Consider the following 57,671-nt stretch of genomic DNA (forward strand, 5'->3'; position numbering starts at 1 on the left):
TTAAGTAGAGAAAAAGAATAAAAGTCTCTTAGAGTACTTGGGATTTCAGATTCAGTCATAAAAGCAAACTCATGAATAACTTCATCATCCACAAAATGATAAAGCCATGTATCTTCTTCGACATAGTGAAAAATTAAATTCGCATTTTTTTTTGAATTTATAGCACGAATTATAACATTACTATTTGCATAGATCTCTAAGAACTTCATTGTTTCTTCATTAATAGGATTTAGTCCCATCTGATGGTTAGGTTCATCCCAAATACCCTTCATTCTCAATTGATTCACAGTTGTTTGAAAAATTGCCTCTATTTCGCCAGTATTTTTTGTTTTAATCGGGTCATAAAGTAATTCCCTAGCTTCCTCATGCAAGTCTGCTGTTATTAATAATATGGTTAGTTCTTCTTTAGTCATTGTAATAATATGGTCCATAAAAATCCTCCTATTTAAACCAGGAACCGATAGACTTAAAAGCGTCTCCTGCTTTATCTTTTAAGTTTGATCCAAATTTCACGACTGCTTCTGTAGCATTACCACCAACTTCTTTTATACTATCACCATATTTGGTACTTAGTGTCGCTCCAACTGCTGCACCTATTGCTCCACCTACCACGATACCAACAGGTCCTCCAAAGCTACCAATAACCGCTCCAACTTTGGCACCAGCTGCTGTCGCGCCAAGGTCAACGATTGTTCCTGCCGCAAATCTTCCTAGTTTGTTACTGACCGACTTATCTACATTTGAAGAATCTGTAAACTCCTGAAAATTAGAAACAACCGTAACAGCATTTCCTACAACAGGAATTCCCCTTGAGACCTTACTCAATCCTTTGGTATCTGCCACGTTGCTTGCTAATTCTTTAAGTCCATATTTTGAGCGTTCAACTGCTATTGCTTGCTGTCTTAACAATGTCTCTGGGGCTGTTTTATTTTTAGCGAAGCCGGTAATGTGTTTAGAAAAACTTGATGGATTTGGATAACCCTTGAAATATTGGGCAACTTCCTTTAACAGTTTGTTTTGAGGAAGTGGACTTTGCTGAATCTTATGAACTAATCTAGCGATTGGGTTTGAATATCCCGTTGATGCTTTCCATGAATCACTTGCCCGAACGGTAAACGTATAATTGCGCTTAAACCGATCAATCAGTGAAGGTTTGCCATTAGGATAGTGGATGCTTACTGATCTCGAAAGGATTGTATAGTATCCCGCAACGGCCATACGTGAACCGACAAAGAGATTATCACCCCAGCCCATTGAATCTTTAATACTTTTAAAATAGTCGAGAATGTTATGTGCAATGGATGTGTATTGCTTAGTAGCTAACTCTTTTTGTAGTTCAGGAGATAAGAATTCTTCTGCTCTTACTAGTAAAGTAGAATGCAAGTCTTCATACCAATCATGCTTGGTAAAGTCACCACTTTTGTAGTCACGAAGAGAAAAATTCTTTGCTTGAACAGCGTTAGTAAGTTTTTCTATGTAGTTTCTTAGGATTGTAACATCCTTATGTATCGCTGAGATACCCTGAAGTTGTTGGTGGTCAAATTCTTCTAGACTTTCTGCGGTTTCTTTTCCCCTTCTTAGTCCTAATTCGATCCCCTCAATAACATCTGCATCTTGCAGTCCTGGCAGGTGGACGATATCAGAAATAGTATCTGCTTGTCGATTCAGTTGATCCACCATGTCAGTAATTGTAGAACGAAGACGTTGTAATGAAGAGGTAAGCTCATGTTCCAAGAAGGATGTCTCAACATAGGCCGTACTAGCTGAATCGAAATCCATACGCGCACTTTGATAATGCTCTAAAAATGTGAGAAGCTGTGTAACTGTTGCTTCGTAAAATAACAACAAGGGATGATGGCTCTCCCGGTAAAACAGTTTAATCGCGTCTCCACCATCACCAGTAAGCGCGTTATCTAACGTTGACAGAGTGACAATTTTATCAAAGACACTCTTCATATCCTTCTGTTGAGAGATAAGATACTGACGAATCGATACTACCCAAGTATCAAGTGACCTGGCGTCTAAGGTCGTCATACAAAATCACCCTTCCTCATGCTTGAAGCAGTTGCTCGATCTGTTTCTTTAACTGTTTCAATTAAACTAGTTGTTTTCTCAAGTTGATCTGCAAGGATGTTTTGATAATTAATGATCGCAGACGTTAGCTCATTCATTAAGGATTGAAGTTCTGTGAGGGATGTTAACTGGTTTTTTCCTACTTCTACTGTGGGAAGATCTGTTTTAACCGATTGTATCGCAGATGTTGCACTTGAGATCGCTTCCTCAACTTCTGAAAAGTCTATTTTAATTTCCTTACTCATACGTTAACATTTCCTTTCTCCGACTCTCTAGTTGAGAAAGTCTTGTTTGCTGACTATAAATACGAGATTCTAAGGAATTTAGTTCATTTTTAATTTCTGTTATTTTTACTTCTAGAGCTTGTTCAAGGTTACTATATTGATAATTTAAGAGTTGGTGAAATTGATTTACAATTGATGTTTCCCGTAGATCTTCAAACTCTTGAGCATTGGAACCAACCCAATTTTGCGAATGAAGTTCTGGTCTCCTAATAGACGGTAAAATACTAAAAAGGTCTTCGTGAAGTGTGAGTAGCTGTTGATTACACTGTATTAGCCGTTCCAACTGTTCCCTCTTCTGATGTACATCCTGATTTAGATAACTAATTGTAGAATGAACGGAATGAATTTGTGATGAAAGTTGCTCAATTCCCATATTACTCACCCTCCCCATCGTCAAACATAAAATAATTTAGAAAGTTTTAATGATAGTAGCAATCACCCAGATTTCTGCTTTAAAGCATGCATCTTTTGTCCTTCTATGCCATTTCTTTTCCATGCGATTTTAACAGACTCATTATCCAAGAATTAGAAACAGTTGTAAAGAATTATTGGATATTATAGTTAAAAATGCATATTATTCCCCATTGTCAATGGTCCTTTTTCCCTTTTCTATCCAAATCCAAACTAACAAAAAACACATCTTTCATACTAGGAGGTTACCTATTCTTTAAAAATGAAAAAGAAGACCTTTCGCCCATCTGTTAATGAGTGAAAAAGTCTTTAATTTGGTATGTTCAAATTAACCTATTTTGTTTTTTACTTACTTGATCCTAATTACTTCACTTAATACGTTAACGAAGCAGCAATCACCAGTCCAATTGCAATCGATAAAAATAATAAAAACAACCCCACAGCTTGGTTATCCTCATCAATTGCTTTTTTAATATTAAATTTTGGTGTTATCCACTCCGCTATGTAGAAAAGGACAATTTGGATGACGATGGCGATGGCGCCCCAGATGACCATGTCTAGTAGATTGACTGAGTTTGTAATTGCAGCGTGAAGGACGATGGCTAATCCAAGGATTCGACCTCCAAAAGCATAAACTGCCGCTTTGTTTCCGTTTTTAATGAGTTCGATTTCTTTATTTTTTGTAGTTAATTCAAATAAAATAATTCCTACGATAAGAAGTATTGAAGCAACTCCGATATAAGCGAAGGTAGATAATAGTAAATCCAAAAATGTCATACATTTCAACCCTTTCTTTTTAGCTTAAGGTTTTATTCCCAGCGGTAAAAAATACGCTCCATTGTCTGTGATTTGATTTCCTGCTCTAATCCCAATTCCGCTTGCTTTTCCGTTTATTAAAAAGCTGCCGATTAAAAGCTTAGCCATTTTCTTTCCATTTGTTGTTTGAATTGGATGAGACGGCAATTCAACATATTGCTGATAGATTGGTAGTGAACTTGCATATGTTTTTGACGTATCTTCAGCGATTTTTTCCATTCCCTCATAAATCTCAACCGTATCTCCCTCTCTACCAAAGCTTGGTTTTTTCACATATTTGATTTCGCTTTTTAGAAAATGATCCTCTTCCAAATAGGTAGGTAAGAAGTATAGTTGAATCCATTCCTTTTCTTCCTCTGAAAAATAGGGAGAATTCATCTCAAGCAGCCCCCAAATGACAGCTAGAATCGCTTTTGATTGAAGCAAAAATGACGAGATAGGATTTAGAATGACGAGCTTACCTGCAATAACAAGCTCTAACAATTGAATTCCGACTTTATCTTGTGATGCCTCATCTCGATCGAGAATGAGTTGCTCTAATGGATACGTTTGACGATAAAGAACATCAATTTTTCTGCCTGAATCATCGAATAGCCCCACATTTTTGACAATTCGTAGCTTTTCCAAAGGACAATATCTGGCTTGTAGGTCACTGAGCTCCATTAAGTACGTTGTCGTGTACTTGTCTTCAATATGATCACCATGTGAAGTGAATACCACATATGGTTCATGAGCTTGTTTTGTTCGAAAACACGCTTCACCTATCGCCTTTTTTATTGCTTTTCCTAACTCGATTTCTAACCCTTGATTCGGATCGGTTAATGAAAATTCACGACACATTTTAGCATTCACATGAAAAACTTCTTTCTCAAACGTCGGTGTGTCTGCATTGAGCTCGAGTATTTTTAAGCCATTCTCCGTTTTCACAAGATCAATTCTTGCAATCACCGCTTCAACCGGTAGAGATTGGTGTCTGATAAAGGGCAGAATTTCCTTTGGAATATCTAACTGTAGCAATGTTGGATCCTCTGAATTTCTTAGTAGCTTAGCAGTTTTGAAAAAGATCTGACCAATCCGATTTGTTGCTTCCTTAATTTCACTAATTTCTTGTTCAGTCATCAACACAAAATCATACAGAGCGTATTCACTGCCATTTAAGTCGTGCCAGAAATCGGTGAGCTCACTATACACCTCTTCTCGTTTTTTCCGGTGCACTTCAATAGAAACCATTAACCACCAGTTCCTCCAGATGTTCCAGAACCAAATCCTGATGAGCTGCTGCTGTCTACCGAGCTTGTTGTCGTCGTGCTTGTCGTTTTACTGCTACTGCTTTTCGGTGTAGAAGTTGGTTTTATTGTACTTTTCGATGAATGATATTTCCCTCCAGAGTAATATTGACCATAATAAATTGAGTCATCATCATCACAAACCCAGACATCATCCTCTAGTTCTAAATCTTCACATTCTTCCCTATTCGATTCCGGAACAGATGACGAAGAAGGCTCAGATGTTGGTTGCTGGGTGTATTGCGGCTGGCCACATCCTGATAGCGCAGTCACCATCGCAGCAGAAACAATCCCTGTCAAAAGATTTTTAGTTTTGCTCAAGAAGTTTTCCTCCTAAAATTCTTCTAGTTCAGTAATAAATTACCTTATTATAGTATAGTAGACTTAATACCATTATTGGAGTGATTTTTTTGAAAAAAATAACGGGCCTTGAATATCGAGTCAACGATAAGGAAAGAGGGTATCCTGCACTTTACCATTATGACAGGCTGAATCAAGCTGAAATATTTTGCAGAAGATTGTGTGATTATTTTATTAAAAATGGCATCGTGTACCATCAAACCTCGTGTTCATTAGAGCGAGAAATGTTCGTCATCTATGTTGAAGAAGCTCCTGGGGAAACTGTTTTTCGAGACGAATTAGCTTATAAACATGTTACCTTAGAAATTCGCATGAATTCTGAGAATGAAGAATCAAAGTTACTAAAAACACTTGAACTTTTTTCACACGATGAGGTACTCTCACTTTTAGGAAACGACTTCTTACAAATTGAAGGTCTTGAAGAATATGAATTCAAAAAAACTTCCGCTGAAATTGACGAAGACCGCTCTACATATGTTCTCTATGTTGAGCTAACTGGCGAGAAATTTAATTAGGAGGTTTTGTTATCAATCAGGCAATACTTCGAAGTGTTATTTCCTTGTGTTTGTTTACATCTCTTATTATTTTAATTCAGACAACCAACTATTTATTTTTAAGCTTATGGGGCATTTGTGCTATTTTTCTTTTCTTACGATCAGATAAGTTTATGAAGTTATTTATTTTAACAAGTGTATTTTTTGGAATCGGTTTCTTTCTATATTTATATGTAACTTCTCATTTGCTTATCGATGTCCAGTCAAAAGAATTATATGTATTTTTAGATAGACTATCATTATTGTTCATTCTGGTACCCTTATTATCGTTATCTCTTTTATATAAGATTCCATTCATTAGGTATTGGGGTAAAACGCATTGGAATGAAATGATTCATTTTCCATTTGTATGGTCGGGTTTTCATCAAACAAAAATAAGACATTTTCTCCCCATAGCATTAGCAATCAATGTTTTGATACTTATTCCATTTATTATTCAAAATGGATGGTCATCTTTCCAAGATGTTTGGTTAGTAGCCCTTATCTTTTCAATTACAAATGCAACACTTGAAGAATTACTATGGAGAGGAGCCCTTTTAAGTCGTTTTTCCGAGCAATTAGGTGATAAATGGGCAGTAGTAATAACCAGTTTAGGTTTTGGCTTACAGCATTATTCGCTTGGCTTTCCTTGGATTGTCTGCATTGCTTTCTCTTTTGGTGGATTCTTTTATGGAGGCATAACGATTAAATCAAGAAGTATTATCCCTTCTTTAATATGGCATATCGTCCTTAATATCCTAATGGTTTTCAGTGGTTTGATCGTTTGAATCATATTTTTAATGACTTATTGTTTGTTGGTTTTGCTTTTTTACATTTTAGACAAAGTATTAATTGTTCCTAATAAGAAACCCAAGCTGCTCTTAAATTAAGAACAGCTTGGGTTTTAATGTTTAATTAAAAAAGGGATATCTTTTTCATTTAAACAACGAGTCATTCTATCACTGTAATGATCCATGGTGATCATACTCATTGCCACTTTAAGGGTAAAGTAACCTACATCTATATTTTAATTATTGGAATAGTCGTTACGTCGCTCATAAACATGAGCTTACTTCTTAGTTCTTTAAAGGTTGATTTAGTCATTACACGGTGGGTAACTTTTAGAAGGATCATCGTATTTTCATATAAGTGTGGTTGCAAAATTTCGTACACCTCAGCACCTGTCTGACAAAGATAAACGGTGTTTGGATTCATCCCCGAGATTAGTACATAATTCGGGTTGATCTGTTACAATTACGACTGAGTGATTATCCTTCCAATACTTCCCTCTAACTCTTTCTCGATCAATATGAAACACCAATGTATGATCGTCAATCTCTTTTTTTGCGTAGTTTAGCACTTGTTTAATCATTGGATTTTTCGTGCCGTTTTCGGCGACAATTCCAATCTGATTGAGGATGTCATATAAAGCCAAGTTTTTCATGATAAATCACCGCCTCTTTATTTCTCATCTTCTTTGTAACCTGCTAATGACGCTGCATAATTGAGTAAACGGATGCCTGCTAACGTGCGCAGTTTATATGCTCTAATTTGTGAAAATAAGCTATCGGGCTTCGCATTAATTTCAAGCAGTTTAATAGAGTTGTATTGATCTATACATAAATCAACTGCTAGCTCTCCAAATCCCCCAACTTTTTCTTCTACAGTTGCCACTATGCCATGAGAGGCTTTTGCTAATTTGTTAATCACGTAGCGTCGTTCTGTTAGATCTGGATATAGACTATTGAATACTTTGCTCAACCGCAAATTCATTTCCGATTCTTCTGTCATCACATCTTCACTTGTAAGACGAGTAACCATCCCAGTTCTAAGCCAGATTTGTTTTTCATTTTTCTGCATATATACACGGATCTCTAGATTTTTTCCGTTATATTGTTTTCGTCGAATTCCCTCCTGAACGAGATATGGGTTGTCTTTCATCAGAGGCGTTAGCATTAAATATAATTCTTCAGTAGTGTTAACCTGCTGGAATAGTTTCCGATTGAGATCCATCCAAAATATTCCTGCTGGTCGTCTAATCACCCTTATTACTCCAATGCTTAACGCACCGCCTAATGGCTTTACATATATTTCTCCAAATTGATCAAGCATTTCTGTTAGATCAGCAGGATCCTCTAATAGACGGGATTCTGGAAGATATTCCTCATGCTCTTTTGTGAGCAGTTGATGAGCCTCCCATTTATTTCCTGTCAATTGGAATAAAGCTGGTGGATTGACAAATGGAATTTTATTAATGGATTGAAGCTTGGCCCGGACTTCATCTATGTCAACACCTTTTTCTTTACCACCCAAAAAGTAGCGGTCGTAAATGACGGCTGGAAATGGAAAAAGTCCCTCACCAGTGATCGACGTTCCCTTAATTAATTGTTGATCCCAGAGTATGTCCCCAGGTTCAAAAACATAAGCAAACATTTTCTTTTCATGCGCAAGCTTACATAAGTGTTGAAAATACGTCGTTTGTCTTTCAAAAGGACGGGCAGCGAGGATTCCTATAATGGGACCTAGTGTAATAACGCCATTTGCAGCTGATAATTTAGGACTCCACTCTTTCGGCACATTCAGTTTTTCGCGCAGAGATTTGGAAAGATGGATGCTATTTGGGTTACGAAATGTGAAGGGATAGGCTTGAATGATCGCAGGTGACATGTTTTTTCCTGCACAAACGAAGGTAGTGTCTCCTTCTTTAAGGTCATATTTTAACCTCATTCTCTTTGGAATTTGGATGATAAGTCCAGGATCATAAGACTCTTTAGAAATTGTCACTCCCCAATTTCTACGAAGATCTATTGACTCATTGATTGGATTTTCATTTTCAATCATGTTGAATAAATGGGATAATTCACTTTCATATTTGGAGTAACTTGAGGTCTTCATAAGTGTTGCTTTTATCTCTTTCCATAGGCTTTTTAGAAAAAGACGATTCCCATGATAGTAAGCCCGTTGAACAAGTGGATGAAATAAAAAATCACTCTTTAATTCATGATGATGTAGTGCGACAAGCTTAGCTAAACATAAAATAGATAGAGCAAGACTCGGATCAATGATCCAAGAACTTAACGACAAATATTCAAATCCATACGGTTTTACACGATAACGACCTAATCCACCGTGATTGGTTCTCCTTCTAAGCTTAGCTGTTCTTGTTTCCTCTATCATTGCAATGGGCAGGGCAAGATAATGGTCAAAAGCCCTTAAAAGAGATAAAGAAGAGGGGATTCCAAAATGGAGATGCCCTCCACATTGATAGCCTGCAAAAGGCATGCTCCCTGCTCTAAATTCGACATTTTTATAAGGTACCTTTTCTGATGCTTCTTGTATTAATTGTTTAATATGACTAATAAGTTCTTGTGGTGAATCTCCCTTTTCAGGTCTTAATTCCGCTAATGCATACTCACCACTATCTTTTTCAATTTGCCTCTCATCGCATCCAACAGCTCCCTCAACCGGAAAGAAAGTGGATGCAGCTAAAAGCTCATCATCACAACTCAACATAAACTCAACATCTGCCCCTATGGTAAAGGAGGGTTTTGTCTTTAATTCTGGTTCTGAATATCCAATCTTAGATTGATTAATATCCGTTACAATGAATGACTCATTAGGAAGAATTCCTATTTTGACAAAACCATGAGTAAGCCCAGTTACGTATAATCCTCGAATCGCTACGTTCGACCAGTCTGTCGGTAGACTGTTTATGTCTACTTCCTTCCATTCCCAACCAAACGTTTCAGTTCGAATTGTCACTTCGTTGTACTTCGCGCACTGAACTACTGCTTTGTAAATCTTTTTAATACTTAGTGCTTGAACTTCCACCCGATACTCGTCCTCAATTGGATAGAGCTTCGTATAAAAATCACAACCATCATCAATCGCTTGATCTTTTGTATTTATTAGTGAAATGTCATTCCCACCATGTTGACCGTATTTTCTGCCTATAATCGGATAGGTACATATTTTTGGATCTACCAGTTCAATAGATGGAACATTATTTAAATTAAGGATTTGTAGCGTTAACTCTTTATCAGATACGATACAGATTCGCTCGTTCATAAAATCCATGTGGAAAACCTCCAATACTAGACAAAAGTAGTTTCTAATATACTATGGTAACCCCAAAAAATTTCCAGTATGTTTACCCCAGTCCATCCGCCCTTTTAAGAAAAAAAGGTTAATAAATACCTTCTCCATCTCAATTTTGCTGATTGGTTCACAAATTTATCTGAAATTGCATTTGTTAGTATAGTGTGACGATGATTATTGAGGAACTATAGGGAGGCAAGAATGATGTCATTGAAGTTCATACAGCAAAATTACTTAAAATATAACAAAGGGAAAGGTTTTATATGTGGCCACGTCGATGCCTTACATGCCACACCACCTGCAGCAGATGTATTTACCGACAAAATTGTTGAGAGTCTCATAAAAAAAACAGGCTGCGCAGGGATCATTAGTTCAGTATCGAGAAATGAAGCTGATTTGAATAGAAGTCCAAACGGAGACAATGATCATGCGATAAAAGAGTATAGAGATGCTGTTAAAAAAATTGTTGAGTTCTTGAATATATTGGATGATGAGCAAAACCATATCACACAACCCTATCTTCACTTATCTTTTCATGGAATGAAGGATACCCATTACGGGCCTTATGGTATCGAGATTGGAACAGTACATGGACAATCATGTTCACCAATAATTAAAAAATGGTTTTTAGAGACTATAACAAGAAAAGCATCAGAGATCCTACCTGAAATAGAAATCGTATTTGATGAAAAATTTATTGGTGATGAATCGATTGTTTACCATAGGCTGGGGGATGGAATAGATTATTCAGGATATCATCATCACTTTCATACGTTTCAAATTGAAATATCCCGAACCATTCGTAGTAAACACCGTTCTAAAATAATTACGATCTTTTCTCACATGATCAACGAATTTCAGAAAAATTTTGTGAACAACTATTCTTGAATTCATATGGTAACAATTTTTCAAGCTACTGCTCCTCAAACTAAAAGAGTAGCCACAAGGCTACCCACTATTTTAAATTAGAAGTTTTATCACCTCTTTTTATGCTAAACATGAAAGAATTGACTATTTATTCTATTGAAGCTTACTCATTTTGTTTCTATCATTTTTTTCACATAGTTAGGCAAAACAAATGAGGATAGGAAAATTTCCGGATTGATATATTGTGCTTCTTGGTCTAATAGCTTCGTTAAATCAGCTTGAAGTGGATCCCATTTTTTCGATGCTAACGTGAAGCTCCAAATTCCACAAGGAAAAAGAGGGATTGTTACCAAATATGTGCGAACTATCGGAAATAATTCCTTCAAATTATGAACGGTTTTTTGTAGAGTCGAAGTATTATAAAAAGGAGACCCTGACTGAAAGACGGCAACGCCCTCATTAGTGAGACAATCATATACATATTGGTAAAAATCAGGCTTAAATAATTTTGCTGCTGGTCCAACCGGATCTGACCGGTCAATTATAAGGACATCATAGTTTCCTTTGTTCTTTTGAATCCAGTTGAGACCATCCTCATGGATCATCTGAAATCTTGGGTCATTGTCATAAAAAGAAGAAGGTGTTAACAAAGTCCGACAAACTTCAGTAACCCGCTGATCGATTTCTACAACATCGATTTGTTCAATTCCCGCATATTTCATCGCTTCACGTGCTGGTCCGCAATCCCCTCCGCCAATCATGGCCACCTTCTTAGGGTCAGGATGAGTCACGATCGGAATATGACTTATCATCTCGTTATAAATAAATCCCTCACCTGTTGAGATTTGCGGTGTTCCATCCAAAACTAGCATTCTTCCAAAACCTTTCGTATCAACAATACTAATTTCTTGGAATGGGGAGTGTTCATGATGCAGTAACCTTTGTACTTTGTATTCTGTTTTTGATCTGGCCTTTGCTACGTAATTCGATATCCAAAGAACACCATCATCATCTTTCTTATATCTTCTAAGTGAATTTTCCTCTGTCATCCTTTTCACCTTCTAATTAAAGCTTCATTCTCTTATTACTATGAAACAACCACTGAAGTTGATATGGTTTAATCGCAATATTAATTGGGATAACTCAAAATTAGAACTGTTTTTCAATGAACACTTGTTATCCCATTGAGTTCGGTGTGGGAGTGACCTACTAGATTGTAGCGGATTAATCAAAAAATGAGGCTTTTGTTTAGTACAACTTACATTTGAGGCACGTATATATACAGTACAAAAGATATATAAAGACAAGGGTGGTGTTACTAATTGTTCCATAACCACCTGGTGTAAGGGAGTGTGAAAAATTGATATGTTGCAAGGTTATTCGGTATTTATAACCGTCTTTGCTTTCGTTATGACAATGGCGATGATCTTTATACGTCCGAAGAATATGAACGAAGCAATTCCTGCAACTATAGGAGCTATACTAGTATTTCTAAGTGGAAGTGTCTCAATAACAGACTTAATTGACATTGGGTCAAAGGTCAATGGCGCTGCAATTACAATAATTGCTACCATTGTAATGGCAATTGTTTTAGAGAGTTTTGGATTTTACTATTGGACAGCTTTTCTATTATTAAAGACATCTAGAGGATCTGGGATTCGCTTGTTCTGGCTAACGATGTTGTTGTGTTTCTTAATGACATTATTTTTCAACAATGATGGGAGCATCTTAATTACAACGCCTATCCTAATCTTACTATTAAGGCATATCGGGTTAAAAAATCATCAAAAAATCCCATACCTCTTAAGTGGTGCGTTAATTGCAACCGCTTCGAGTGCTCCTATTGGTGTAAGTAATATCGTCAATTTAATATCATTGAAAATAGTGAATTTAAACCTTTCACTTTATACTGAGATGATGTTTGTACCAGGAATGATGGGATTACTTTTTCTATCCCTCTCATTGTTTTTAGTTTTTTATAAGGAATTACCTAGACAAATCCCAAACAACTATTCTATTCCATTACATTTCGAAAATCGAAGATATCACCCTCTTCAAGACACTTCAAATGATTTTTTAGAAAAACAAAAAAGACTGCTGATATACATCCTATTATTTGTATTTATTACTCGAATCAGTCTTTTCATAGCCTCTTATATAGGAATATCTATCTCAATCGTAGCTGTTTCAGGGTCAATCTGTTTATTAGTCTGGAGATGGTATTATTTAAGAATTAGTCCCTTCGATATGTTTAAAAAAACCCCATGGCATATATTAATTTTCGCATTTAATATGTACGTAATCATGTTTGGATTACACAACATAGGATTAACAACTCTTCTTATAGAGGCTATCGGACCCCTAGTTGAAGCCAACCTATTTCATGCAACTTTAACCATGGGAGTGCTGTTATCCATTCTATCTAATTTATTCAATAACCACCCCGCTTTGATGATCGGCACCTTGTCGTTAGCAGAAATGTCCCTCGATCCTATTACGTTAAAAACTGTCTATTTAGCAAACATCATTGGTAGTGATATTGGTTCTCTCTTATTACCTATAGGGACATTGGCGTCATTAATATGGTTGCACATACTAAAAAAACATAAAGTTAAATTATCCTGGAAAACGTATATAAAGGTGACCATGATAGTCATACCACCAACTTTAATTTTCACCTTACTTTGCCTCTACTTTTGGGTTTTACTTATTTTCTTATAGAAAACCAGAAAGTGTAAAATTTCTTTTAGTGGGGGTTTTCCTACGCACTGTTCGTGTTAGTACAGAATAAAGGGGCCAATGAGAAACCTTTCATTGGCCCTACTTTTTAGTGGATAAATGTTACGGTAAATGAGCTGATTTTAAATGGGTTAATTTCCAAAACATTGTTTCCCCATTTGCCGTTATTAATTCAACAATATTATTTCGAATATCTTTCAAAAGTCCAATTTTATTAGGGTGTTCTCCTGAATCAAATACGACAAGTTTTCCTTGATATTTCTTTAATTGTTCTTCAAATGTTCTTAATAAAGGGATTGTGGATGGTTGAACAGGAAGGACATCGTTACCTAAGGTATACGGGGTTAAGCTAGATGAGTATGGAATCATCCATTTCAGATGATGTAGAGAGATAAACATCGTTTTGTATACAGGTGAATAAAACACAAAGTAATCCGTTAGTATATTTGTTATATAACCATGGATGGACTTGTTTCCTGTCACATAAATTTCCACAAACATTCCTTTTGCATTATTTAATACTTTTCGATATGCAATTTTTTCAGTATCGTCGGTAATCGTTTGTTTAGATCGTTGACTGGTTTCTATAGGGTCTTCACTACTTAGTTTGATATTATGCAAATGAAGAAGAGGTATATATAAATATTGTAAGCCATCGAAAAGGACTATAATGTCAAGGCCGACATCAATAAGAATTCCTACAAAGACTGTTTTTCCTGTAATTTCTATGTCAACCTGTTTTCCGATGAAAGTTGATATACCATTCAATTAAGTACCCTCCTTTGTACATAAGATGATAAAAACGTGGTGCACTAGTTAAGGTTCCTAATGCACCATTAAATACGATATTTAAAAGGGATAAATGAGTTGATTATTTTGGTACCCATTTGTAATCAATTGTTTTTACAACAGTCTCTCTTGGAATTCTTCTTGAACTTCTTCTATCTTTTGATCCACTGCGAGAATTGTCTTTATTCTCATTATCAGTTCCTGCTTCTTCTTGATTTGCCTGATTTGTTTCGCCATTCGATTGATCTTGTTGATCATCATTATTGTTGTTATTGTTATTGTTATTGTTATTGCTTAGGGATCCCTTAGCTCCAGCACTAATGCTTCTAATATGGTAAGGATTAATTCTTAGGACTTCTTCATTGCTAACTAGCGTATAGTGTCCTCCAGAATTCTCAACCAAAACACCCTCCATTGCTTCAGGGCCTCCGCGGTTTATTGATACCCATTTATGGGACATATGGCCAAATAAGTCATGGAAGTCACTTCCTCTATCGAAGCTTGGAATTACAACTTGATTTTGGTTTTGGGTTTGATTTTGGTTTTGATCATTGTCATTTTGATCATTTTGGTTGTACTCATAAATGCTTTTGACATGGTCGACGTTGAAGTAAACGACACCGTCATCTTCAGTAAACATAATAATATAATCATCAATAACATCTATTACTAAACCATTTTTAGATTCAGGACCACCTTGATTAATTTGAATATACTTATTTCCAAACTGTTCAATTACCCCAGTAAAGTTTTCTGCTTGAAGAAATTCCACAGCATTTTCTTCTTCAGACTGAGCAACTTGAGTTGAGTTTGATTTTGAATCCTCACTTATGCTCTTTACATGTTTAATGTGATAGTATACAACAGTATCTTGGCTACTATCATCTTGGTTGTTATTTTGATTGTTGTTCTTGTTGTTGTTCTTGTTGTTGTTGTTCTTGTTGTCATTACTGTTGTCATCACTGTTGTCATTGTTTTGTGAAAGTAATGCTACGTAGTCAGATTGAACATCTAGTAATGTTCCAGTTTTTGATTCTGGACCTCCGCGGTAGACCTTAACAACTCTTCCTTTAAGTGACTCTAAAAATGCATGATACGGATCAACCGTTGATTTTCTTTTTGAGCCTTTACTTGACATCTTTATTTTCCTCCTTAGCAATCATCATATTAGGTGATTTCTACTCCAATTATATGTGCCATGGGAAGACAATGACCCTAATCAAAGGCCTATTTTTAGGAAAAATAAGCTATTTCCCCATGGCATAACAAAATTATAGTAATTTATCTAGACGATCATAAATGTAACTTCTTCTTTTATTTATGAACTGCAAAATAAATTCAGGTTCCATATCAAACTGATTGATATCCTCTTTTTTATATGGATCTTTTAAAACAAATGGTCTTAACTGATGATGTAACTTTTCGATTTTCGGCTGCATATTTTCTACAGTAAACTTGTTATTCAATATGCTTTTGACAAGATCTCTATATTGCATTCGGTAAACTGGTTTAGCCAACAAGCGCGCGGTCAATGTATTAAAACCCTCTATTCTCACATAATTACTTTCCATAATTTTCCCATTTACATCTCTTCCCCAAGTGCCGTCATAATCCCAAGGTATCACTTCAAACTGCCCCGTCTGATTATTTCTATAAAGAGCATAATTGTGAACAAAGCCATCATAGTTTTGTGTGAAAACCACCCCGGCTAGCCACTTCAAATAGTTCGGCACATTTAAAAAAGTGTCAATTTCCTTTTCAAAATCGTCATGTGAAAGTGTATTAACTTTATAAATGAAATTCTCTAAATATCCCATTGCTTCATTTGAACCATACTTTAGCTCATAGCCTAGGGATAACGACTTTTTCACCTCTTTATCAAGATCGCTTACGAGGGAAAAGTTTGCATCACCGTCAACTGCATAAAAAATAGTACCTTCTGGACAACTTCGCTTTTGTAAAAACCTTTCATCCACTGACTCTAGTTGTAAATATACCCCTTCTTGTTTTCCGTTGATGTTTACAAAAACGTGTTGAGATTTAGGTGACAATACTCCAATATCACTAAAAAAATCTAAAGAGAGCTTATTTCTCATTATAGAAGGATCTCTAAATTCTGCATTTAAATGAAGCTCTTTAGAACCCATAAAAAACTTCGGCTTATAAAAGTTAATGTGGTAGGATTTTTTTTTGAGTTTTCTAGTATGTGCACCTCGATATACGATATCAATGTCGTACTTTTTTTTATTAAAATTTAAAACTCCACGCACAGGATCATCACACCATATATCACTTCTTAAATCCTGCAAATCTTTTGGATTTATAAATAAATTGTAGGTGAGGATTTCGTCAGATTGAGTCATAAAAATACCTCCTTAGTGAAACTTCCAACATTGCTTTTGATGTTGGTTAGTTGAACTTATCGGGTTTTTAGTGTCAGTTTTCTTTTAATTTACTGACACTTAAGAACGCGGTAATGAAACTTCCAACATTGCTTTTGATGTTGGTTAGTTGAACTTATCGGTTTTTAGTGTCAGTTTTCTTTTAATTTACTGACACTTAAGAACGCAATAATTGTTACTACTAATCGTATGAGGAGGGAATTTAAGTTGTCACATCGGACAAGAGTTTATATTTTTTTTTCAAATTGGATGATTGTCTAATGCAAATACAGGATGAATTACGTACTTTAGTATAAGAGAAGGGGATAACTGGAAAAAAGGATAAACGTTCTCAGTTATAACTGTAATCTTTTTAATATTCCTTTTCTTTAATTATTAATAAGGGAGGCCTATATAGATATGAACTGGTTTAAACACGAAGAAATCCTAGATGCTACTCATAAAGTAGCAGATGCTGGATTAGAAGATTATATGTATAATGATCCGGGTACACAGAGCCGTACCGAATGTGGAAAAAGTACTTCTCGCAGACGTCGTTCTACTCGTAGATCCTCTAGAAGATCTGGACGTTGTACTCGCAGATCCTCTAGAAGATCTGGACGTTCGACTCGTAGATCCTCTAGAAGATCTGGACGTTGTACTCGCAGATCCTCTAGAAGATCTGGACGTTCGACTCGTAGATCATCCAGAAGATCTGGACGTTCTACTCGTAGATCCTCTAGAAGATCTGGACGTTCTACTCGTAGATCCTCTAGAAGATCTGGACGTTCGACTCGTAGATCCTCTAGAAGATCTGGACGTTCGACTTGTAGATCCTCTAGAAGATCTGGACGTTCTACTCGTAGATCCTCTAGAAGATCTAGACGTTCTACTCGTAGATCCTCTAGAAGATCTGGACGTAGACACCAAAGAAGTTCACGCAGTCGTTGTTGCACTAAAAAAGACTATACTCACTACAATACTCGAAAAAGATATTGGAAAGACGGAAGTATGTATATGTTAAAACTAGACAATGACTAGCCTCTAATAAATGACCTCGGTATTGAACCGGGGTCATTTATTTAATTTCCAATGGTATCGGTGATTTCTATAAGATTATGAATCTTGAAGGCTTAAGTGAATTTAAACTAAAAGTAGATGACTACAATACCTAATATCTTACCACTTCGGGATACTTTAACTATTCAATTGTTATTTCATTACTTTATAAAACAATTTCAAAATTAGTTAATTGCGACCATAACCAAAACCTCCTCTTGGACATATATTGATTGTGAAGGGAGGGGAAATTATGGACAGAATGATTTTCATGTTTTTAGCAGCAATCTTAGCTGGTTTTGCACTAACCGAAGTTACTTTAGCTGGTACATTCCTCGCGAGCTTAGCTCCATTCGCAACTGTACTTGGAGCGCTTACAATTCTCGTGTTCTCACTTGCATTAATTTATCACGGGGTTAAAACTTTATTTAATAAGTAACGATGTTAGGACTCAGGGCTGACCAGAGTCCTATTTTGATTTGTTTATACTACTAGTTCCATCTCTTACTAAGCTTTGACCCATTTATTACGATGAATGACTTCTGTTGATGAAAAAATAGATTCCTGCTTTAATTCTTCACTTCGTTTGCCCATCAGTTTTTGAAGCGTTGATGAAGAATACAAAACCTCACCTTTTCCGAGTAAACCACTTGGACCAATCACTTCGACTACATTTCCTTTTTGAAAGTGACCCTCTACCTCAAAAATCCCCGCTGGTAATAGGCTTTTGCCGTGAATTTTGAGCGCGTGCTCTGCACCTTGATCTACATGAATTCTACCAAAAACCTCAGAATGAAAGGCAATCCATTGTTTGCTAGCATTTACTTTTGCCTTATCGTCGTTACCTATGTAGGTGCCATCACCTTTTCCCTCTGCTATTTCAATTAGTTTTTGGGGACCTGATCCCTGCCCAATAAACACTTGAATACCAAGTGAAAGGGCTGTTTTGGCGGCTTGCAGCTTTGATTTCATTCCACCTGTACCAACGCTGGTCCCTGCACCTTCGGCAACTAATAGTAAATCATCGCTAATGTCCTCAAGGTAATCGAGTTTTTGAGCCAACGGGTTTTCACGAGGATTTGCATCATACAACCCGTTTATGTCTGTCAAAATAATTAGCTGTTCAGCATGGACAAGTCCACTTACAAGCGCTGAAAGCATATCATTGTCACCAAATGTTAATTCCTCGACAGAAACGGTATCATTTTCGTTAATAATCGGGATTAAGCCACGCTCTAGCAACTCCATCATCGTTGCGAAGGCGTTTCGGTACCGTTCACGCTTTGAAAAATCCTGCCGAGTCAGCAAAATCTGAGCTGGCATAAGACTATATGTATTAAAATGCTCCATATAGGACTGGACAAGGAGCGTTTGACCGACAGCTGCTGCTGCTTGCTTTCCTTTGAGTGTTGTAGGTCTTGACGGATAACCGAGTTTACGAAAACCCGCAGCAACCGCTCCAGAGGAAACGAGGATAACTTCATGTCCTAGACCTTTGAGGACTGCAATCGCATCAACATGATCTGATAATTTTGCTTTGTCAATTTCCCCTCTTGCATTTGTTAACGAGCTACTCCCAATCTTGACAACAATTCTCATTTTTTTCACTTTTCATACTCCTCCATTATAAAAAAGCCCCTTTTATCCTCATCGAAAAGGAGAAGGGGCTTAGCCTTCGGTGGTACCACTTTAACCTGAATGTTTTCACATCCCACTTTACCTAAGTAATGCCATGTTTTCGCGCCTACGTTTTTTAATAGGAATTTGGAAATCGGTTCTGCGCCATCAGTGTCGGTGATTTTTTGCTAAACTTAACACCGCGTTCTTTCACATCAGGTTTTCATACTAGTTTTCCATTAACGTTCAATGATTTTTTATTATTATCCCGAGGAAATGCCCGCGTGTCAAGGGGAAGCAAGTCAATATGAGAGAATTTTCTTGAGATCGGTCCGAAGTTGGGCGCTTCACTTCATAAGTTGGGTACTCCTCACGAAATGTTGGGCGCTTCTGGCAAATAGTTGGGCGCTCCTCACGAAATGTTGGGCGTTAATGTGATATATGTAGAGGAAATTAACCAAAAAAAAGACCCCATAAGGAGTCTTTTTTAAAATTACACTTATTTTTGAACGTTAGTTGCTTGTGGTCCACGAGCGCCTTGTTCTACTTCAAATGTAACTGTTTGACCTTCTTCTAAAGATTTAAAACCTTCGCCTTGGATCGCAGAGAAATGTACGAATACATCGTCTTGTCCTTCTACTTCGATGAAACCGAAACCTTTTTCAGCGTTAAACCATTTTACTTTACCTTGCAACATAATTTGTTCCTCCTGCAGTGGAAAAATCCCACAATGTATTACTATTCTTGCTCTGCGAAGCATTTCAAGACGATAACCAATTTTGAAGATTATTTCTTCTATCAGCCTTACTCGAACAAAAATAATTAAGTTCATCTTACCATCTTTAGCTATAAAATGCAAGACATTCGACTAAAACTAACCATGGTTTTCTATTGAAATAACCTGATTGGATTAATAGTTTTTTTCACCAATCAGAAAACTATTTTATGATTCAATTTGCTTGATTTCTTCTTCGAAATAGAACGTTTGTGGATATTCTTTTAATGTGTAGGAATATCGTTTCATGTTTGGAACGTAGCTTGAATGACTGATCGTTACTTTTTCTCCAGTTACCTTAAGAATGACCTTTTCGTCGTCTTTAAACTTGTTTTTGTGTTTCATGTAATTCCTTCTTTCATTTAGAAATAAATACCGATTCTAGTATCTCTATCTATATTATCTCATACTTCTGGGGTCTTATGTTGAAATTCATTTGTTATGTAGGTAAGTCGTTTGTTTTTCGTATTGATTATTACCTTTATTTTAGGCTATATAGTCGAGAGATATGCGTAAAACAATTAGAGATAGTAAAAAAAGCGCGGGGCGCCTTGGTAGAGGAATAAAGGCTAAGTTCGCAACATCCTGTTGCAACGCCTTTCTGACCTGCATCCTGCAGGCCTCCGACAAGCATAAGGCGATTCTAAATAGAAGTTGGTCTTTGCCTTCAATTTAGAATTGACTTATGACCTCGAGGCAGTCGAGAACGCGACGTCCTGTCGATTCGACTGCACTAGCACGACCTGTGCGTCGGGGCTAGGCGCTGGAGCTGGACTTTGCGAAACGCTTACTGTGTCTTAGAATTATATAAATTCTAATAGTAAAAAAAAAGTGAGACCAACGACTTAAGCGTTAGCCTCACTCTAACAATTATCCAAATTATCGTTTAAATGGCCACCAATTTGCTTGCCCGAATGTTTTTACCATCACAGGTACGAATAATGGCAAAATGACAAAGGCGTATAAAAATAATCCAGTTAAAATAATCGAGGCAATTTGAATGAGTGAAAGCATTCCAGATGGAATCATCGCTGCAAAAGTACCACCTAAGATGACTACTGCGGAAATGATAACTGTTCCCATTTTTTTCATTCCGAGCAACATCGCTTCTCCTACAGAAACTTCTTTATATTCATTAAATCGATCCATTAAGAAGATACTATAATCAACACCTAATGCAACAAGAATAACAAATCCGAAGAATGGTACCGACCAACTAATTCCCGTATAGCCTAGGATGTTTACAAAGATCACTTCGTTTATTGCCATTGATGTGTAATAGGTTAAAATTAGTGAAGCAATTAAATACATTGGCATAATAAGTGAACGCAGCATGAAAATTAAAATTATCGAGATTCCGATTAACATTAACACGACCGTTCGAGAGTAGTCCGCATTGGACATTGCACTCAAATCGGAGTTAATACTTGTAATCCCACCGATAGCAACCTCGGCGTTTTCGAGCTTTGTATCTTTTGTTGCTCTTTGGACAGCAGCATTGATTTCGTCTGTTTGATCAATTGCTTCGTTTGAATAGGGATTTACTTCAAAAATTACATCCATCGTCATTACTTTACGATTCTCTGACATATAAGCGTCAAGTGCTTGGTCGAAGTCTTCGCTTTCCAGAACTTCTTCTGGTATATAAAATCCTGCCATGTCAGACGATGATGAGAGGTCCAAAAGGTAGTCCTGTGCAGAATTTAGTCCAGTTGAGACTTCATTTAATCCATCCACACTTTGATTTAACCCATCTGTTAGCTGCCCCATTTGACCACCAATGTCACCAAAGCCGGCAAGAAGCTGTGATTGACCGTCATTTACACTATTTAAGCCCGTTGTTAGTTTTGGAATGTTATCGACAATTTGTCCTTGACCATTTGCAAGCTGATTTAGTCCTGCTTGTTGTTGTTCAATTCCTTTTATTACCTCACCAAGACCATTTGTTAATTGTTGTTGTCCTGCAATGATATCTTTGAAGGAGCTGTTTGCTTGAGTTAATCCACCAGAAACAAGTGATAGATTTTCATTAAGTGTTGTTAAGCTTGTATAAAGCTGTCCTTCTGAGCTTGTTTGCTGCTGAACTGCTTGAACAGTTCCTTTTACCGTTTGATAATTTTCGTCTTGATCAATTCCTGGGTATGTCCCTTCAAGTCCAATAAAGTTTTGGTCCAATCCTGCAAGGATTTGCGACAACCCATTCAAGCCTTTGCCTACCTCCTGATAACCACCTTGAAGGGCTCCTAAATTTACTCCGATATCTTGATAGCCCTTTTGAAGTTGTTGGTTACCGGCCAAAAGCTCCTCTGCACCGGTTTTCGCTTCAGTTAAACCAGCGAGAATTTCAGTCGAACCGGCTGAGCCCTGACGAATTCCATCTTCAATTTTAGCAAGATTGGTTTGGATTTCTGTCATACCGTTTGAAATATCTGTTGTTCCTGTAATTAAGTCATTAATTCCATCTGATGCTTCTTCTAGCTGTGGACCTGATTTTGAAAGCTCACTACCCGCTTCATTTAGTCCATCGCTAATTTGCTTTAGTCCATCATTTCCTTCTCCTAAGCCTTCACCTAGCGTTTCGGCTTGCTTTGACACAAATAAATCTTCAATCGGTTCACCTGTTGGTCGTGTGACTGAGCGAACAGAGTCGACTAAATCAACAGCCTCTAGTTCTTTACTAATTTTCTCTGCTAAACCGATATATTCTGTTGAATCCATTTCTTCATCATTTTTTATGACAACTTGAGTCGGCATTGATTCACCGGGACCAAAGCTATCGGCAATTGCATTAAATGCTTTTATTGAAGGAACATCATCGCCAACCTCTTCAAGAGAATTGAACGATAGTTTTCCATCGTATGTGAGTAAAAACGGCACTGTAACTAGTGCTACTATTAATAAGGCAAGTAATGGTCTTGATAACGAAAACCGTCCTGCCATTTCCCATAGTTTACTATCTTTATGCTCAAGTGTACCCTTTGATGGCCAAAACAGCTTTTGACCGAGTATCGCCATAAAGAAAGGAACGATTGTAAATAAACCGATTAAAAGCACACCAACTCCAACTGCAACTGCTGAAGCAGATTGATAGAGTTTAAATGTTGAAAATCCGATTGCTGAAAATCCAACCATAACCGCTAGACCGCTAAAAAATACAGTACGTCCAGCTGTAAGATACGTTTCAATAATTGCTTCTGTTAAACTTTCTTTATGTGCTAATTCTTCCTTAAAACGACTAAGTAATAAAATACAATAATCCGTTCCGATACCAAACAAAATGGCCACTAGGAAGATTTGTGTAAACGTTGATAAAGGAAAGTTTACAACATCTACTAAAATCGAAACGATCGATTGAGAGACAAAATAACTCATCCCTACAGTAATCAACGGAATTAATGGTGCAATTACTGATCTAAAAACAAGAAATAGTACGGCTAAAATAAAAACAACTGTAATTCCTTCCGTTTTTTTCAGGCCCTCTTGTGAGCTGGTAACCAAGTCCTGATCAATCATCCAGCCACTCGTATAATAGTGTTCGACTTTCAGGTCCTCGATTGCTTCGTAAAGAGCATCGCTTACTTCCATAGCGTCTCGATCGCTCAAACTAACGGAAACAGAAGCTAAAATCGTTTTTCCATCATCTGAAACGAGTTGTTCTTCTAAAGTTTCTTCAGTGAAATGGGTGAGAATTTCAGTGATACCTAGCTCCTCTTTTTTCTCTTCCAATTGTTGAATCGCTTTTTTGGCTTCATTGATTTCTTCATTTGTTAATTTTTTGTCATTATGAAAAACGAGTGCGACCTGTGATGAGTCTCCTTGACCCTCATCTTTTTGAACGTCTGTCATTATTTCTTCTGCTAATGTTGATGAGTAGCCAGCTGGAACACTAATTTGCCCTTTTTCCCGGACAAGATCTGCCATATTAGGAGCTAGCAAAAACAAACCAACTGCAGCAACTACCCAAGCGATGATTACCAACCATTTTCCTTTAATAATTTTATCCAACAGCTTATTCCTCCATTTTACAATCTTTATGATCGATTAAAATATTATTCAGTTTCTCAAAGGTGTTAAGAAATGCTTCAATCTCGGTAGTCTCAAACTGAGAAATAAATGACTCTACTAACTTATGAATCTTTTGTTCAGTTTTTAGAAATAACTCTTCCCCTGCTTCAGTTAACGTTAAGTAAACAACACGACGATCATTCTCATCACGAGTCCGTTTGATTAGCTCTCTCTCAACTAAGCGATTGATGATCGCGGTTATCGCACTCTTTTTCACCTCAAATGCTTCAGCCAGCTCTGTTGAAGTACAAACTCCTGTTTGCTTTATGTACCGTAGCGTATAGTGCTGATCATTTGTCATATCTTCACCAATCTGTTCGCGAATCAAGTTTTCAGCTTTTTTCGTAACAGAATAGGAGTATTTTAAATACCTATTCACTAGCTCTTCAATATTGTTTTGCTGCATTTTTTCATCACCTTTACCTAACTAGTTAAACAATTGAACTATTCATGTGTTTAACTATAAAACCTAGATTCGATAGTGTCAATTAGAAATGGTAAGTTCAAAAATTGTTCACAATTAGGACAGAAAGCTTGGCGTGGAATCCTAGAGTCATTGAGGAATTTCTATCGCTAGAAAAAATCATGAAGTACACAAGGGGACTAGTGCAGTCTTACTGTAAACTATTACCAGAACAACGGACACAAAAAAAGCCCTTATTCAGGTTATCGTTCATCCTAAATAAGGACATGCTTTTTCTTTGAGATAATTTATTAAACTAACTATTTCCTGATAAAGTCTTAATATGCTTCTCTAACCCTAGCATCGCACCATATACCATCTCTTTTGAGATATCCCGTTTAAGAAGGTGAATCGATTCATGAGGAAGAGTAACGGCTTTACAGACTTGACTTAATGTTTTGCAATCATTCTTTTTTATTCCGACATCGCTCAAGCTTATCGGAAAATCCATTGTTTTATAAAATGGAAGTAACCGATCAATCTCATCCCATTCCTCTAGCATTGCTAGTTGAACGAGAATTCCATAACCGACCTTCTCTCCGTGTAGTAGGTGATGTGTGTCAGGGACTGTCGTTAGGCCATTATGTACAGAGTGCGCTCCGGAAATTCGACCGTACTTATCACCAAATCCACCAACCATACCTCCAGCTACAATGTTTGTCTCAATCACTTTTGTAAACGAATAAGAAAGCTGTCCCTTTTCCATATCAACAATGGCTTGTTCACCATGTTGAAGCAGCTCATCTTTACAGATCTTTGCTGTTTGGTAGGCAATCTCAATGACGAGCGATTTTTCCGGCAGATTTCGAATGATCGCTTTAGCTTCATACCACTTTGCTAACGTATCTGCTATCCCTGCTTTTAATAAACGAGGTGGTGATTGTAGGATAATTCTTGGCTCCACTAACACCATCAGCGTATTTCTAGGAAACATCGTGTAGTGTGTGAATTCTCCGTTTTCATCATAAAGGACACTTAAAGGTGTCCAGGCTGCACAGGTAGAAGCTAGGGTTGGAATCAAAATCACTTCAAGATCGAGTTCGTTAGCGACTGCTTTCGCAACATCTAGAACCTTTCCACCGCCAACTCCTATGATTGCATCTACCTTTTCAGAAGAGATTTCTTGACATATTCTACTGATTTCTTGAAGTGAACATTCTCCCTTGTACTTTTCAAAAAGATAATGAATGGAGTTTGAGTCCTTTTGAAAAAATGTACGTGCTACCTCCCAAGACTTCTCTCCATGAAGAACTAAAACCTTGAAGATTCCTCTTTGTAGTAAAAGATTATCTAGTTGATCTAGCACTCCCACTTCACATGCATAAACACTCGGTGCGCCTCGAACTTCTAAATCTAGCATTCCTGTCACTCCTTTAACTATTTTTCCTGTAAAAAAAACAACGCCACTTTAAATGACGTTGTGAATTAAATCTGTTATTCCATCCACTCAGGCTTTCCAAATCCTTTGAACTCTTCATCAATTGTTTTTTCAAATTCAGCGGATTCGACAGCTGCTTTTAGATCCTTAGCAAACTGAGATTCTAGGTCTTTCGTGTTTACAACCACACGGTTACGATATTGCTCAGGCATGTTTTCAAGCTGTAATGCATCCAATAAATCCATCTTGGCAGCAAGTGCAAAGTTTCCTGGGACTGCAGATAAGTCAACACTATCAACGGCACGAGGTAATTGTGCTGCTTCAATTGGTTGAAACTTAAGGCTTTTCACATTATCCTGAACATCCTTTTCTGAAATCGTTAGCGGATCTGCAGCTGAATCAATCTTTATAAGTCCTGCGTCTTGGAGGATTAAAAATGCGCGCGCTGCATTTGTTGGATCATTCGGGATTGCAATCGAGCTTCCATCGGCAATTTCATCCAGTGAACTGAATTTGTTTGAGAAAATTCCCATTGGTGCAGTTGGGACAACAATTACTTCTGAAAGTTCAAGTTTGTGTTCTTTTGCAAATGTCTCCATATACACTTTGTGTTGAAATAGATTGGCATTTATATCACCTTTTGACAATGCAAGGTTGGGCTGAATGTAATCACTGAATTCAACAACTTCTACTGTGTATCCGTTTTTCTCTAAAATTGGTTTAATTGCTTTGTTAACCATGTCACTGTATGGACCTGCTGTTGCACCAATTTTAACTTCTTTGTTTTCTTCCTTCCCTGCTGTAGCTTCCTCTCCATTACCACATGCTGCTAATAAACCAATCGTTAGTACTAAAAAGAGCGTTAATACAAAGTTCTTCATTATTTATTCCTCCTATTTTATTATCGTTTGTCTAATACTTTTGATAGATAGTCTCCTGAAAATTGAATGAGTTGAACGAGACAGATTAATATAACAACAGTTGTAACCATGACCGTATTATCATAACGGTAATAACCGAAGCGAATTGCTAAGTCACCAATTCCTCCTCCACCAACGATGCCAGCCATAGCAGAATAGGCGACTAAGCTAATCGTTGTGATCGTTATCCCTTGTAGGATTCCGTGTCGTGCTTCAGGAACTAGCACCTCTTTTATGATCATCCACGGTGTAGCACCTACAGCAACAGCCGCTTGGATCACTCCCTTATCAATTTCTCGGAGCGATGTTTCTACGATTCTCGCAAAAAACGGAATGGCAGCCACTGATAGGGAAACAGATGCAGCAGTTGGCCCTATCGTCGTCCCTGTTAATAAATTTGTAAGAGGTAAAAGAGCCACTAGTAAAATAATAAATGGAATTGAACGAACCATATTCACCACAAACCCTACCACTTGTTTTAACCTTACATTCTCTAAAAATAGTCCGCGATCGGTAACAAACAACAAAACACCTAGCGGTAACCCCACGATTATTGCAACAACTAACGAAATTCCTACCATGTAAATCGTTTCAAGAAAGGCTTTATTCAATTCTGGAAGTAAACTGATTAGTGATTCAGGCAGCATACACAATCACCTCCAATGAATTTGTTCTCGCCCTTATATACTCAATCGCTTTCTCTACCTCAGACTCATCACCATTAAGCTCCATCATAAAAATACCTAATGGCGTCTCCTGGATGTATTCGATCTTTCCATGTAGGATATTTCCTTTTACCTTAAATTTTTGAAAAACATCCGAGATAACCGATTCTTCTGCAATTGAACCTTTGAACTGAATTTTTACGATTGTTCCTTTTCGTTTCTCTAGAATTTGAGAAGGTACATCAAATTGCAGCACACTTTGTATAAAGGATTTTGTTAATGGTGCCTGAGGATTTGCAAAAACTTCATAAACTGAGCCTTCTTCAATGACTCTACCATCCTGCATAATCGCCATTTTATTACAAATTTCTTTGACTACTTCCATCTCATGCGTAATTAAAACAATCGTAAGTCCTAGTTCTCTATTAATCTTTTTTAAAAGACTTAGAATCGATCTTGTTGTACTCGGATCTAGTGCCGATGTTGCTTCATCACATAACAGTACAGATGGATGATTTGCAAGTGCCCTAGCAATCCCAACTCGTTGTTTTTGACCTCCACTTAATTGTGATGGATAGACATCGCGTTTATCTGTTAAACCTACCATCTCAAGAAGCTCAGTCACTCTTGACTCCGTGTCTCGTTTCGATTTATTAGCAGCCTTTAAAGCAAATGCTACGTTTTCGAAAACAGTTTTTGATGAAACAAGATGAAAATGCTGAAAAATCATGCCGATCTTAAGACGAGCGGTTCGTAACTTTTTATCATTTAAAGAAAGTAAATTGATTCCGTCGATGATCACTTGTCCTGAAGTAGGCTTTTCAAGTAAATTTAGACAGCGAATCAACGAGCTTTTTCCTGCACCACTATAACCAACAATTCCAAAAATATCTCCCTTGTTGACGGTGAGTGAAACATTATCCACTCCTATGACCTTGCCTTTTTTTGTCACATACGTTTTTACAAGATTTCTGACTTCAATCATGATGTTCCCCCTTTTTGTAAAAACAAAAACCTCTTTCCATTAAGAAAGAGGCATCGCGTGTATATAACGACTTATCTTTCAGAATGAATTCATTCTGCAGGAAGTGGCACCTTTCCATATAGGTGGTTGCCGGACGTCACAGGGCCTGTCCCTCGGTCGCTCTTGATAAGTTAAATTTTATTTTATTGTAATAATATATCTATCATAATCAGAGTTTAAATGAATGTCAATGACTATTTCAAATTTTGCGAAAGTGAGAATACTCTCAAATCTACTTGTGAACCCCTATGATATAATTAACTTATGTATTTAGTCATACTATTCAACTAATTAGAGGTGGGAAAATGGACTACATTATTCAGCCATTAGGAGACCACGCTGTTATCATTCGGATCGGAAACGAGATAAACGAATCAATACATAAAAAAATCAGAACAATACACACTCACCTGGAACAGGCCTCCATAGATTGGATTATCGAATGTGTTCCAAGCTTTACGACCGTTACGGTTTATTATGACTTGTTGAAAACAGCCACACATTTGCAGATCCCCTACAAATTCGTCACTGAACAGCTACACTTATTACTTGCTGATATAAAGGACGCAAATGCCACTGAAACTAGACTCGTTGAACTACCTGTTTGTTACGGCGGTGAGTTTGGACCTGATTTAGAAATTGTCGCAAAACATAACAGTCTGACTATCGAAAAAGTAATTGATCTACATAGTGAAAGAGATTATTTGGTCTATATGATCGGTTTTGCACCTGGTTTTCCTTATATAGGTGGATTGAATGAAAAGATTGCTACGCCCAGAAAAGATTCGCCCCGCCTTCAAATACCTGTTGGATCAGTAGCAATTGGCGGCAAGCAGACGGGGGTTTATCCGATTCAATCACCAGGCGGCTGGCAAATCATTGGTCGAACACCTGTCACACTTTTCCAACCAAGGAATGAGAATCCTAGCTTATTAAGGGCTGGAGACCAAATTCGATTTAAGCCAATTTCTTTACAAGAATATGTGACCTGGGAGGCTTAGCCGCATGATTAAAATTATTAAGCCAGGTCTACTTTCAACCATTCAAGACAAGGGAAGACATGGTTTTCAAAAAGACGGTGTTGTCGTTAGCGGAGCAATGGATACCGTGTCTTTCCGCATTGCGAATCTTTTGGTAGGAAACGATGAAAATGCGGCTGCTATTGAGGTCACTTTACTCGGTCCAGTTGTCATGTTTTTACAAGATGCGTTCATTTCGATTTGTGGTGCTGATTTCCCTGCATCAATTGACGGCGAAGGAATCCCGTTGTGGGCTACTATTTTTGTCAGGAAAGGGAGCAAACTCCGCTTTGGTTCCACGCATACTGGTTGTCGAGCCTATTTAGCTGTTGCTGGTGGATTTCAAATTGAGACGATCATGGAAAGTAAATCTACCTATCTACGTGCTAAACTAGGTGGTTTGCATGGTCGTGCACTTGATGTCGAAGATGAAATCAGTTTTGAACCTCCAAATGAACGTATAACAAAATTGTTGAGCATTTACACTAAGAAATCGTTGAAACTACCCTTTATCAAAATGAAATGGTCAATTTCTTTTAACTCCTTTTCACACTCTCGCGCACCTAAAAGAATTCGAGTTTTAGAAGGAGAACAATTTGATTTCTTTTCTCAGGTCAATCAACTAGCACTTTTTTCTCAACCTTTTACCATTTCAACAGAAGCTGACAGAATGGGATACCGATTAAGTGGTAATAAACTATACGTTAATTCTTCCGAAAGTATGGTATCAGAAGCGATTCCAGTAGGGACGATTCAGGTTCCACCAGATGGGAATCCAATTATTCTATTAGCAGATCGGCAAACAATTGGCGGTTATCCTAAAATTGGGCAAGTGGCGTGTATTGATTTACCAGCCGTCGCTCAGTTAAAGCCTGGTGATACCCTTTCATTTGTAAAAATTGATCTGGAAACAGCCCAACGAAAATTGCTCGACAAAGAAAGACAGTTGACTGAACTGAAACACGCAATCTCATTTAAGTTTGAAGAGGAGGTTTCATCATGATTATTGATTTAAACTGTGATATGGGAGAAAGCTTCGGTGCCTATCAAATTGGTAAAGATGATGAATTATTGAAGCATATTACTTCAGCTAATATTGCCTGTGGCTTCCATGCAGGTGATCCTTCCATTATGAGAAAAACAGTGAAACTAGCTCTAGAGCACAACGTAGGGATCGGCGCACATCCTGGTTTTCAGGATATCGTTGGCTTTGGAAGAAGAACGATTGATCTAACTGCTCAGGAAGTGTATAACATTGTTGTCTATCAGATTGGGGCACTGAACGCATTTGTTGAATCTGAAGGCGGAAAAATGCAGCATATAAAAGCACACGGTGCGCTATACAACATTGCATCACGTAATATCCAGATTGCAGAAGCGATTGCAGAAGCAGTTTACAAAGTAAATCCTGAATGGATACTTTTTGGTCTAGCTGGGAGCGAGCTTATTAAAGCTGGAGAGAGAATTGGGCTTCAAACTGCACAGGAAGTTTTTGCGGATCGTACATATCAAAAAAATGGAGCTTTAACACCTAGAACCGAGCACAACGCTCTAATCACTGATCCTGACCTTGCATGTCAGCAGGTTATTGAAATTTTACAAGAAGGTAAAGTTACCTGTATTCAAGGAGATAAAGTTTTGATTAAAGCTGATACGATTTGCGTTCATGGTGATGGTGAGAATGCCGTCCAATTTGTTACAGCAATTCGGAGCAAGCTTCAAGCAGCTAATGTTGTAGTTCGTAGGATAGGTGAGAGATAAAATTATTCAAAGCTGAACCCACCTAAAATTAAATTTTCAGGTGGGTTGTTTTTTAAATATTCTCTTCCATCTCATAATATTTGACCAGCTCCATAATCGCACTCCCCATTCGCTCATTTTCAGGGATAACAATTCTAGTCACTCCTTCTTCTTTCAGTGCCTGAGCTGTGACTTTCCCAACTGAAACAGCGATTACTTTTTCTGAGAATGCTTGTAGAACTTCATCCAGTAGGCCTTTTTCTCTTGCATATGCAAACAGAAAGCGTGGCTGTGGGCGACTCGTGAAGTTTACTGCGTCAACCTCCCCTTGAAGAATTTCTGCAACAAGCTGTTCCATGACTTCAGGTTGGGGTGGAATATGTTGATAAGGAAGAATTTCGTGATAATCCGCTCCTTGGGATTGTAAAAATTCAATCAAGTGTGGGGCGGGATCCCCATGTAATTGTAATGCTACTTTACAGCTCCTTAAATCAAAAGCTTCTAAACCTCTAATTAACCCAAGAGTGCTTCCATCGTCATCGCGTGCATGCGGCTTTACATCGAGCTTTTTTAGAGCATTAATCGTTTTATATCCTCTTGCTGCCACTTTTGAAGTCTGTAAAGCGGTAAGGAATTTCGCTTCAATGCCCATTTTAGATGCTGTTTCATGAAGCCTTGTTAAACCGATTCCTGTTGTGAAAAGCAACCAATCATATTTTCCTTCTACTAAATTGTTTATTTCACTTTCCACGTTCGAATCGTCCACATACACTGTTCCTTGTGCAGGACGCAATAGTGGAATTCCACCTAAATTTTTCACAAGGACACTTAATTCTTCTGCACGTCGTGGTCCTAATAATGCCACTTTTTTGCCTGCTAATTTTTCCAAGATAAACACCGCCGATTTTCCTGAATTGTAATGGTTTGAATTTTATCATGTCTAATATCATTAGTAAATCTAATTTTCTGAAAATATCTTCTTTATCTACTACTTGTCTTTTGTAAATGTAGGGTTAATAATAAGTGTATATTAATGGATTATAAGGTGATGCATATGAAAAAATGGTTTACATTGTCTCTGTTTCCTTACTTATATTTATTTTTTGGCATAGGGTGGCTGTTATGGTCAGACCACTATCTTCCCCCTATTCACTTTCCTTTTAATGATTACGTAAATACACAAACACTCAAAGGCCTTGTTTTTATTTTGTTTTCATTTGTTTTAATGCTTATGGTTATAAAGAAAAATAAAGAAGTTGTCACGATTGAAGAAGAGAAAAATAAACTCACAACACTTATTAACGCGATGCCTGATTTTGTTTTATTCAAAGATGGCAAAGGAAGATGGATTCAAGTAAACGATTTTGGACGCCAATTGTTTGAGCTTCAGCACGTTGATTATCGTGGAAAAACAGATTCAGATTTAGCAAAATTGACAGACTTTTACCATGATGCCTTATTGTATTGTGTCGACTCAGATGAAATAGCCTGGCAAATAGGAAAAATTTCTCGAGTTGAAGAAGTCGTTCCGAAAAGAGACGGCTCTTTTCGAACCTTCGATACGATCAAGTTGCCCTTGTTTAATCATGATGGCTCGAGGAAGGCGTTTATCGTAATTGGACGTGACATTACTGAACATAAAAAAACCGAAGATCTTCTGTTGCAATCAGAAAAGCTAACCGTACTTGGTGAATTAGCTGCTGGAGTTGCACATGAAATCCGAAATCCTCTCACTTCAATTAAAGGATTTCTCCAGTTTATGGATGAAGAAGATGAAACAAAGAAGCTTTATAAAGGGATTATGATTTCAGAAATTGATCGCATCAATGATATTGTCACAGAGCTTCTCCTATTATCTCGACCACAGGATGTTGAATTTAAAAATCAAGATGTCGAAAGCATTCTTCATTATGTGACCTCACTAATCAAAACAGAGACCACATTAAAAAGTCTTGAAATTGAGTTTATTAATAAAGCAAATCATCCAATTGTGTATGGCTCAGCAAACCAATTAAAGCAAGTATTTTTAAACATTGTAAAAAATGCAATTGAAGCAAGTCATGAGAATGATAAAATCTCCATTAAACTTGAACAGAACAAACAAAATGAATTAGTCGCGACCTTCTTAGACCACGGTACAGGAATCGACGAAGAACGGCTAAAAACAATTGGACAGCCCTTTTATACCACAAAGGAAAAGGGGTTCGGCCTTGGCATGACAGTTAGTTATAAAATTATTAAAGAGCATAAAGGACGTATTGATATTAAAAGTAAGGTTGACAAGGGCACCGAAGTAAAAGTGATTTTGCCGATAAGTGTAGGGAGTTGAACTTGAATTCAACTCTCTTTTTTGTGTGAGAAAATAAACAAAAAAAACACAACCAACTATCGTAATTGTCGGCTGTGAATGTCATTATTTATGGATGCGAAACAATAAGTTGTACTTCTCCCTTTACTTCAAAATTCTCCAACCCACTCGGTAGGATAAAATGAACTCCTTTTTCAATCAGAAAGCTACCTTCTTCTGTAACAATTTCACCAGTTCCTCTTAAAACACTTCCAATCAAAAACGGCTTATCCTGTGTAAAGGTTGCAGAAGTGGAGATATCCCATTTGTAGACGGAGAAAAATTCTTCTTTTACAAGTGTTGTGATTTTCCCACCCGGTACATTCTCAACAGCAGGTTCTACCGCGAAATCTTGATGTGGAACTGTTGTAACATCAATTGATTTTTCAATATGTAATTCTCGTTTTTGACCATTTTGATCGACACGATCATAATCATATACACGGTAGGTTGTATCTGAGCTTTGTTGCGTCTCAAGAATCAATACACCTGAACAAAGAGCATGTATGGTTCCACTTGGTACATAGAAGAAATCACCCGGTTTTACTTTTATCCGTCGTAATAGGCTACCCCATTCTCCATGGCGAACCATTTCAATCAATTGTTCTGTTGTTTTTGCGGTGTGACCATAGATGATTTCAGCATTTTCTTCACAATCAATCACATACCAGCACTCTGTTTTGCCTAGCTCACCATTTTCATGCTGATTCGCATATTCATCGTTTGGATGAACTTGAACAGACAGATCATTATTTGCATCAAGTATTTTTGTGAGAAGTGGAAAAACGTCACCTTCAAGGTTGCCAAACAACTCCCGGTGCTGATCCCAGAGTTCACTCAACACTTTACCTTTAAAAGGCCCACTGCTTACGACACTTTGACCATTTGGATGTGCTGATACTGCCCAACACTCCCCTGTTAGATCTGACTCTATGTCATAACCGAATTCTGTATTTAATTTCGTCCCACCCCAAATTCGTTCTTGAAAAAGAGGGGCTAAAAAGATCGGTTGTTTCACGTAAAAGCACTTCCTTTTTTTTAATACTTCAGAATTTATATAATTTCTAGACTTAGAATGCGTTTCGCAAGTCCAGCTTCAGCGCCTAGCCCCGACGCACAGGAAGTGCTAGTGAAGTCGAAGCGACAGGACGTCGCGTTCTCGACTGCCTCGAGGTCATAAGTCAATTTTAAATTGAAGGCCAAGAACGCCCTCTATTTAGAATTGACTTATGCTATACCTAAGGCTGAACAAAGCGCTTGCGCTTTTTAATACTATTCCTTAGTTTACCATGACCTTTGTCCCTAATTCGACATTTCTTAACCACGTTATTGCCATCAGCATATTTCCTGCAGTGTTCATATGTACACCATCTGTAGTTAGCTTATAACTATTATTCGCTTTTAAATAATCAAGGAATGCTTGATGTGTAGGAACTAAAGTGGCATCAAATCTTTTGGCAAGCGTTTGAACAATCTCTACATAGGCTTTTAATTTTTTATTTCCAACTGCCTTTATGTCTTCTTCAATTATAGTTGGTTCCATTAAGATAATTTTCGCGTTTGTTTCTTCTTTTACTTGTGTTAATAATTTTGTATAAACTTGCTCAAATTGATCAGGGTATACTTGCTCATCCCCTTGGTTATCAAGCTGTCTCCATACATCATTAATACCAATTGAAATTGACACAAAATCTGGACTTAGTTCAATAACATCTTCTTGCCACCTAGCTTCTAAGTCAGTAACTCGGTTTCCGCCTATTCCACGGTTAATCACTTCGTACGATTGCTTTGGGTTGGTTGTTTTTAGATAATCATGAATCACTCGAACATATCCAGAACCAATCTTCTCTTCGTCTTCACGTCTTCCACAATCCGTAATACTGTCTCCAATGAACAAAACTCTCATTTCACATCTCCTCCATATTTACATCTAATTATAAGGTTTTTTTGTACCTAATAAAACTATTCGTTTACATAGATTACAAGTAATTTTAAAGAATTTTGTGTTTTAAAACTAATAATATCCTTTACAATTAAAAACACCCTCACTCCTAAAAGAATGAGGGTTAAAATTTACTATTACATATCAACTGTGTTGCTTTTACTCACGAGAGTATTTGCTCGTTTATTATTTGTTGCGATGATGTAAACGGCAGCAAACGCAATGGCAAGTGCGATAACTGAACCGATGTTAAAGATTCCTTTTTGCGAGTACCAGACAATTGAGTAGCCAATTGATCCTGAAAGCAAGGCATAGTACGTAAAAGGAAAAAGTGTTTTTCGTATTACTGTTCCTTCTTTTCCGACCATACCAACTACTGCCGAGGCTGCAACAACATTATGCACGCAAATCATGTTTCCTGCGGCTCCACCGACTGCCTGAAGAGCGACAATCCAGGTTGGATCTACACCCATTTGCGAGCCCACGTCATATTGAAATAATGCGAACATCATATTACTTACCGTGTTACTACCCGCGATAAAGGCACCAATTCCACCGATAAATGTTGCAAACAGTGGCCAGAATTCACCCGTTAGTGCTGCAACACCATTTGCAAGTTCAAGAGGCATTTTTTCAAATCCTGCTTCACCACCACCAGAATTGATAAAAACTTGAACCATGGGTACTGTGAAAACAAGTGCTGTAGAAGCAGCGAGTGTTGTTTTTCCTGATTGAGCCCACGCTTTTTTGTATGCGCTCCCATTCATTCCGTGTATGAAATACGTAATCAGTGAAACGAGAATAAAGATCGTCCCTGGCAAGTAGAGGGGCTGAAAGCTTGACGTAATACCTGAGTCAAAAATGTTTTCGAATTTTACAGTCCAAGATTGCATCCAGCCTAGTACTGGTAGCGCTTTCAATCTAGAGATAACAAGAAAAACACCAACTAAAATGTACGGAGTCCATGCTTTTACCATACTCATGCTTCCACTTTTATGTGTGATGTCTTTGATTTCTAGTTTTCCAGTCCATTCTGGATCCCATTTTGACTTTTCTTCAAAATCCCAGACATCATCTTTTGAAGGCATAAGGAATCCTCTTTTCGCTGCAAACACAACGATTGCTAAACCGACTAATCCACCAGTTATCGATGGAAACTCAGGTCCAAGCGTATTCGCAACAATTACATAGGGAATCGTCATTGCAAAGCTTGAGAAAAGTGCGAATTTCCAAACCTTGATACCCTCTGTAAACGATTTGTTTTTACCAAAAAACTTCGTCATCAAGGCGACAACAAATAGTGGAATAAGTGTCCCTGCAATCATATGTAGAATTGCTACTTGGCCCCCAATTGCAGTCACTAAGGAAAGAAAGTCGTTCGAGATGCTAGCATCAGCTGATAATCCTGTTTGAACTCCGACTAGCATTGGCGTTCCTACAGCACCAAAGGATACTGGTGTACTTTGAATGACCATTCCTGCAACTACCGCTGCCATTGCTGGGAATCCTAACCCTACCATCAACGGCACTGCAACTGCTGCAGGTGTACCAAAGCCAGAAGCTCCTTCTATAAAGGATCCAAACAGCCAGGCAATAATAATGACTTGGACACGGCGATCTGCCGAAATATCTGTGAAGCCTTGGCGAATCGTTTTAATCCCACCGCTTTCTTGCAATGTGTTTAAAAGTAAAATTGCACCAAAAATAATGAACAAAAGTGTACCAGCTACAACGAGCCCATTAATTGAGGCTGCTGCAACATTTGCTCCAGGCACTTTCCAAACAAATAACGCAAGTCCAATTGCAACTAAATATGAAATTGGCATCGCTTTACTTGCAGGCCATCTGAGCCCTACTAAAAAAATAGCGACTGCAATAATCGGTAAAAGTGATAAAAAAGCTAACATTCCTGTACTCATAAGACATTTTCCCCCTTGCGTTTGATATTATGAAACAAGTATCCCCTTTGTTGCTAATGAAGAAACTCGTTATACAACAATACAAAAAATGTTATATAACACAGTTTCTACCTATCTCCTATTATACGAAGTATCCTAGTAATTACAACGAATATTTCGAAAATTAGATAAATAATAAAACGCAAAAAAATTTGCTCGATATACTTCTTTATAAAGATACCGAGCAAACAACCAATTACTTTCAATAACTAATTTTATTATCGTGTCCAAGTCTTGCAGAAATTTGCTTTCCCACATGGAGCATTTCATTTTGGAGTTGAGCTAATCTCTCCTCATTCATCCGCATTGTAGGTCCCGAAATACTAGCAGCTGCAATTGCTTTGCCATTGTGATCAAGAATTGGTACTGCAATACAGGTAATTCCATATTCATTTTCTTCTAAATCAAGAGCATAGCCTTTTTGTTTGACCCGAATGAGTTCTTGCATAAATTCATCTTTGTCAACAATCGTTTTATCCGTGTGCATAGGCAGTCCCTTACGTTCAAGTATCTCCAGAACAGCACTAACAGGTAAATGAGCGAGTATTGCCTTTCCCACTGATGTACAGTGCATTGGGGCTCTTTTCCCTACTTTAGAATGCATACGTAACGTTTCATTGCCTTCAAGTTTTTCAATATAGACGACCTCACCTTGATCGTAGACAACAAGGTGAATGACTTCATTTGTTTTACTTTCCAACTCCTGCAAAAATGGACTTGCTTCTGATCTTAAATCAATTGATTCAAGAAGCTTTGAACTAATCTCTAAAAATTTATACCCTAGCTTATAGCGACTCGTTTCTTTATCTTGTTCAATATATCCATACTGGACAAGTGTGGATAGAATACGATAAACAGAGCTTTTATTTATATCTATTTGTTTGGCAATCTCTGTAACACCTAAGCCACTCTTTTTCAAACTGACTAGAGTAATGATGTCTAATGCCCGGCTCACAGACTTTACCATATTCTCTCTTTCCACTTTCTCTCACCTCTAGTGCTACGTAATTGCGTTTATTATAACATAGCTGCAACCGGGCACTTTTTTAGTGACTTTTTACGCTTTTCCTTGCAGTTACAAACGTATTTCGCAGAGTTCCAATCTCTTTAATTTCACATTCAATAACGTCTCCTGCACTTACTAATTCCGCCCCAACAGGACTTCCTGTCAAAATAACATCTCCCGGTTTAAGTGTCATCACACTCGTTAGATAAGAAATCATTCTCCGAATCGGAATAATCATTAATTCAGTGGCACTATTTTGTTTTTCACTATCGTTTAGTTTTGCTTCAACTTTTACATTAAAAGGATCTAGCTCTGTTTCGATAACAGGACCTAATGGTGTAAATGTGTCAAACGACTTTCCAATTGTCCAGTGGCCATCTTGATGAAAAAATTGAGGTGCAGTTACGTCGTTTCCTACAGTGTAGCCAAATACATAATCTAACACTTCTGATTCAGGTACATTTTTTGCCTCTTTTCCAATCACAATCGCAAGTTCTGATTCAAACTTTACTTGATCAATGCCAGTAGGAATCACGATTTCCTCTTCAGGTCCGATCACTGAAGATGTTGGCTTAAAGAAAAATACTGGGATTTCTGGCAACTCGCTTGGAAGGTCTTCAACGTTTGATACATAATTTGCACCAATTCCAATGATTTGGTTCGGCTCGAGCGGTGCTAGTAATTTTACTTCATTTAGGGAAAACGAATGATCTGTATACTCCCAGTCACCAAATAGATTGCCCTTAATTTCTCTGATTCCTTTGTCCGTTAATACTCCTGTTGAAACTGTTGAATTTACAGCAAATCTAATGAATTTCATTTTCCTGCTCCTCTCAAACTACATTTTCTTGTTTTGCGTTTGGTATTTTACGTGCTACACCTGTTTTTATCGCTGTTTCTGCAACTGCATTTGTGACAGCCTCTACGACTCGTTTATCGAACGCATGAGGGATGACGTAATCAAAGCTAAGTTCGTCAGCTGTAATTAAGTTTGCGATTGCATAAACAGCTGCCAATTTCATTTCTTCATTAATTTCAGAAGCATGTACTTGTAGAGCTCCTTTAAAAATCCCAGGAAAAGCAAGCACATTGTTAACTTGGTTTGGCATGTCAGAGCGCCCTGTTCCAACAACAGCTGCTCCTGCTAATCTCGCAATCTCTGGCATTATCTCTGGAGTTGGATTTGCCATTGCAAAAATAATCGCGCCTTTGTTCATTGACTGTACCATTTCAGCTGAAACCGCTTCAGCTACAGATACCCCTACAAAAACGTCAGTACCTTTTATTACTTCTTCTAGTGAACCTTCAATATTGTTCTTATTAGTAAGCTCTGCAATAGAATCTTTCATGGAATTCATTCCATTTTTACGCCCTTTAAAGATCGCACCCTTCGTGTCACACATGATGATATCTTTAACACCCATTCTAAGGAGTAACTTCGTGATGGCGATACCGGCAGCACCTGCACCATTTACAACAATTTTCGTATCTTCAAGATGTTTGTTCACTACCTTTAGGGCATTAATTAGGCCCGCTGCCGTCACAATTGCTGTTCCGTGCTGATCATCATGAAAAACGGGAATGTTCATTTCCTTTTTAAGCCTTTCTTCAATAATGAAACAATTTGGTGCTGAAATATCCTCTAAATTAATTCCACCAAAAGTAGGCTCTAATGCCTTTACCGTTTGAATAATTTGTTCGGGATCATTGATGTTTAAACAGATTGGAAACGCATCAATATCGGCGAAAGCCTTAAATAAGGCAGCCTTTCCTTCCATTACTGGCATCGATGCCGCACCACCAATATTCCCTAACCCTAATACGGCAGATCCATCGGAAACAATCCCAACTAAATTACCTTTAATCGTATAATCATAGATTTTTTCAGGACTCTCAAAAATCTCTTTACAAGGCTCTGCAACCCCAGGAGAATAAACCAAACTCAAATCATGTGAGTTTTCTACCGACATCTTTACATTCACACTTAATTTTCCTTTGAATTGTTTGTGAAGCTCCAACGATTCTTCCCGAAAGTTTGACATTACCTCAGCTCCTTCTCAAATTGCGTGCCACATAGCATATTAAGCAGCACATTTTGTTCTTTTTATCTAATTTGATATCCAATTCTACGATTCTATAATTTTATTAACGGAAAACTCGCTTCTATCTAAGCATTTTGCTGTATTTTCGACTTCTATCTGCGAAAATCAAGCTTTTATCTTCGAAAATCGTGCTTCTATCTTCGAAAATTGCCATCCTATCGACGAATCGACATTTTTCAGCAAAATTCGAGCAAGTAACTCGGCGTCAAACGTACTATCCCCATGCGCTGCGTTCTACTCTCAACTGTATTGAAGCACAAGGAGCTACTCTACTCTAAAGCTCCTTGTGCAAAAGACACTATTGTTTAACAGCAAACTTCACTTTTGCTTCAATTCGGCGACGGTGTAAAATTGGCTCTGTATACCCATTAGGTTGGTTGTAGCCTTCGAAAACCAACTCACTGGCTGCTTGGAACGCTACTGAATTATCGTAGTTTGCAGACATCGCCATGTATTCTGGATCATCCGCGTTTTGTTCATCGACAACAATAGCCATCCGTTGTAATGTCTCACGTAATTGATCTTTTGTGCAAATTCCATGATGTAGCCAGTTTGCCATGTGCTGGCTCGAGATTCGTAATGTCGCGCGATCTTCCATTAACCCGATATTATTAATATCAGGAACCTTTGAACAACCCACTCCATGTTCAACCCAGCGCACAACATATCCTAAAATACTTTGTGCATTGTTGTCTAATTCTTGCTGAACTTCTTCAGGACTCCACTCAGCGTTTTCAGCAACTGGGTAGTCCAAAATAGCATCGCGAAGGTCTTTGGAATCCTTAACCATCTCATTTTGCACGTTTGTTACATTAACTTTGTGGTAGTGAAGCGCATGCAATGTTGCTGCTGTTGGTGAAGGAACCCACGCTGTATTGGCGCCTGTGTGTAGTTGGGCAATTTTTTGCTTCAACATGTCATCCATCATATCAGGCATTGCCCACATTCCTTTTCCAATCTGGGCACGACCTTGAAAACCAGTTGCGAGACCAACATTTACATTTGATTGCTCATAGCCTTGTAGCCATGTAGACGTTTTCATTTCACTTTTACGAATCATAGGTCCAGCTTCCATTGATGTATGAATTTCATCACCCGTTCGATCTAAGAACCCAGTGTTAATGAACACAACTCGATCTTTTACTTGTCGAATACATGCCTTCAAGTTGAGAGATGTACGGCGTTCTTCGTCCATCACACCAATTTTCAGTGTATTCCGGTCTAATTCTAGCAAATCTTCTACACGATCGAAAAGTTGGTTTGCGAATGCTACCTCTTCTGAGCCATGCATTTTCGGCTTTACAATATAAACAGAGCCCTTTGATGAATTTTGATAGGGACCGTTTCCTAACAGTGTGTGTTTCGCTAGTAAACTGGTAATTACGGTATCTAAAATTCCTTCTTGGATCTCCTCACCACTTTGATCTAAGATAGCGCTGTTTGTCATTAAATGCCCAACGTTACGGACAAACATCATTGAACGTCCTGATAACGTGAGTTCTTCACCAGATGGTGATGTGTAGCTTCGATTAGGATTAAGCGTTCTAGTAAATGACTTATTGCCTTTAACAAAAGTTGAAGATAAGTCACCCTTCATTAAGCCTAACCAGTTCCGATAGACAATAACTTTGTCCTCAGCATCTACTGCTGTTACTGAATCTTCACAGTCCATAATTGTTGTTAGCGCTGCTTCCATGAGGATATCTTTTACGCCTGCATCGTCTGTTTTCCCGATCGGATGACTACGATCAATTTGGATTTCAAAGTGAAGGCCGTTATTTTTCAGCAAAATTGCTACAGGGTTCTCGGGCTCACCTTGATATCCTACAAACTTCGTACCCTCTTCCAAACCTGTAGTTTTGCCATCTGCGAGTGTTACAGATACCTTTCCATCGACAATGCGATATTGCACGGCATTTTTATGAGAGGATTCTTGTAGTGATGCTGCCTCGTCAAGAAATTCTCTTGCAAATTCGATGACTCTTTCACCACGTACTTGATTGTAGCCGCCACTGCGATGTGCACCATCCTCTTCATTAATCGCATCTGTTCCATAAAGAGCATCATAGAGGCTACCCCACCGAGCGTTTGCGGCGTTAATTGCATAGCGAGCATTATTTACAGGAACGACTAGTTGTGGTCCAGCTTGGATCGAGATTTCATCGTCAACAGCTTCAGTCGTAATCTTGAAATCCTCTACATCCGGTTCTAAATAACCTAACTCTTCTAAAAATGATTTGTATTTATTGAAGTCAAAACTTTCATTGTTCTCTCGGTACCATGCATTAATTTGGCTTTGGATCTCATCTCGCTGTGCTAATAATTCCTTGTTTTTAGGAGTCAAATCGTTTACTAACGTTTCTAATCCAGACCAGAACTGTTCACTTTTCAACCCGCTTTCAGGGATGGCTTCTGAATTAATAAATTCATATAAAGCTGGAGCCACTTGGAGATTCCCTACCTTTAGATAGTCTTTCATCATTGTTTCCTCCTTAGATATGTTTGTTATTACGAAACATTGTTTTCTTTTTTTCTTATAATAAAAGCATAACACGATTTTTTGTCTTTTTTCAATTGTTTTTTGTCTTTTTTCAATTGTTTTCCTTCTTTTTTCTAAATTTTCTTTCAACTATGATGTTTGCGCTGCTTTCATCTCCATTTTAATTTCAACACACCGTCCAGGAGTAGGAAAAAGCTTACCCGCATTTAATAGATTGTTAGGATTAAACACCTCTCGGATATCGGTTTGTGCGATAATTTCCTGGTCAGAAAAAACAAAGCGCATCTCTTCTCTTTTTTCGATTCCCACTCCGTGTTCTCCTGTAATCGTTCCACCAACATCGGCACATGCTTGCAAACATGCACTACCAGCCACTAGTGCCCGTTCCGTTTCACCAGGTTTTCTCGCATCAAAAAGAACGAGTGGATGAAGATTTCCGTCTCCTGCATGAAAAATATTAGCGATACGCAGACCCGCTTCTTCACTAATTTTGTTAATTTTAATGAGTACTTCTGGTAACTTGCTTCGCGGAATCACACCATCTTGTACTAAATAGTCTGGAGAAATAGCTCCCATCGCCCCGAATCCTGTTTTTCGATTCGCCCACCATGCTGCTCTTTCCTGCTCATCTTTCGCGGCTCTCACTTCGCGGACGTTTCGACTTTTACATACCTCAAGAATATGATTTATTTGTTCATCAATACCGGCAGAAATTCCATCCACTTCAATTAATAACACTGCTTCGATGTCCTTTGGATGTCCTACAGGAAAGGCTGCCGCCTCCACACCTTCAATTGCAATTTTATCCATCATTTCAAGAGCAGCTGGAACAATACCTGCTGAAATGATATCTGATACAGCTTGACTCCCATCTGCAACTGAATCAAAATATGCGAGCACCGTTTGCTTTGATTCAGGGTTTTTCAAGATTCGCACGGTTATCTTTGTAACAATTCCAAGCGTCCCTTCTGATCCTGTTAACAATCCAAGTAAATCATACCCTGGCGCATCGGCAATTCCACTTTTGCCGATTTCAACAATTTCTCCGTTTGGCATGACAACCTCTAGTCCTAAAATGTGATTTGTTGTCACACCATATTTAAGACAATGGGCTCCACCAGCATTTTCGGCAACATTTCCTCCGATTGTACAGCAGGATTGGCTCGAAGGATCTGGTGCATAATAATAGCCTTTATCAGATATCGAGTTTGTTAGTTTAAGATTCACGAATCCTGGTTGCACTACGGCACGCCGATTCTCCAAATCTACACTTAGCAAGCTTTTCATTTTAACTAAGCTAATGATAACCTCTCCATTTAGAGGGATCGCTCCACCACTTAAACCTGTTCCCGCTCCACGTGCTAGGAATGGCAGCTGATTTTCAGCGCAGTATTTTACTAGGTTGGCAACTTCTTGGGTATTCTTTGGAAAAACAACTGCCTTTGGTAGATGCTTATGAAGGGTAAAACCGTCGCAATCATAAGCGAGTAAATCTTCTTTTTGATAGAGAATGGAGTAAGACCCTTCAACTAGACTTGCTAGACTTTGAATGTGTTTGTCCTTGGATTTGACTTTGGTCGCCATTTCTAATCACTCCTTTACAGATTCCTCTTTTTGATAGGCCCAATCTAATAATTGAATTGTATGAACCACCTTTTGATTTCGACCATACTTTTGAACACCCATTGCCATTTGTAGCATACAGCCCGGATTACCCATTGAGATCATCTCAACATCGTCAGGGACATTTTTCATTTTACTTTCAAGCACAGCACCCGCCATTTCAGGGTTTGTAATATTGTAAATGCCAGCACTTCCACAGCAACGATCAGCGTTTGGCATATGTACCATTTCGACCCCAGGAATATCGAGTATAATATTTCGTGGCTCCTGTCTTACTCCTTGACCATGTGCTAGATGACATGCATCATGATAAGTAACCCGAGCGTTCAATTTAGCTTTTGGTATTTCGTAGCCTGTGTCATGAAGGTACTTTGAAATGTCTTCTACTTTTGCCGAAAACTCTTCTGCTCTTTCGTGCCACTCTGTATCTTCTTCGCGGAACAACTCTGCGTACTCCTGCATCATACAACCACAGCCAGCTGCATTGACGATAATTTTATCGGCATTTTGAAACGCTTCAATATTTTGCTTTGCAAGCTTTCTTCCTGTGTCACGATCACCCGCATGAACATGTAGCGCCCCACAGCACGTTTGGTTTTGCGGGATTACGACATCATTTCCGTTCCGAGTCAACACATTAATTGTCGATTCGTTTATATCACTGAACATCACGTCCATGACGCAACCTGTTAATAAGGCCACTTCATTTTTTGTTTTGCCTTTTCCTTTAATGACTTTCTCATTTTTGTATCTTTTACGAACTGGCGTTGAGATCTCAGGCATAATTGCTTCCATTTCAACTAAGTGCTGTGGCATGATTTTCATTACCCCTGTTTTTCGAACAACCTTTTGCATCCCACTTTTTTGATAAAATTTCAATAAGCTGCCAACTGAGTTTAAACGACTTTGATGTGGGAAAATTCCCTTTAAGAAAAGTTTACTAACTGATCCTTTCCATCCAGTGAGCGGCATGGCCTGACGAATTTGCCCACGTGCTTCTTCAATCAATCCACCTACATCAACATCGGCAGGACATGCGGTTGTACAAGCTCGACAATCGAGGCACGCAAAAACCGGATCCATGAACTGCTCATTCACTTCGAGCTTTCCTTCTGCAACTGACTTAATCAGATGAACTCTCCCACGTGGTGAATGCTGTTCCTGACCGGTAAGCTCATAAGTCGGACAAGCTTCCAAGCACATTCCACAATGAACACAGTCTGCCCACTTATTCTCATCAGGCTGATCTTTCCAAAGATAATTACTTAAGCTTGTTGTCGCACACGGTGGGTCTTGCTTTAAGTCACTCTCTCTTATGCTCACGACTAAATCCCTCCCACGAATCGTTTTGGATTTAACATTCTACGTGGATCCACTTTTTGCTTAATTCCTTCTAACAGGAAAAAATAAGACGGTGTCTCTCCCCATACATTTACTTTTTGACGGAGATTGTAAGGTAGATGCTTTACAATCACGTAACCTTCTAGACTTTCAACGAAATCTCTTAGTTGCTGAATCGCTGATACAACATCCTGACTTGCTCCTTTTAAATGAACATGACACAATCCGTGCCCTAACCCGCCATTTGCTTTGATATCTAAATTGAAGCTGTCATGAAGAAGCTGACTTTCTTTGAGCACTTTAATAACATCTAAGTTTTTCACACCAATTTTCAACGTACATTCTGTTTCTTGTTCCGGTGTTGGTGCTGCCCCGTTTGGGCTCTGTTTATAAAATTTCTCCCAAAACGTACGTGCTTGCTGTTGTTGAAGAAGGTTCAGCTTTGTGTTGTTGGGTTGAATTTTCCGAACAAAATCCTCTTGATAATGAACCGAGCTTTCAACATCTTCAAAGCTGATGGCTAAGGTGAAAGACTTCTCTCCTGTTAAGCTTTCCGCTAAAGCCGGACTTACTAATTCAAGAGTAATTGGTTCGAGCATGGAGTCTAATAGCTTGATTGCAAAAGCACCAACTTCCTCAAGGTTACCTTCTGGAAAGGATACAAGAATAAGACTTTCATATTTAGCTTGTGGACGGAGCTTTAAGGTGATTTCAGAAACAACTCCAAGCGTCCCCATTGAACCAATAAACAGCTTGTTCATGTCATAGCCAGCAACATTTTTCACGACCTTGCCACCAGAACGGATCACTTTTCCATCTGGATAGACGATGCGAAGTCCAATCACTACGTCTCGCGAAGAACCGTATCCCAACCGTTTAGGACCGCTTTCATTTGAAGCGACGATGCCACCAATTGTTGAGTACTCAGGCCACGCGGGATCTAGTGAAACCTTTTGGTTATGCCCTGCCAAGTAATTCTGTAATTCTTTAAAGGTCGTTCCCGCCTTGACTGTTAATGTCATGTCACCGACAACATGCTCGATAATTCCCTTATAGTTAGCTAGCGACAGTAAGATATCAGCAGACTCAGTCAGTCCTCCATATCCTCTTTTCGTACCGCCGCCAACGACTGTAATTGTTTTTCCGTTGTCGTTTGCGAATTTTAAAACGCTTACAATTTCTTCTTCTAGTTTTGGATAGACTGTCACCTGTCCACTATTTCCTAGTGGGTGGTTTTGGTTTCTCGTTTCAATGATTTGTTCTTCAGGTAAGATTGTCTTTAATTCTGTGAGCAGTTCTGCTACTATCAAAACTTATACCCCCTCGTGTTGCGTATTAAGAAACATTGTTTTGTTAGTGTTTCAAAAAAATAGCTGTTTTATAGTGAAAAGTTGGATAAAACACTGTTTTGCATGAGTTCTTCCACCTGGTTTAAGTGTTCACTCATTTTTTGATGCGCCTTTTTTGGTTCACCTAGTTTGATGTACTCATAAATTTCTAGATGCTGTTCCGCAATTTGTTTAACGGTAGACTTATTCGTTTGAATCGTTTTATGAAAATCATTCATCGCTTTTTTCGTTGTTGTGGAAATACATTGCATTAACTGAATGAGAATTTCGTTTCCAGCAGCTTTAGCAATTGCCATATGAAACTGATAATCTGCTTCCCAACCACTAGTTACTTGAGTAGATAAGATTTCCTTCATATTCAGCAAGTCATATTCAGTGCGATTTAGTGCGGCCATCTCTGCAATAGCGGTTTCAAGTATCTTCCTCACCTGAACGAGTTCCTTTATATCTTTAGTGCTCGGGAGTAGCAAAGTTGAATTAAATAATTTTGTAGAATCAAATTCACAAACATACGTGCCTTCTCCTTGTTTTACATCAACAGCGCCTTTCCCTTTCAAGGCAGTAATTGCATCTCGGACAGCAGAGCGCCCTACGCCAAACATTTCACAAAGCTCTCGAACAGAAGGAAGTTTTTCCCCAGCTTTAAAGGTTCCAGATTCAATCATCTTTTCAATCTGTTCACCAACAGATTCTGAGACTTTCTTTGTGATGATTTTTTCTATATTCACAAACTCACCACCTATCCTAACAGACATCACATATCTGATATGTTATATGTTTAAAATTATTAAACCACTATTTCACCTCTATTTCAACCATTTTCAGAATTTATTTTACAATTTGAATATTTAATTTTTTTCAGACAAAAAAAGGTGCAAGACATTAGCCTTTGCACCTTCAAATCACTGAATCTAGTAAAAATGTTTCATCAATCCGCTTAACAATTTCCTTTCCAATTTCGAGTGATGCGGTTGCGGCAGGAGAAGGAGCGTTTAATACATGGATGGAACGTTGTCCAGCCATGATGAAAAAGTCATCTACAAGTGTGCCGTCATTCTTTAATGCTTGGGCACGAACACCGGCAGGACCAGGAATGATATCATCCTCTGTAATATCAGGCATTAACTTTTGAGCGCTTTGGATAAAACGCTTTTTCGAAAAGGATCGAATTATTTCGTCCGTTCCTTCTTTCATATACTGGCCAGCCAGCTTCCAAAACCCTTTAAAATAGAGGACATCCTTCATATCCAATAAGTTTATATCTGTTTTTGAGTAACCTTCACGTTTTAAGCTTAAAACGGCATTTGGACCAACATCAATGGTTCCATCAATCATTCTAGTAAAATGAACACCTAAGAAAGGAAAATTAGGGTTGGGAACAGGATAGATTAAATTTTTAACTAACTCTCTTTTCTCTGGTTTTAATTGATAGTATTCTCCTCTAAATGGAATAATCCTGACATCTGTTTTTACTTTAGCTAGTTTTGCGATTCGATCGGAATGTAGACCTGCACAGTTAATAAAATAGGCTCCTGTTATTTCACCTTGGTTTGTCTCAATGATTACTTCCTTTGATGTTTCATTAATCGACAATACCTTGTGGTTTAATAGGATTTCCCCACCTTTTTGGATAATGAGCTCTCTCATCTTTTCTGCTACTTGTTTATAATTAACAATTCCAGCCATCGGTACATGGATGGCTCTCATCCCGTTCACGTGAGGCTCTATTTCATGGAGCTCTTCCTTTTCAATTAAGCGGATATCAAGACCATTCTGAGCGCCACGTTGATATAAATTTTCAAGAAGCGGAAGTTCTTCGTCTAGGCTAGCAACAATAACTTTACCGCAAATATCAACATCTAAGTCATGTTGCCGGCAAAACTGTGTCATAGTTTCGCTTCCCCTTTTTGCGAGAAGTGCTTTAGAGCTTCCAGGTTTATAATAGATACCCGAATGAATGACCCCACTGTTATGACCAGTTTGATGGGCTGCTACATGATTTTCTTTTTCTAGTATCGCAATTTTCGCTTTGGGATTTTTCTTATAGAGTTCCATCCCTACAGAGAGCCCAACTATTCCGCCACCGATAATGATGTAATCATACATGTCGTCTACCTGCTTTCTTATGAGAGTTCGCAAGCTTCTGCTAATAGTTCCACTATGTGAACAACTTTTATTTTTTCCTCAAGACCTTCACGTTTTACCCCTAGGCACATTTGGAGATGACAGCCAGGGTTAGAAGTAACGATAGTATCAGGTGTGATTTTGTGAACGGATTTCATTTTTTCATCGAGGATGTCCATTGACTCCTCATAATGAACAATATTGTAGATTCCAGCTGAGCCACAGCACATATCTGCTTTTGGAAGGGGAATATACGTAAGGCCAGGGATGGAAGTGAGTAAACTGATCGGATCGTTTACTACTCTCTGTACATTTAGAAGATGACAGGATGGCTGATAAGTGGCTACCCCTTTAATTTCCTTCTCAAAAGAAATCCCAAGATCATTCAAAATTACACTTATATCTTTATTTCTTTTTGCAAAGTCCTTCGCTCGTTCTGTCCACTCTTGTTCGTCTCCGAGCAGATGATTATATTCAACAAGCATTGCACCACAGCCACCAATACTGTTTACCACATAATCAAAATTATGTTTTTCAAATGCTGCAATGTTTTCTTTCGCAAGCTTTTTCGAGTACGATTTGTCGCCACTATGATGCTGCAACGCCCCGCAACACGTTTGTTCCTTGATAATGGTTACTTCACAACCTGCATGTTGCAAAAGCTTTATGCTTAAATCATTGATTCTTGAAAAAAACACATCCATAATACATCCCGTAAAAAAACCGATTCGTGCTTTTACTTTTCCTTGAGCCGGTAGTACAGTATTTTTTCGCATCTGCTTTTTAGGGTTTTCAACTGTTGGAGTGATTTCCTCAAATGCACGCAGCTGCTCTGGAAGAAAACCGAGTAAGTTGCTTTTTCGTACCAATTTATCAAGCTTTGTTTTTTGATACACTCCGAGCGATTTTGTTAGAGTTCGGAGTAACAATTTATTTGGTAATGCTTTTTGTAATGTCAATTTTTCAATTAGTGATGTATCCTTTGTTTCTGCTTTTGCCTCCTTGAATGATTCAAGAATTTTACCATATTGCACATTTGTTGGGCAGACAGTTTCACATGCTCGACAACCTAAACAAAGGTCAAGTGAATCTTCAATCTCATTAAGAGCAATTTTTCCTTCAGCAGCCATTTGGACAAGGTTTATGCGACCGCGTGGCGAATGGCGTTCCTTCCCCATCGTTACATAAGTGGGACAAGCGGGAAGGCAATAGCCGCATTGGACACAGTCGAACGTTTCCTTATAAGCTAGCTTACTACTCATCTACTAACACTAGCCTTTGTCCTTTTTCAGCAAAAATTTTGCCTGGATTTAAAATATTGTTAGGATCCCACGCCATCTTAATCCGTTTCATCATGTCCACTCCAGCTTCTCCAAGCTCCATTACCATGAATGGTGCTTTCATTGTCCCAATTCCATGCTCTCCTGAAAGAGTACCGCCTAATTCAATTGCTGTCGCAAAAATTTCTTCAACAGCCTTCTCTACACGCTTCATTTCCTCTTTGTCCTGTTTATTGGTGATAATATTTGGGTGAAGGTTTCCATCACCCGCGTGACCAAATACGACTAGATCAATTTCGTACTTTGCTTTAATTTCTTGTAATCTCTTAAACATTTCAGGTATTTTGCTTCTCGGTATTGTGGCATCCTCTGATATTTTTGTAGGTTTTTTTCGTACAATCGCAGGTGAAACTAGTTTTCGCGCTTTCCATAGCTTTGAGGCTGCAGCGTCGTCTTTTGCTATCTCAACATCCCTTGCCCCTACTTCAAGGCAAACCCGCTTTACGATTTCACTTTCATCCTTTATGGCTAAAGGATGTCCATCTAGCTCAATCAGGATCATGGCATCAACATCAACTGGCAGACCAATCGGTTGATATTCTTCAACAGCTATGATGGATGCTTGGTCCATGATCTCCATTTTAGAAGGCAATATTCCTGACGTGAGTACGGATGAAATTGCATGGCCCGCGTCAACAATATCATCAAAGATGACCATAATCGTTTGTGTGGAAAGTGGTCTCGGTATAAGCTGAAGGATTGCTTCTGTAATGATGCCCAATGTCCCTTCTGATCCGACAATCAGTTTTGTTAAATCATAACCAGTTACATTCTTGATCGTTCTTCCGCCTGTTCGAATAACCTCCCCTTCAGGAGTAACGACTTCAAGCCCTAGTACATAATCTTTGGTAACTCCATATTTTAAACCGCGGGGGCCTCCTGCATTTTCAGCTAAATTCCCTCCTATTGTCGACACATGAGAACTGCTAGGGTCAGGAGGATACATAAGGCCATGCTTTTTTGCTTCACTATCAATATCCGCTGTTATCACTCCAGGTGAAACAATGGCAATCGTATCTGCCGCATCAATAATCAATGTTTGACTCCACCTTGAGAAATCTAGTACGATTCCGCCATGAACCGGTAGAGGGCCACCACTTAAGCTAGTGCCAGTTCCCCTCGGATAAATTGGAATCGTAAATTCATTTGCAAGTTTCACTATGCCTACCACTTCTTCCGTGGAAATAGGTTGCAAAACAAGGTCAGGGAAATATGTGCCAAACGATGCGTCATAGGAATAGGAAACCAAATCCGCTTTTTCCATCAAAATTCGATCTTCAGAATCCATGATGTTTTTTAACCGATGAATGATTTCTTCGGTTATCATGATGGCACCTTCTTTCAATTAAGTTCACTCTATTTTAATTTGCTCATTACATTTTCAAGATGAATTTTCATGGCAAGGGCTGCTTTTTTTTCATCTCTTTCCTTTATTGCTAAAAAGATGTTTTGGTGTTCTTTAAACACTTGCTCTCGTTTATTAGGTAACCCTATGTTTTTCTTTAATGTAAAGGAAATCGTTTTCCGATAGAGATTATCAATGTTCTCCATTACTTGAATAAGAAAATTGTTTTTTGTTGCATTCATTACATGCTTGTGAAAATTGACATCTGCTTGGTCACCAACAGCCTCTAAATTCGTTAAGGTAATCTGAAAATCGTTTAGTGATTTTTCGATTTTTTCTAAATCAGCAGCATCATGGCGCAGAGCTGCAAGTGATGCAGCCTCTGTTTCCATAATGATCCTCATTTCCAGTAACTCATAGATTTGTTCCATAGGGATTAGCTCTATGGCTAACATTTCAAGCATATTCGCTAATTTAATCTCTTTTACAAAGCTTCTACCACCTTGTCGCGATTCGATAATCCCGCTTGCTGACAGAACGCTTAATGCTTCCCGAACAGGGGCACGACTGACCCCAAACATGGTAGCCAGTTCATTTTCAGATGGCAACGGGTGATTTGGAGGAAACTTGTTTTCTTTAATCATATCTTTAAGTTCATCTAGTACTTGAGCCGAAATCTTTCTGCGTTGGATTTTCAAAGTTGTAGGCTCCTTTATATACTAAGTTCCATTGATTCTCTTCTCTTAACCCTTGCTAGATGAAAAAGTACCGCAGCTGAACAAATAATTAGTCCTGCTATATCCGTAAGCATACCTGGCTTGATAAGCAGTATAGCACCTGCAAAGAAAAGGATTCGTTCCACGATCGTTAACTTGCCATTGAGATAGTTCCCTAGCGCACAAGCAAGTGCATATATACCAGCTGTGCATGTAATAACAACAAGTGCGATGGATAGAATACTCAACGTCTCGCCATCTCCTGGCTGAAGGAGAATAATTGGATTGTAGGCAATCATAAATGGAATGATAAAGCCTGGCAGTGATATTCTAAGTGCTTCCCATGATGTCTGCATCGCGTTTGCTCCCGCCAGACCCGCAGCCGTATAAGATGCCAATGCCACTGGTGGTGTGATGTTTGATAAAGCACCAAACCAAAATACAAAAAAGTGGGCGGCTATTGGGTTTACCCCTGCTTCAATGAGTGCAGGTGCAGCGGTGACAGCAACAACAATATATAGGGCTGTTGACGGTAATCCCATGCTTAGTACGATACATGTTAACATGACGACAACTAAAATTAGCCAAAGTGTCCCGCCTGTCATCTCGACAATATTAAAGGCGAGCGTCGAACCAATCCCAGTCATGGTCACAACACAGATAATAATTCCGATGGCCGCACAGGCAACCCCCACCTGAATCGTTCCTTTTCCACCTTCAATAAAAGCTTGGATAACTTTAGAAAATGTAATTCTTGATGATTTATCTCTTGTAAGCCAACTTGCCACAATAACCGATCCAATCCCCGCAAAGCCCGCAAATAATGCTGTTTTGCCCACTAGTAATGTTCCAATAACAACAATAATCGGAATGAGCAACACACCACGGTCTTTTAGGATTTGAAAAACATTCGGAATATTTTCTTTGCTAATTCCTTTTAGTCCAAGTTTTTTTGCTTCTATATCAATCGCAAAAATAAGCGCCATATAATAGAGGAAACTAGGAATAATTGCTGCTAAAATAACCGTAGTATACGAGATACCTAGGAAACCAGCCATAATAAAGGCAGCAGCACCCATAATCGGAGGCATAATCATTCCACCGGTTGACGCAGCAGCCTCAACTGCAGCAGCAAACTTTGGCTTTAACCCAATCGATTTCATTAAAGGAATGGTAAAGGCACCTGTTGTTGCAACATTTGCAACCGCGCTTCCACTTAAAGAGCCTGTTAAAGCACTTGAAATGACTGCAACTTGGGCAGGTCCTCCGCGTTTCCTTCCTGCAATCGCTAAAGCAAGATCATTAAAAAGCTGTGTTGCTCCACTTACTGACAAGAATGCACCGAATAAAACAAACATCACGATAAATGTAGATGCTGTTGACAGTGTAAGACCTAATACACCTTCAGTAGTCATGTAGAGTCTATATAGAAGACGGTCTAACGAAAAGCCAGCATGTCCAAAAATCCAAGGGAAATACGTTCCAAACAAAGCATAAACAATTGCACTTCCACACAAGATAGGTATGAACAACCCTACTGCTCGTCGTGCAGCCTCAAGCAAAACGATAATCGTGATAGCTCCAAAAATATAGTCGATAAGGATAGGTTGGGATCCTCTGTCAACGTGTATCGTTGTATAGTTTAAGAGAAGATAACCTAGTCCTGCAATTGATAGAGCAACGAATACATAATCGATTAAAGCGAATTTTTGACTATTTGATGATTTTCTAGCTGGATATAGAAAAAAGGTTAACACTAACAGAATGGCAAGGAAAATTAAATTCCTATAAATCTCTTGAATGTTAGATAAGCCATTTGTGTAAATAGCAAAACTTGAAAATAAGACCGCAATAGTCCCAGCAACTACTTTGTATGATCCGGTAAGAGTTCTCATGCCACCGCCTGCTTCTTTATCAAGGTCAGTTGGCTTAATTACTTGATATTCACCTGTATTTGTCATTTGATTCCCTCCTCCTTTTTTATCGTATTATTTCGCTTCAGGCGGTATTATATTTTCCGGTATGTCGACTCCGGCTTCTTTAAAATATTTATAAGCTCCTGCATGCAAAGGCACTGAAACCCCATCTAGAGCCGTTTCTAATGTCATGTCTTTTGCAGAACTATGGACTTCATACATTTCATCAAGATTTTCATATAATGCTTTTGTAAGTAAGTAAATCGTTTCTTCATCAATTTCTTTAGACGTGGATAACAGATTAGGTTGTGCAATCGTCTGTATATCTTCTTCGATACGTGGATAGGTCCCCCCTGGAATAATGTAGCGGTACCAACTATTTGATACAGCATTAATTGCATCAAGCTGTTCATCCGTCACTTCTAAAACAGTTGCTTTCACATTACTTGCATACATATCAGTAACTGCCGATATTGGAATACCTGCTGGCATAGAACCCCCGTCTAAACGTCCATCACGCATAGCAGACACGGTATCACTGTAGCCCAAATACTCAGGTGAAATATCTTTCTTTGTTAGACCAAGGCCTTCCATCATAACAACTGTTGATTGTTCAGTTCCGCTAGCCTGTGGACCAACGGAAAATTGTGTACCCTCAAGTTCCTCAATCGTTCCAGTTTTTACTTTGTCGTTCATGAGGACAAAGTGCTCTACGTTTGGCCATAGCATCGAAATCGTCCGCAAATCTTCATATCGCTTTCCCTCAAACGTACTTTCCCCTTCATAGGCTTGAGAAGAGATTAATCCTTGTAAAATTGCAAGATGTGCTTCACCTTCACGAAGCAATTCAATATTTTCAATTGAACCCGCAGAGGATTGTCCACTTGCTTGAATCTTTTCTTCTTTAAGCTTTGTACTCCAAATGTTTGCCATCCCAACACCAATTGGATAATACGTTCCCCCTGTGGATGCAGTTGCTACAGAAATAAACTTTTTCTCCTCGTTTACAGCTGCAGTTTGAACACCCACAATCGTAATAAAAATAAGTGTCAAAATGGAAATGATTATCTTCCACTTTCTTTTGATCACATGCTCCACCCCTTTGTAATAATGTAAGCGCTTTTACTTACTTGTATTACAAGTATACAAGATTACAAAATAATTTCAACGAAAATTCAAAATATTCTTTTTTACAAAGACACAAAAACAACTATAAGTCATATTACTTTCCATTCATTCTCTAGTACAATACAATCATCTATAGAAATTTGCCGGGGAGAATAATCATGTTTAAGATATTTGTTGAAGACGATGTAAAGCTAGTTTCATTATTGGACGGTTTTATTGAAAATACTGATTGAAACTTTAACAGTAAATAACCATCTTTTTTTTTATCGCACCAGATCGTTTCCTATACTTCCGTTTTTATGCTGATTTAAACTATGACTGACGCTTATATTGATTTGTGGAATCTGAAGAAATCATTGATCTAGAAAAGAATAAAATGTATATTTATAACTTGCATATATTATAGGTTTAACTTGACCTACTAAAGTTTAAAATCAATTCGGAGGTATGACATGCAAAACTGGATTACAGAATTTATGGAACAGTTTGGTTATATTGGTATTCTATTAATGATTGCTTTTGAAAATATTTTCCCTCCTATTCCTTCCGAGGTTATTCTCACTTTCGGAGGATTTATGACTACTTATACAGACCTAACGATACCAGGTGTCATTGTGGCAGCTACCATCGGATCTGTTGTGGGTGCTATAATCCTTTACTTTTTAGGCACTTTACTTGACGTAGAAAGACTGGAGAAGATCGTTGATCGATGGGGTCACATTCTCCGTGTTAGTAAAGAGGATATTCATAAAGCAGATGCTTGGTTTGATAAATATGGGTATTGGACGGTTTTATTTTGCCGAATGATTCCATTAATACGAAGTCTTATCTCTATTCCTGCCGGTATGTCTAATATGAAGTTCTCACTCTTTCTTCTTTTTACAACAGTTGGAACATTGATATGGAACATTGTCCTTGTCTCGCTTGGTGCTGCTGTTGGAGGATCATGGGAAGATATCGTTCACTTTATGGACATCTACTCTACTATTGCTTATGCCTTGATCGGATTAGGGATCATTTTGTTTCTTTTTTTCTTTATTCGCAAAAAACGAAGAATCTCATAAAGGAGAAAACTTGGAACCTCTACATTTATAGATAGGTAAAAAGGAGAAACTAAAAATATGGATTTTCTTACAATTATAAAAGCCCTTATTCTAGGAATGGTTGAAGGGTTAACAGAATTTGCTCCAGTTTCGTCCACTGGACATATGATAATCGTCGATGAGATGTGGTTGCAATCTGAACAATTCTTAGGAAAATATGTTGCAAATACATTTAAAGTTGTCATTCAACTTGGTTCAATTTTAGCTGTGGTGATAACATTTAGAGATCGCTTTATTGATTTATTGGGATTAGGTCGTAAGAACAAAGACAAAGAACATCAACCCAACCGTCTCAAATTATCGCAAGTTATTGTAGGTTTAATTCCTGCAGGTATTTTAGGAGTTCTTTTTGAAGATTATATTGATGAAAATTTATTTTCAATACGTACTGTGTTAGTTGGTTTAGTCATCGGTGCTGTTTTTATGATTTTGGCTGATAAACTCGGGCCAAAAAATCCAAAAATCTTAT

Annotated in this window: 52 protein-coding genes and 1 riboswitch (2 of these 53 cut by a window edge); of the genes, 11 read left to right on the forward strand and 41 right to left on the reverse strand. The window is 38.1% G+C overall.

Annotated elements, in window-relative coordinates:
- From ACFFIX_RS14865 to ACFFIX_RS14895, 7 genes are all read right to left on the reverse strand, one after another.
- Window positions 1-431, reverse strand: partial view of a YfjC family protein gene (locus ACFFIX_RS14865; RefSeq protein ID WP_378935287.1) — the 5' portion only. It extends 397 nt beyond the left edge of the window; only the first 431 of its 828 coding nucleotides appear in the window; it begins with the start codon at window positions 429-431; its stop codon lies beyond the left edge, outside the window.
- Between the two features lie 10 nt (window positions 432-441).
- A complete protein-coding gene (locus ACFFIX_RS14870) occupies window positions 442-2,034 on the reverse strand; it encodes a T7SS effector LXG polymorphic toxin (RefSeq protein WP_378935289.1) in 1,593 nt (530 codons plus the stop codon).
- Complete coding sequence (locus ACFFIX_RS14875) at window positions 2,031-2,318, reverse strand: DUF5344 family protein (RefSeq protein ID WP_378935292.1); 288 nt, start codon at window positions 2,316-2,318, stop codon at window positions 2,031-2,033. The genes ACFFIX_RS14870 and ACFFIX_RS14875 overlap by 4 nt, the downstream gene beginning before the upstream one ends.
- The gene (locus ACFFIX_RS14880; protein WP_378935294.1) at window positions 2,311-2,730 is read right to left on the reverse strand and encodes a YwqH-like family protein; all 420 of its coding nucleotides are present in this window, start codon (window positions 2,728-2,730) and stop codon (window positions 2,311-2,313) included. Before ACFFIX_RS14880 ends, ACFFIX_RS14875 begins: the two co-directional genes overlap by 8 nt.
- Window positions 2,731-3,140: 410 nt before the next feature.
- Window positions 3,141-3,545: a DUF350 domain-containing protein gene (locus tag ACFFIX_RS14885; protein ID WP_378935296.1), complete on the reverse strand. Its 405-nt coding sequence runs from the start codon at window positions 3,543-3,545 to the stop codon at window positions 3,141-3,143.
- Window positions 3,546-3,569: 24 nt separating this feature from the next.
- Window positions 3,570-4,814 carry a glutathionylspermidine synthase family protein gene (locus tag ACFFIX_RS14890; RefSeq protein WP_378935298.1) on the reverse strand — a complete coding sequence of 415 codons (1,245 nt, stop codon included), beginning with the start codon at window positions 4,812-4,814 and terminating at the stop codon, window positions 3,570-3,572.
- Window positions 4,814-5,191 carry a hypothetical protein gene (locus ACFFIX_RS14895; protein WP_378935300.1) on the reverse strand — a complete coding sequence of 126 codons (378 nt, stop codon included), beginning with the start codon at window positions 5,189-5,191 and terminating at the stop codon, window positions 4,814-4,816. The genes ACFFIX_RS14890 and ACFFIX_RS14895 overlap by 1 nt, the downstream gene beginning before the upstream one ends.
- Window positions 5,192-5,280: 89 nt before the next feature.
- On the opposite strand from ACFFIX_RS14895, the gene ACFFIX_RS14900 reads away from it, so the two are divergent.
- The gene (locus tag ACFFIX_RS14900; protein ID WP_378935302.1) at window positions 5,281-5,745 is read left to right on the forward strand and encodes a hypothetical protein; all 465 of its coding nucleotides are present in this window, start codon (window positions 5,281-5,283) and stop codon (window positions 5,743-5,745) included.
- Between the two features lie 152 nt (window positions 5,746-5,897).
- Window positions 5,898-6,551 (forward strand): CPBP family intramembrane glutamic endopeptidase, encoded by a 654-nt coding sequence (locus ACFFIX_RS14905; protein WP_378935304.1) that lies wholly within the window; start codon window positions 5,898-5,900, stop codon window positions 6,549-6,551.
- 386 nt (window positions 6,552-6,937) lie between these two features.
- Here ACFFIX_RS14905 and ACFFIX_RS14910 read toward each other — a convergent pair whose 3' ends face one another.
- Together ACFFIX_RS14910 and ACFFIX_RS14915 are read right to left on the reverse strand one after the other, a co-directional pair.
- Window positions 6,938-7,207, reverse strand: coding sequence for a hypothetical protein (locus tag ACFFIX_RS14910; RefSeq protein ID WP_378935306.1), 270 nt, complete (start codon window positions 7,205-7,207; stop codon window positions 6,938-6,940).
- 17 nt (window positions 7,208-7,224) lie between these two features.
- Window positions 7,225-9,840 (reverse strand): putative amidoligase domain-containing protein, encoded by a 2,616-nt coding sequence (locus ACFFIX_RS14915; protein WP_378935308.1) that lies wholly within the window; start codon window positions 9,838-9,840, stop codon window positions 7,225-7,227.
- 225 nt (window positions 9,841-10,065) lie between these two features.
- Between ACFFIX_RS14915 and ACFFIX_RS14920 the strand changes: the two genes are divergently transcribed.
- Window positions 10,066-10,749 carry a hypothetical protein gene (locus ACFFIX_RS14920; protein ID WP_378935310.1) on the forward strand — a complete coding sequence of 228 codons (684 nt, stop codon included), beginning with the start codon at window positions 10,066-10,068 and terminating at the stop codon, window positions 10,747-10,749.
- Window positions 10,750-10,895: 146 nt separating this feature from the next.
- Here ACFFIX_RS14920 and speE read toward each other — a convergent pair whose 3' ends face one another.
- Window positions 10,896-11,777, reverse strand: coding sequence for a polyamine aminopropyltransferase (gene speE, locus ACFFIX_RS14925; RefSeq protein WP_378935312.1), 882 nt, complete (start codon window positions 11,775-11,777; stop codon window positions 10,896-10,898).
- A 316-nt stretch (window positions 11,778-12,093) separates the two neighbouring features.
- On the opposite strand from speE, the gene ACFFIX_RS14930 reads away from it, so the two are divergent.
- Window positions 12,094-13,449, forward strand: a complete 1,356-nt coding sequence (locus ACFFIX_RS14930) for an arsenic transporter (protein WP_378935314.1) — start codon at window positions 12,094-12,096, stop codon at window positions 13,447-13,449.
- Between the two features lie 120 nt (window positions 13,450-13,569).
- Here the strand turns inward: ACFFIX_RS14930 and ACFFIX_RS14935 are convergent, their stop codons facing one another.
- From ACFFIX_RS14935 to ACFFIX_RS14950, 4 genes are all read right to left on the reverse strand, one after another.
- Window positions 13,570-14,235: a YwrJ family protein gene (locus tag ACFFIX_RS14935; RefSeq protein WP_378935316.1), complete on the reverse strand. Its 666-nt coding sequence runs from the start codon at window positions 14,233-14,235 to the stop codon at window positions 13,570-13,572.
- Between the two features lie 103 nt (window positions 14,236-14,338).
- A complete protein-coding gene (locus ACFFIX_RS14940; RefSeq protein ID WP_378935318.1) occupies window positions 14,339-15,394 on the reverse strand; it encodes a spore coat protein in 1,056 nt (351 codons plus the stop codon).
- Window positions 15,395-15,527: 133 nt separating this feature from the next.
- Entirely contained in the window at window positions 15,528-16,619 is a 1,092-nt protein-coding gene (locus tag ACFFIX_RS14945; protein WP_378935320.1) for a CotH kinase family protein, read from the reverse strand.
- A 506-nt stretch (window positions 16,620-17,125) separates the two neighbouring features.
- Entirely contained in the window at window positions 17,126-17,593 is a 468-nt protein-coding gene (locus tag ACFFIX_RS14950; protein WP_378935322.1) for a hypothetical protein, read from the reverse strand.
- A gap of 356 nt (window positions 17,594-17,949) precedes the next feature.
- Between ACFFIX_RS14950 and ACFFIX_RS14955 the strand changes: the two genes are divergently transcribed.
- Window positions 17,950-18,135, forward strand: coding sequence for a hypothetical protein (locus tag ACFFIX_RS14955; RefSeq protein WP_378935324.1), 186 nt, complete (start codon window positions 17,950-17,952; stop codon window positions 18,133-18,135).
- 68 nt (window positions 18,136-18,203) lie between these two features.
- Here ACFFIX_RS14955 and proB read toward each other — a convergent pair whose 3' ends face one another.
- From proB to ACFFIX_RS15000, 9 genes are all read right to left on the reverse strand, one after another.
- A complete protein-coding gene (gene proB / locus ACFFIX_RS14960; RefSeq protein WP_378935326.1) occupies window positions 18,204-19,304 on the reverse strand; it encodes a glutamate 5-kinase in 1,101 nt (366 codons plus the stop codon).
- 508 nt (window positions 19,305-19,812) lie between these two features.
- Window positions 19,813-20,010: a cold-shock protein gene (locus ACFFIX_RS14965; protein ID WP_378935412.1), complete on the reverse strand. Its 198-nt coding sequence runs from the start codon at window positions 20,008-20,010 to the stop codon at window positions 19,813-19,815.
- Between the two features lie 246 nt (window positions 20,011-20,256).
- The gene (locus tag ACFFIX_RS14970; RefSeq protein WP_378935328.1) at window positions 20,257-20,433 is read right to left on the reverse strand and encodes a hypothetical protein; all 177 of its coding nucleotides are present in this window, start codon (window positions 20,431-20,433) and stop codon (window positions 20,257-20,259) included.
- A 534-nt stretch (window positions 20,434-20,967) separates the two neighbouring features.
- The gene (locus tag ACFFIX_RS14975) at window positions 20,968-24,093 is read right to left on the reverse strand and encodes an MMPL family transporter (RefSeq protein ID WP_378935330.1); all 3,126 of its coding nucleotides are present in this window, start codon (window positions 24,091-24,093) and stop codon (window positions 20,968-20,970) included.
- Between the two features lie 4 nt (window positions 24,094-24,097).
- Window positions 24,098-24,559 (reverse strand): MarR family winged helix-turn-helix transcriptional regulator, encoded by a 462-nt coding sequence (locus tag ACFFIX_RS14980; protein ID WP_378935332.1) that lies wholly within the window; start codon window positions 24,557-24,559, stop codon window positions 24,098-24,100.
- Between the two features lie 313 nt (window positions 24,560-24,872).
- Window positions 24,873-25,976 carry an iron-containing alcohol dehydrogenase family protein gene (locus tag ACFFIX_RS14985; protein WP_378935334.1) on the reverse strand — a complete coding sequence of 368 codons (1,104 nt, stop codon included), beginning with the start codon at window positions 25,974-25,976 and terminating at the stop codon, window positions 24,873-24,875.
- Window positions 25,977-26,050: 74 nt separating this feature from the next.
- Entirely contained in the window at window positions 26,051-26,875 is an 825-nt protein-coding gene (locus ACFFIX_RS14990) for a MetQ/NlpA family ABC transporter substrate-binding protein (RefSeq protein WP_378935336.1), read from the reverse strand.
- Window positions 26,876-26,895: 20 nt separating this feature from the next.
- Window positions 26,896-27,561 carry a methionine ABC transporter permease gene (locus tag ACFFIX_RS14995; protein ID WP_378935338.1) on the reverse strand — a complete coding sequence of 222 codons (666 nt, stop codon included), beginning with the start codon at window positions 27,559-27,561 and terminating at the stop codon, window positions 26,896-26,898.
- Window positions 27,551-28,564: a methionine ABC transporter ATP-binding protein gene (locus tag ACFFIX_RS15000; protein ID WP_378935340.1), complete on the reverse strand. Its 1,014-nt coding sequence runs from the start codon at window positions 28,562-28,564 to the stop codon at window positions 27,551-27,553. The genes ACFFIX_RS14995 and ACFFIX_RS15000 overlap by 11 nt, the downstream gene beginning before the upstream one ends.
- A gap of 68 nt (window positions 28,565-28,632) precedes the next feature.
- Window positions 28,633-28,736, reverse strand: a riboswitch (SAM riboswitch).
- Window positions 28,737-28,908: 172 nt separating this feature from the next.
- Here ACFFIX_RS15000 and pxpB point away from each other — a divergent pair.
- The 3 genes from pxpB to ACFFIX_RS15015 are packed head-to-tail and all read left to right on the forward strand — an operon-like array spanning window position 28,909 to window position 31,383.
- The gene (pxpB, locus tag ACFFIX_RS15005) at window positions 28,909-29,604 is read left to right on the forward strand and encodes a 5-oxoprolinase subunit PxpB (RefSeq protein ID WP_378935342.1); all 696 of its coding nucleotides are present in this window, start codon (window positions 28,909-28,911) and stop codon (window positions 29,602-29,604) included.
- Between the two features lie 4 nt (window positions 29,605-29,608).
- A complete protein-coding gene (locus ACFFIX_RS15010; RefSeq protein WP_378935344.1) occupies window positions 29,609-30,625 on the forward strand; it encodes a 5-oxoprolinase subunit C family protein in 1,017 nt (338 codons plus the stop codon).
- Window positions 30,619-31,383 carry a LamB/YcsF family protein gene (locus tag ACFFIX_RS15015; RefSeq protein WP_378935414.1) on the forward strand — a complete coding sequence of 255 codons (765 nt, stop codon included), beginning with the start codon at window positions 30,619-30,621 and terminating at the stop codon, window positions 31,381-31,383. Before ACFFIX_RS15010 ends, ACFFIX_RS15015 begins: the two co-directional genes overlap by 7 nt.
- A 52-nt stretch (window positions 31,384-31,435) precedes the next feature.
- Here the strand turns inward: ACFFIX_RS15015 and ACFFIX_RS15020 are convergent, their stop codons facing one another.
- The gene (locus ACFFIX_RS15020) at window positions 31,436-32,251 is read right to left on the reverse strand and encodes a uroporphyrinogen-III synthase (protein WP_378935346.1); all 816 of its coding nucleotides are present in this window, start codon (window positions 32,249-32,251) and stop codon (window positions 31,436-31,438) included.
- Between the two features lie 165 nt (window positions 32,252-32,416).
- Between ACFFIX_RS15020 and ACFFIX_RS15025 the strand changes: the two genes are divergently transcribed.
- Window positions 32,417-33,691: an ATP-binding protein gene (locus ACFFIX_RS15025; RefSeq protein ID WP_378935348.1), complete on the forward strand. Its 1,275-nt coding sequence runs from the start codon at window positions 32,417-32,419 to the stop codon at window positions 33,689-33,691.
- A gap of 88 nt (window positions 33,692-33,779) precedes the next feature.
- Here the strand turns inward: ACFFIX_RS15025 and manA are convergent, their stop codons facing one another.
- From manA to ACFFIX_RS15110, 17 genes are all read right to left on the reverse strand, one after another.
- The gene (gene manA, locus ACFFIX_RS15030; protein WP_378935349.1) at window positions 33,780-34,727 is read right to left on the reverse strand and encodes a mannose-6-phosphate isomerase, class I; all 948 of its coding nucleotides are present in this window, start codon (window positions 34,725-34,727) and stop codon (window positions 33,780-33,782) included.
- 261 nt (window positions 34,728-34,988) lie between these two features.
- Window positions 34,989-35,615, reverse strand: a complete 627-nt coding sequence (locus ACFFIX_RS15035; protein WP_378935351.1) for an SGNH/GDSL hydrolase family protein — start codon at window positions 35,613-35,615, stop codon at window positions 34,989-34,991.
- Between the two features lie 173 nt (window positions 35,616-35,788).
- Window positions 35,789-37,570 (reverse strand): L-lactate permease, encoded by a 1,782-nt coding sequence (locus ACFFIX_RS15040; protein WP_378935353.1) that lies wholly within the window; start codon window positions 37,568-37,570, stop codon window positions 35,789-35,791.
- A 241-nt stretch (window positions 37,571-37,811) separates the two neighbouring features.
- Complete coding sequence (locus tag ACFFIX_RS15045) at window positions 37,812-38,591, reverse strand: IclR family transcriptional regulator (RefSeq protein WP_378935355.1); 780 nt, start codon at window positions 38,589-38,591, stop codon at window positions 37,812-37,814.
- A 64-nt stretch (window positions 38,592-38,655) separates the two neighbouring features.
- Window positions 38,656-39,435 (reverse strand): fumarylacetoacetate hydrolase family protein, encoded by a 780-nt coding sequence (locus ACFFIX_RS15050; protein WP_378935357.1) that lies wholly within the window; start codon window positions 39,433-39,435, stop codon window positions 38,656-38,658.
- Between the two features lie 13 nt (window positions 39,436-39,448).
- Complete coding sequence (locus tag ACFFIX_RS15055; RefSeq protein ID WP_378935358.1) at window positions 39,449-40,657, reverse strand: NAD(P)-dependent malic enzyme; 1,209 nt, start codon at window positions 40,655-40,657, stop codon at window positions 39,449-39,451.
- Window positions 40,658-41,015: 358 nt separating this feature from the next.
- The gene (locus ACFFIX_RS15060) at window positions 41,016-43,196 is read right to left on the reverse strand and encodes a malate synthase G (protein ID WP_378935360.1); all 2,181 of its coding nucleotides are present in this window, start codon (window positions 43,194-43,196) and stop codon (window positions 41,016-41,018) included.
- Between the two features lie 150 nt (window positions 43,197-43,346).
- Complete coding sequence (locus tag ACFFIX_RS15065) at window positions 43,347-44,801, reverse strand: FAD-linked oxidase C-terminal domain-containing protein (protein WP_378935362.1); 1,455 nt, start codon at window positions 44,799-44,801, stop codon at window positions 43,347-43,349.
- A 6-nt stretch (window positions 44,802-44,807) separates the two neighbouring features.
- Window positions 44,808-46,163, reverse strand: a complete 1,356-nt coding sequence (locus ACFFIX_RS15070; protein WP_378935364.1) for a (Fe-S)-binding protein — start codon at window positions 46,161-46,163, stop codon at window positions 44,808-44,810.
- Between the two features lie 2 nt (window positions 46,164-46,165).
- Window positions 46,166-47,491, reverse strand: a complete 1,326-nt coding sequence (locus ACFFIX_RS15075) for an FAD-binding oxidoreductase (RefSeq protein ID WP_378935366.1) — start codon at window positions 47,489-47,491, stop codon at window positions 46,166-46,168.
- 68 nt (window positions 47,492-47,559) lie between these two features.
- Complete coding sequence (locus ACFFIX_RS15080) at window positions 47,560-48,258, reverse strand: FadR/GntR family transcriptional regulator (RefSeq protein WP_378935368.1); 699 nt, start codon at window positions 48,256-48,258, stop codon at window positions 47,560-47,562.
- Window positions 48,259-48,427: 169 nt separating this feature from the next.
- Entirely contained in the window at window positions 48,428-49,636 is a 1,209-nt protein-coding gene (gene lhgD / locus ACFFIX_RS15085) for an L-2-hydroxyglutarate dehydrogenase (RefSeq protein ID WP_378935370.1), read from the reverse strand.
- Between the two features lie 17 nt (window positions 49,637-49,653).
- Window positions 49,654-50,916, reverse strand: coding sequence for a (Fe-S)-binding protein (locus ACFFIX_RS15090; RefSeq protein ID WP_378935372.1), 1,263 nt, complete (start codon window positions 50,914-50,916; stop codon window positions 49,654-49,656).
- Window positions 50,909-52,321, reverse strand: coding sequence for an FAD-binding oxidoreductase (locus ACFFIX_RS15095; RefSeq protein ID WP_378935374.1), 1,413 nt, complete (start codon window positions 52,319-52,321; stop codon window positions 50,909-50,911). The genes ACFFIX_RS15090 and ACFFIX_RS15095 overlap by 8 nt, the downstream gene beginning before the upstream one ends.
- A 29-nt stretch (window positions 52,322-52,350) precedes the next feature.
- Complete coding sequence (locus tag ACFFIX_RS15100; protein ID WP_378935376.1) at window positions 52,351-53,037, reverse strand: FadR/GntR family transcriptional regulator; 687 nt, start codon at window positions 53,035-53,037, stop codon at window positions 52,351-52,353.
- A gap of 14 nt (window positions 53,038-53,051) precedes the next feature.
- Window positions 53,052-55,016 (reverse strand): TRAP transporter permease, encoded by a 1,965-nt coding sequence (locus ACFFIX_RS15105; protein ID WP_378935378.1) that lies wholly within the window; start codon window positions 55,014-55,016, stop codon window positions 53,052-53,054.
- A gap of 27 nt (window positions 55,017-55,043) precedes the next feature.
- Window positions 55,044-56,060, reverse strand: coding sequence for a TAXI family TRAP transporter solute-binding subunit (locus tag ACFFIX_RS15110; RefSeq protein WP_378935380.1), 1,017 nt, complete (start codon window positions 56,058-56,060; stop codon window positions 55,044-55,046).
- Between the two features lie 491 nt (window positions 56,061-56,551).
- Here ACFFIX_RS15110 and ACFFIX_RS15115 point away from each other — a divergent pair, with 491 nt between their 5' ends.
- Window positions 56,552-57,163, forward strand: a complete 612-nt coding sequence (locus tag ACFFIX_RS15115) for a DedA family protein (RefSeq protein ID WP_378935382.1) — start codon at window positions 56,552-56,554, stop codon at window positions 57,161-57,163.
- A 57-nt stretch (window positions 57,164-57,220) separates the two neighbouring features.
- A protein-coding gene (locus tag ACFFIX_RS15120; RefSeq protein ID WP_378935384.1) for an undecaprenyl-diphosphate phosphatase crosses the window boundary here: on the forward strand, window positions 57,221-57,671 show its 5' portion. It continues 380 nt past the right edge of the window; 451 of the gene's 831 nt are visible here — the first part of the coding sequence; the start codon lies at window positions 57,221-57,223; its stop codon lies beyond the right edge, outside the window.

Origin of the sequence: Metabacillus herbersteinensis (genome assembly GCF_042433335.1) — a bacterium.
Lineage (GTDB): Bacteria > Bacillota > Bacilli > Bacillales > Bacillaceae > Metabacillus > Metabacillus herbersteinensis.

What these genes read in the sequence shown, in the direction of transcription:
- ACFFIX_RS14910 (WP_378935306.1), bottom strand. Translation starts at nt 7,207, where the DNA reads ATGAAAAACTTGGCTTTATATGACATCCTCAATCAGATTGGAATTGTC.
- ACFFIX_RS14990 (WP_378935336.1), bottom strand. Translation starts at nt 26,875, where the DNA reads ATGAAGAACTTTGTATTAACGCTCTTTTTAGTACTAACGATTGGTTTA.
- ACFFIX_RS15105 (WP_378935378.1), bottom strand. Translation starts at nt 55,016, where the DNA reads ATGACAAATACAGGTGAATATCAAGTAATTAAGCCAACTGACCTTGAT.
- ACFFIX_RS14985 (WP_378935334.1), bottom strand. Translation starts at nt 25,976, where the DNA reads ATGCTAGATTTAGAAGTTCGAGGCGCACCGAGTGTTTATGCATGTGAA.
- ACFFIX_RS15035 (WP_378935351.1), bottom strand. Translation starts at nt 35,615, where the DNA reads ATGAGAGTTTTGTTCATTGGAGACAGTATTACGGATTGTGGAAGACGT.
- ACFFIX_RS15050 (WP_378935357.1), bottom strand. Translation starts at nt 39,435, where the DNA reads ATGAAATTCATTAGATTTGCTGTAAATTCAACAGTTTCAACAGGAGTA.
- ACFFIX_RS14870 (WP_378935289.1), bottom strand. Translation starts at nt 2,034, where the DNA reads ATGACGACCTTAGACGCCAGGTCACTTGATACTTGGGTAGTATCGATT.
- ACFFIX_RS15055 (WP_378935358.1), bottom strand. Translation starts at nt 40,657, where the DNA reads ATGTCAAACTTTCGGGAAGAATCGTTGGAGCTTCACAAACAATTCAAA.
- ACFFIX_RS14880 (WP_378935294.1), bottom strand. Translation starts at nt 2,730, where the DNA reads ATGGGAATTGAGCAACTTTCATCACAAATTCATTCCGTTCATTCTACA.
- ACFFIX_RS15040 (WP_378935353.1), bottom strand. Translation starts at nt 37,570, where the DNA reads ATGAGTACAGGAATGTTAGCTTTTTTATCACTTTTACCGATTATTGCA.
- ACFFIX_RS14915 (WP_378935308.1), bottom strand. Translation starts at nt 9,840, where the DNA reads ATGGATTTTATGAACGAGCGAATCTGTATCGTATCTGATAAAGAGTTA.
- ACFFIX_RS15060 (WP_378935360.1), bottom strand. Translation starts at nt 43,196, where the DNA reads ATGAAAGACTATCTAAAGGTAGGGAATCTCCAAGTGGCTCCAGCTTTA.
- speE (WP_378935312.1), bottom strand. Translation starts at nt 11,777, where the DNA reads ATGACAGAGGAAAATTCACTTAGAAGATATAAGAAAGATGATGATGGT.
- ACFFIX_RS15010 (WP_378935344.1), top strand. Translation starts at nt 29,609, where the DNA reads ATGATTAAAATTATTAAGCCAGGTCTACTTTCAACCATTCAAGACAAG.
- ACFFIX_RS15000 (WP_378935340.1), bottom strand. Translation starts at nt 28,564, where the DNA reads ATGATTGAAGTCAGAAATCTTGTAAAAACGTATGTGACAAAAAAAGGC.
- ACFFIX_RS14940 (WP_378935318.1), bottom strand. Translation starts at nt 15,394, where the DNA reads ATGTCAAGTAAAGGCTCAAAAAGAAAATCAACGGTTGATCCGTATCAT.
- ACFFIX_RS14980 (WP_378935332.1), bottom strand. Translation starts at nt 24,559, where the DNA reads ATGCAGCAAAACAATATTGAAGAGCTAGTGAATAGGTATTTAAAATAC.
- ACFFIX_RS15065 (WP_378935362.1), bottom strand. Translation starts at nt 44,801, where the DNA reads ATGGCGACCAAAGTCAAATCCAAGGACAAACACATTCAAAGTCTAGCA.
- ACFFIX_RS14965 (WP_378935412.1), bottom strand. Translation starts at nt 20,010, where the DNA reads ATGTTGCAAGGTAAAGTAAAATGGTTTAACGCTGAAAAAGGTTTCGGT.
- ACFFIX_RS15095 (WP_378935374.1), bottom strand. Translation starts at nt 52,321, where the DNA reads ATGATAACCGAAGAAATCATTCATCGGTTAAAAAACATCATGGATTCT.
- ACFFIX_RS14905 (WP_378935304.1), top strand. Translation starts at nt 5,898, where the DNA reads ATGAAGTTATTTATTTTAACAAGTGTATTTTTTGGAATCGGTTTCTTT.
- ACFFIX_RS14995 (WP_378935338.1), bottom strand. Translation starts at nt 27,561, where the DNA reads ATGCTGCCTGAATCACTAATCAGTTTACTTCCAGAATTGAATAAAGCC.
- ACFFIX_RS14930 (WP_378935314.1), top strand. Translation starts at nt 12,094, where the DNA reads ATGTTGCAAGGTTATTCGGTATTTATAACCGTCTTTGCTTTCGTTATG.
- ACFFIX_RS14875 (WP_378935292.1), bottom strand. Translation starts at nt 2,318, where the DNA reads ATGAGTAAGGAAATTAAAATAGACTTTTCAGAAGTTGAGGAAGCGATC.
- ACFFIX_RS15115 (WP_378935382.1), top strand. Translation starts at nt 56,552, where the DNA reads ATGCAAAACTGGATTACAGAATTTATGGAACAGTTTGGTTATATTGGT.
- ACFFIX_RS15090 (WP_378935372.1), bottom strand. Translation starts at nt 50,916, where the DNA reads ATGAGTAGTAAGCTAGCTTATAAGGAAACGTTCGACTGTGTCCAATGC.
- ACFFIX_RS14890 (WP_378935298.1), bottom strand. Translation starts at nt 4,814, where the DNA reads ATGGTTTCTATTGAAGTGCACCGGAAAAAACGAGAAGAGGTGTATAGT.
- ACFFIX_RS14885 (WP_378935296.1), bottom strand. Translation starts at nt 3,545, where the DNA reads ATGACATTTTTGGATTTACTATTATCTACCTTCGCTTATATCGGAGTT.
- lhgD (WP_378935370.1), bottom strand. Translation starts at nt 49,636, where the DNA reads ATGTATGATTACATCATTATCGGTGGCGGAATAGTTGGGCTCTCTGTA.
- pxpB (WP_378935342.1), top strand. Translation starts at nt 28,909, where the DNA reads ATGGACTACATTATTCAGCCATTAGGAGACCACGCTGTTATCATTCGG.
- ACFFIX_RS14945 (WP_378935320.1), bottom strand. Translation starts at nt 16,619, where the DNA reads ATGACTCAATCTGACGAAATCCTCACCTACAATTTATTTATAAATCCA.
- ACFFIX_RS14970 (WP_378935328.1), bottom strand. Translation starts at nt 20,433, where the DNA reads ATGAAACACAAAAACAAGTTTAAAGACGACGAAAAGGTCATTCTTAAG.
- ACFFIX_RS15025 (WP_378935348.1), top strand. Translation starts at nt 32,417, where the DNA reads ATGAAAAAATGGTTTACATTGTCTCTGTTTCCTTACTTATATTTATTT.
- ACFFIX_RS14920 (WP_378935310.1), top strand. Translation starts at nt 10,066, where the DNA reads ATGTCATTGAAGTTCATACAGCAAAATTACTTAAAATATAACAAAGGG.
- ACFFIX_RS14955 (WP_378935324.1), top strand. Translation starts at nt 17,950, where the DNA reads ATGGACAGAATGATTTTCATGTTTTTAGCAGCAATCTTAGCTGGTTTT.